50 protein-coding genes, 1 pseudogene, 1 riboswitch and 1 other annotated feature (2 of these 53 cut by a window edge) are annotated in these 57,671 nt (G+C 28.2%); of the genes and pseudogenes, 41 read left to right on the top strand and 10 right to left on the bottom strand.

Features of this window, described 5'->3' with window-relative positions:
- The 17 genes and pseudogenes from gpmI to dhaL form a co-directional block, all read left to right on the top strand.
- Positions 1-831, top strand: the 3' portion of a protein-coding gene (gene gpmI, locus HF850_RS03595) for a 2,3-bisphosphoglycerate-independent phosphoglycerate mutase (RefSeq protein WP_169104112.1). Its footprint begins 708 nt before the window's first position; 831 of the gene's 1,539 nt are visible here — the last part of the coding sequence; its start codon lies beyond the left edge, outside the window; its stop codon occupies positions 829-831.
- Positions 832-958: 127 nt separating this feature from the next.
- Entirely contained in the window at positions 959-1,546 is a 588-nt protein-coding gene (locus tag HF850_RS03600; RefSeq protein ID WP_169104113.1) for a protein kinase, read from the top strand.
- A gap of 234 nt (positions 1,547-1,780) precedes the next feature.
- Positions 1,781-3,079 (top strand): phosphopyruvate hydratase, encoded by a 1,299-nt coding sequence (gene eno, locus HF850_RS03605; RefSeq protein ID WP_169104114.1) that lies wholly within the window; start codon positions 1,781-1,783, stop codon positions 3,077-3,079.
- A 174-nt stretch (positions 3,080-3,253) separates the two neighbouring features.
- Entirely contained in the window at positions 3,254-3,484 is a 231-nt protein-coding gene (secG, locus tag HF850_RS03610; RefSeq protein ID WP_169104115.1) for a preprotein translocase subunit SecG, read from the top strand.
- 228 nt (positions 3,485-3,712) lie between these two features.
- A complete protein-coding gene (locus HF850_RS03615; protein WP_169104116.1) occupies positions 3,713-5,737 on the top strand; it encodes a sodium-translocating pyrophosphatase in 2,025 nt (674 codons plus the stop codon).
- 282 nt (positions 5,738-6,019) lie between these two features.
- Entirely contained in the window at positions 6,020-8,209 is a 2,190-nt protein-coding gene (gene rnr / locus HF850_RS03620; RefSeq protein WP_169104117.1) for a ribonuclease R, read from the top strand.
- A gap of 327 nt (positions 8,210-8,536) precedes the next feature.
- A complete protein-coding gene (smpB, locus tag HF850_RS03625) occupies positions 8,537-9,004 on the top strand; it encodes an SsrA-binding protein SmpB (protein WP_169104118.1) in 468 nt (155 codons plus the stop codon).
- Between the two features lie 210 nt (positions 9,005-9,214).
- Positions 9,215-9,337, top strand: a riboswitch (SAM riboswitch).
- 115 nt (positions 9,338-9,452) lie between these two features.
- Positions 9,453-10,460 carry a methionine ABC transporter ATP-binding protein gene (locus HF850_RS03630; protein WP_347564397.1) on the top strand — a complete coding sequence of 336 codons (1,008 nt, stop codon included), beginning with the start codon at positions 9,453-9,455 and terminating at the stop codon, positions 10,458-10,460.
- Entirely contained in the window at positions 10,460-11,098 is a 639-nt protein-coding gene (locus HF850_RS03635; RefSeq protein WP_169104119.1) for a methionine ABC transporter permease, read from the top strand. Before HF850_RS03630 ends, HF850_RS03635 begins: the two co-directional genes overlap by 1 nt.
- 88 nt (positions 11,099-11,186) lie before the next feature.
- Positions 11,187-12,023: a MetQ/NlpA family ABC transporter substrate-binding protein gene (locus HF850_RS03640; RefSeq protein WP_169104120.1), complete on the top strand. Its 837-nt coding sequence runs from the start codon at positions 11,187-11,189 to the stop codon at positions 12,021-12,023.
- Positions 12,024-12,325: 302 nt separating this feature from the next.
- A complete protein-coding gene (locus tag HF850_RS03645) occupies positions 12,326-13,288 on the top strand; it encodes a YkvA family protein (protein ID WP_169104121.1) in 963 nt (320 codons plus the stop codon).
- A gap of 14 nt (positions 13,289-13,302) precedes the next feature.
- Positions 13,303-14,232 (top strand): ribonuclease H family protein, encoded by a 930-nt coding sequence (locus HF850_RS03650; RefSeq protein WP_169104122.1) that lies wholly within the window; start codon positions 13,303-13,305, stop codon positions 14,230-14,232.
- A gap of 95 nt (positions 14,233-14,327) precedes the next feature.
- A complete protein-coding gene (locus tag HF850_RS03655) occupies positions 14,328-14,501 on the top strand; it encodes a YtxH domain-containing protein (protein ID WP_169104123.1) in 174 nt (57 codons plus the stop codon).
- A 293-nt stretch (positions 14,502-14,794) separates the two neighbouring features.
- A complete protein-coding gene (locus tag HF850_RS03660; RefSeq protein ID WP_169104124.1) occupies positions 14,795-16,096 on the top strand; it encodes a helix-turn-helix transcriptional regulator in 1,302 nt (433 codons plus the stop codon).
- 20 nt (positions 16,097-16,116) lie between these two features.
- Entirely contained in the window at positions 16,117-17,385 is a 1,269-nt protein-coding gene (locus HF850_RS03665; RefSeq protein ID WP_169104125.1) for a helix-turn-helix domain-containing protein, read from the top strand.
- A gap of 240 nt (positions 17,386-17,625) precedes the next feature.
- Positions 17,626-20,235: pseudogene (gene clpB, locus HF850_RS15985) on the top strand (ATP-dependent chaperone ClpB).
- Between the two features lie 313 nt (positions 20,236-20,548).
- A complete protein-coding gene (dhaL, locus tag HF850_RS03675; RefSeq protein WP_169104126.1) occupies positions 20,549-21,187 on the top strand; it encodes a dihydroxyacetone kinase subunit DhaL in 639 nt (212 codons plus the stop codon).
- A 69-nt stretch (positions 21,188-21,256) separates the two neighbouring features.
- Here the strand turns inward: dhaL and HF850_RS03680 are convergent, their stop codons facing one another.
- Together HF850_RS03680 and HF850_RS03685 are read right to left on the bottom strand one after the other, a co-directional pair.
- Positions 21,257-21,445: an alpha/beta-type small acid-soluble spore protein gene (locus HF850_RS03680; protein WP_169104127.1), complete on the bottom strand. Its 189-nt coding sequence runs from the start codon at positions 21,443-21,445 to the stop codon at positions 21,257-21,259.
- A gap of 234 nt (positions 21,446-21,679) precedes the next feature.
- Positions 21,680-22,276, bottom strand: a complete 597-nt coding sequence (locus HF850_RS03685; RefSeq protein ID WP_169104128.1) for an ECF transporter S component — start codon at positions 22,274-22,276, stop codon at positions 21,680-21,682.
- A 390-nt stretch (positions 22,277-22,666) separates the two neighbouring features.
- Between HF850_RS03685 and HF850_RS03690 the strand changes: the two genes are divergently transcribed.
- The 3 genes from HF850_RS03690 to HF850_RS03700 all read left to right on the top strand — a co-directional run bounded on the left by HF850_RS03690 (position 22,667) and on the right by HF850_RS03700 (position 24,917).
- Positions 22,667-23,533, top strand: a complete 867-nt coding sequence (locus HF850_RS03690; RefSeq protein WP_169104129.1) for an ATP-binding protein — start codon at positions 22,667-22,669, stop codon at positions 23,531-23,533.
- Between the two features lie 14 nt (positions 23,534-23,547).
- Positions 23,548-23,736, top strand: a complete 189-nt coding sequence (locus HF850_RS03695) for a DUF4250 domain-containing protein (protein WP_169104130.1) — start codon at positions 23,548-23,550, stop codon at positions 23,734-23,736.
- Positions 23,737-23,949: 213 nt separating this feature from the next.
- Positions 23,950-24,191 (top strand) — a binding site (T-box leader).
- 195 nt (positions 24,192-24,386) lie between these two features.
- The gene (locus HF850_RS03700) at positions 24,387-24,917 is read left to right on the top strand and encodes a tryptophan transporter (protein ID WP_169104131.1); all 531 of its coding nucleotides are present in this window, start codon (positions 24,387-24,389) and stop codon (positions 24,915-24,917) included.
- 99 nt (positions 24,918-25,016) lie between these two features.
- Here HF850_RS03700 and HF850_RS03705 read toward each other — a convergent pair whose 3' ends face one another.
- The gene (locus tag HF850_RS03705; protein ID WP_169104132.1) at positions 25,017-25,751 is read right to left on the bottom strand and encodes a polysaccharide deacetylase family protein; all 735 of its coding nucleotides are present in this window, start codon (positions 25,749-25,751) and stop codon (positions 25,017-25,019) included.
- Between the two features lie 289 nt (positions 25,752-26,040).
- On the opposite strand from HF850_RS03705, the gene HF850_RS03710 reads away from it, so the two are divergent.
- The 3 genes from HF850_RS03710 to HF850_RS03720 all read left to right on the top strand — a co-directional run bounded on the left by HF850_RS03710 (position 26,041) and on the right by HF850_RS03720 (position 28,854).
- Positions 26,041-27,309: a uracil-xanthine permease family protein gene (locus tag HF850_RS03710; protein WP_169104133.1), complete on the top strand. Its 1,269-nt coding sequence runs from the start codon at positions 26,041-26,043 to the stop codon at positions 27,307-27,309.
- Positions 27,310-27,570: 261 nt separating this feature from the next.
- A complete protein-coding gene (locus tag HF850_RS15480; protein WP_243159394.1) occupies positions 27,571-28,149 on the top strand; it encodes a SpaA isopeptide-forming pilin-related protein in 579 nt (192 codons plus the stop codon).
- 249 nt (positions 28,150-28,398) lie between these two features.
- Positions 28,399-28,854: a deoxyuridine 5'-triphosphate nucleotidohydrolase gene (locus tag HF850_RS03720; RefSeq protein ID WP_169104134.1), complete on the top strand. Its 456-nt coding sequence runs from the start codon at positions 28,399-28,401 to the stop codon at positions 28,852-28,854.
- An 85-nt stretch (positions 28,855-28,939) separates the two neighbouring features.
- Here the strand turns inward: HF850_RS03720 and HF850_RS03725 are convergent, their stop codons facing one another.
- Positions 28,940-30,859 carry an ABC-F family ATP-binding cassette domain-containing protein gene (locus tag HF850_RS03725; RefSeq protein ID WP_169104135.1) on the bottom strand — a complete coding sequence of 640 codons (1,920 nt, stop codon included), beginning with the start codon at positions 30,857-30,859 and terminating at the stop codon, positions 28,940-28,942.
- A gap of 167 nt (positions 30,860-31,026) precedes the next feature.
- Between HF850_RS03725 and HF850_RS03730 the strand changes: the two genes are divergently transcribed.
- Complete coding sequence (locus tag HF850_RS03730; RefSeq protein WP_243159397.1) at positions 31,027-31,617, top strand: TetR/AcrR family transcriptional regulator; 591 nt, start codon at positions 31,027-31,029, stop codon at positions 31,615-31,617.
- 84 nt (positions 31,618-31,701) lie between these two features.
- Here HF850_RS03730 and HF850_RS03735 read toward each other — a convergent pair whose 3' ends face one another.
- Together HF850_RS03735 and HF850_RS03740 are read right to left on the bottom strand one after the other, a co-directional pair.
- Positions 31,702-32,343, bottom strand: a complete 642-nt coding sequence (locus HF850_RS03735; RefSeq protein ID WP_169104137.1) for a DUF4397 domain-containing protein — start codon at positions 32,341-32,343, stop codon at positions 31,702-31,704.
- A gap of 9 nt (positions 32,344-32,352) precedes the next feature.
- Entirely contained in the window at positions 32,353-32,817 is a 465-nt protein-coding gene (locus tag HF850_RS03740; RefSeq protein ID WP_169104138.1) for a hypothetical protein, read from the bottom strand.
- 194 nt (positions 32,818-33,011) lie between these two features.
- Here HF850_RS03740 and HF850_RS03745 point away from each other — a divergent pair, with 194 nt between their 5' ends.
- Entirely contained in the window at positions 33,012-34,319 is a 1,308-nt protein-coding gene (locus HF850_RS03745; RefSeq protein WP_169104139.1) for an aminotransferase class V-fold PLP-dependent enzyme, read from the top strand.
- A 63-nt stretch (positions 34,320-34,382) separates the two neighbouring features.
- Here HF850_RS03745 and HF850_RS03750 read toward each other — a convergent pair whose 3' ends face one another.
- Positions 34,383-35,603 carry a 6-phosphofructokinase gene (locus tag HF850_RS03750; protein WP_169104140.1) on the bottom strand — a complete coding sequence of 407 codons (1,221 nt, stop codon included), beginning with the start codon at positions 35,601-35,603 and terminating at the stop codon, positions 34,383-34,385.
- Positions 35,604-35,909: 306 nt separating this feature from the next.
- On the opposite strand from HF850_RS03750, the gene HF850_RS03755 reads away from it, so the two are divergent.
- On the top strand, positions 35,910-36,461 hold the full coding sequence (locus HF850_RS03755) for a manganese efflux pump (RefSeq protein WP_169104141.1): 552 nt from the start codon (positions 35,910-35,912) through the stop codon (positions 36,459-36,461).
- 66 nt (positions 36,462-36,527) lie between these two features.
- A complete protein-coding gene (locus HF850_RS03760; protein ID WP_169104142.1) occupies positions 36,528-36,950 on the top strand; it encodes a transcriptional repressor in 423 nt (140 codons plus the stop codon).
- Between the two features lie 55 nt (positions 36,951-37,005).
- Here HF850_RS03760 and HF850_RS03765 read toward each other — a convergent pair whose 3' ends face one another.
- Both HF850_RS03765 and HF850_RS03770 read right to left on the bottom strand, forming a co-directional pair.
- Positions 37,006-37,806, bottom strand: coding sequence for a metal ABC transporter permease (locus tag HF850_RS03765; protein ID WP_169104143.1), 801 nt, complete (start codon positions 37,804-37,806; stop codon positions 37,006-37,008).
- A 19-nt stretch (positions 37,807-37,825) separates the two neighbouring features.
- The gene (locus HF850_RS03770) at positions 37,826-38,500 is read right to left on the bottom strand and encodes an ATP-binding cassette domain-containing protein (protein WP_169104144.1); all 675 of its coding nucleotides are present in this window, start codon (positions 38,498-38,500) and stop codon (positions 37,826-37,828) included.
- A 166-nt stretch (positions 38,501-38,666) separates the two neighbouring features.
- On the opposite strand from HF850_RS03770, the gene dltD (HF850_RS03775) reads away from it, so the two are divergent.
- The 6 genes from dltD (HF850_RS03775) (at position 38,667) to dltC (ending at position 44,232) form a co-directional block, all read left to right on the top strand.
- Positions 38,667-39,854 (top strand): D-alanyl-lipoteichoic acid biosynthesis protein DltD, encoded by a 1,188-nt coding sequence (dltD, locus tag HF850_RS03775; RefSeq protein ID WP_169104145.1) that lies wholly within the window; start codon positions 38,667-38,669, stop codon positions 39,852-39,854.
- A 94-nt stretch (positions 39,855-39,948) separates the two neighbouring features.
- Positions 39,949-41,136 (top strand): D-alanyl-lipoteichoic acid biosynthesis protein DltD, encoded by a 1,188-nt coding sequence (gene dltD, locus HF850_RS03780; RefSeq protein ID WP_169104146.1) that lies wholly within the window; start codon positions 39,949-39,951, stop codon positions 41,134-41,136.
- Positions 41,114-41,242, top strand: coding sequence for a hypothetical protein (locus tag HF850_RS15990; RefSeq protein WP_279285827.1), 129 nt, complete (start codon positions 41,114-41,116; stop codon positions 41,240-41,242). Before dltD (HF850_RS03780) ends, HF850_RS15990 begins: the two co-directional genes overlap by 23 nt.
- A 12-nt stretch (positions 41,243-41,254) precedes the next feature.
- Complete coding sequence (dltA, locus tag HF850_RS03785) at positions 41,255-42,769, top strand: D-alanine--poly(phosphoribitol) ligase subunit DltA (protein WP_169104147.1); 1,515 nt, start codon at positions 41,255-41,257, stop codon at positions 42,767-42,769.
- On the top strand, positions 42,769-43,923 hold the full coding sequence (dltB, locus tag HF850_RS03790) for a D-alanyl-lipoteichoic acid biosynthesis protein DltB (RefSeq protein WP_169104148.1): 1,155 nt from the start codon (positions 42,769-42,771) through the stop codon (positions 43,921-43,923). The genes dltA and dltB overlap by 1 nt, the downstream gene beginning before the upstream one ends.
- Positions 43,924-44,001: 78 nt before the next feature.
- The gene (dltC, locus tag HF850_RS03795; RefSeq protein WP_169104149.1) at positions 44,002-44,232 is read left to right on the top strand and encodes a D-alanine--poly(phosphoribitol) ligase subunit DltC; all 231 of its coding nucleotides are present in this window, start codon (positions 44,002-44,004) and stop codon (positions 44,230-44,232) included.
- A gap of 111 nt (positions 44,233-44,343) precedes the next feature.
- Here dltC and HF850_RS03800 read toward each other — a convergent pair whose 3' ends face one another.
- Positions 44,344-44,481 (bottom strand): hypothetical protein, encoded by a 138-nt coding sequence (locus HF850_RS03800; RefSeq protein WP_169104150.1) that lies wholly within the window; start codon positions 44,479-44,481, stop codon positions 44,344-44,346.
- Between the two features lie 671 nt (positions 44,482-45,152).
- Here HF850_RS03800 and HF850_RS03805 point away from each other — a divergent pair.
- The 8 genes from HF850_RS03805 to HF850_RS03840 all read left to right on the top strand — a co-directional run.
- Complete coding sequence (locus HF850_RS03805) at positions 45,153-45,557, top strand: DUF6762 family protein (RefSeq protein ID WP_169104151.1); 405 nt, start codon at positions 45,153-45,155, stop codon at positions 45,555-45,557.
- Between the two features lie 99 nt (positions 45,558-45,656).
- On the top strand, positions 45,657-47,453 hold the full coding sequence (pepF, locus tag HF850_RS03810) for an oligoendopeptidase F (protein WP_169104152.1): 1,797 nt from the start codon (positions 45,657-45,659) through the stop codon (positions 47,451-47,453).
- A 223-nt stretch (positions 47,454-47,676) separates the two neighbouring features.
- The gene (locus tag HF850_RS03815; protein WP_169104153.1) at positions 47,677-48,735 is read left to right on the top strand and encodes a rhomboid family intramembrane serine protease; all 1,059 of its coding nucleotides are present in this window, start codon (positions 47,677-47,679) and stop codon (positions 48,733-48,735) included.
- Positions 48,736-48,780: 45 nt separating this feature from the next.
- Positions 48,781-49,416, top strand: a complete 636-nt coding sequence (locus HF850_RS03820; protein ID WP_169104154.1) for a hypothetical protein — start codon at positions 48,781-48,783, stop codon at positions 49,414-49,416.
- 284 nt (positions 49,417-49,700) lie between these two features.
- The gene (gdhA, locus tag HF850_RS03825; protein WP_169104155.1) at positions 49,701-51,047 is read left to right on the top strand and encodes an NADP-specific glutamate dehydrogenase; all 1,347 of its coding nucleotides are present in this window, start codon (positions 49,701-49,703) and stop codon (positions 51,045-51,047) included.
- 325 nt (positions 51,048-51,372) lie between these two features.
- Entirely contained in the window at positions 51,373-52,761 is a 1,389-nt protein-coding gene (locus tag HF850_RS03830) for a glycosyltransferase family 2 protein (protein WP_169104156.1), read from the top strand.
- Positions 52,762-53,043: 282 nt separating this feature from the next.
- The gene (locus HF850_RS03835; protein ID WP_169104157.1) at positions 53,044-54,993 is read left to right on the top strand and encodes a DNA topoisomerase IV subunit B; all 1,950 of its coding nucleotides are present in this window, start codon (positions 53,044-53,046) and stop codon (positions 54,991-54,993) included.
- A 98-nt stretch (positions 54,994-55,091) separates the two neighbouring features.
- On the top strand, positions 55,092-57,671 hold the 5' portion of the coding sequence (locus HF850_RS03840) for a DNA topoisomerase IV subunit A (RefSeq protein ID WP_169104158.1). It continues 333 nt past the right edge of the window; 2,580 of the gene's 2,913 nt are visible here — the first part of the coding sequence; its start codon is at positions 55,092-55,094; its stop codon lies off the right edge, out of view.

A 57,671-nucleotide genomic window follows, 5' to 3' on the forward strand; every position in this document is an offset into this window, starting at 1 on the left:
GTTATAACTGAAGATGGTAAGCCAGTAGCTCATATTAAAAATGGAGATTCAGTTGTATTCTTTAACTTTAGACCAGATAGAGCAAGAGAAATAACTAGAGCTATAAATGATAAAGAATTCACAGGATTTAAGAGAGAAACTTTAAATCTTACTTTTGTAACTATGACTCAATATGATAAAACTTTAGAAGGCGTTCATATCGCATATAAACCACAAGTATTAACTAATACTCTTGGTGAATATTTAAGCAAGAATGGAAAAACTCAATTAAGAATTGCTGAAACTGAAAAATATGCTCACGTTACTTTCTTCTTCAATGGTGGAGTTGAAAAAGAAAATGAAGGTGAAGACAGAAAAGTTATTCCTTCACCAAAGGTTGCGACTTATGATTTAAAACCTGAAATGAGTGCTTATGAAGTAACAGAAGAATTACTTGAAAGATTAGATAGCGATAAATATGATGTTATAATCTTAAATTTTGCTAACCCAGATATGGTTGGTCATACAGGTGTTGTTGATGCAGCTGTTAAGGCTATAGAAGCTGTTGATGAATGTTTAGGAAACATAGTAGATAAAGTTTTAGAAAAGGATGGAACAGTATTTATAACTGCTGACCATGGTAATGCTGAAACTGAAATAGATTTCTCAACAGGAAATCCATTTACAGCTCATACTACTAATCCAGTTCCACTTGTGTGGGTATCAAACCATACAGAAGGAAAAACGCTTAAAGATGGTAAGTTAGCAGATTTAGCTCCAACAATGTTAAATGTATTAGGATTACCAGTACCAGCAGAAATGACTGGAGAAAACTTAATAGTAAATAAATAGTTTGTAAAAAGTGCTGCTTTGCAGCACTTTTTTAGTTAGCAATTAACAAGTAACAGTTAACTAAAATATTGGTTCTATTTTACGAGTATTTTCAATATATTAGTAAAAAAAGAGTAGGATTGATTGTATGAAGAAAAATTTTGCATATTCTGCTGATTTTGATGAAGATACAGAGATACTGTTTAGAGAAGCTACATATTTAGGGCAAGGAAATAATGGAATAGTTTATAAATTGCCAGGTAATAAAGTAATTAAGCTCTTTTTAAGTCCTAAAGTTTGTAATGATGAGGGAAGTATATTAGTTAAAACGAAAGAATCTAAATATTTTCCTAAAATATATAAAAAGGGCAGATTGTATATTGTCAGGGAAATGGTTCAAGGTGAACAACTTGATAAATATATAAAGAAAAATGGATTAAGTGATAAGTTGATAGAAAATATCTATAATCTATTAAAGGAATTTAGAAGATTAAAATTTAAGAAAATCGATACAAGATGTAAAGATATATTAGTATCGGAAGATGAAAGTCTTATGATTATAGATCCTAAAAAAGCATATGTAAGAAAAATGGATTATCCAAGACATTTAATGAAGGGGTTATATAAGTTAGGTACTTTAGATAGGTTTTTTACTGGATTAAATGAAATTGATAAGAAGGCTTCTAGGGAATGGAAAGAAAAATTTTATAAATATTGTGATTCAGAAGAAATTTAGATGATATTTTAATGCGTTATTTTTTATATCGCATTTTTTATTTTGAATAATATTAATATGAACAAGGATATAATTCCGGTTTTTAAAATTTTTATTGGTAAATTAAGCTATAACTTTGTTGTGAATATTTCTAAATGGAATTACTAATAATATTATGGTAAATCAAAATCATGTAATAATGATCTGACTGAATTTATTAATTATTATTTATTAAAATTTGAGGAGGGTAATATTATGAAAGATTATTTAGAAATCATTGATGTTGTAGCTAGGCAAATTATAGATTCAAGGTGTTTCCCAACTGTAGAAGTAGAAATCTATCTTGAAGATGGAACTATGGGAAGAGCAGCTGTACCATCAGGGGCTTCTACTGGTATGTATGAAGCAGTAGAACTAAGAGATGGAGATAAAAATGTATTTTTAGGTAAAGGTGTTTTGAATGCAGTAAATAATGTAAATGAAATTATTGCAGAAGAATTAATTGGATGTAATGTATTTGATCAGACTTATATTGACAATATGCTTATAGAATTAGATGGTACAAATAATAAAGGAAAATTAGGAGCAAATGCTATACTTGGAGTATCACTTGCTGTAGCCAATGCAGCAGCAAATGCTTTAGGATTACCTTTATATAGATATATAGGTGGAGTAAATGCAAAAGTGCTCCCAGTTCCAATGATGAATATACTAAATGGAGGATCACATGCTGATAACTCGGTTGATTTACAAGAATTTATGATTATGCCGGCTGGAGCACCAACATTCAGTGAAGCTCTTAGAATGTGTGCAGAAGTTTATCATACATTAAAGAAAATATTAAATGATAAAGGATATGCAACAGGTATTGGTGATGAAGGTGGATTTGCACCAAACTTAAAGAGTAATGCTGAAGCTCTTGATGTAATTATAGAAGCTATAGGTAAAGCCGGATATAAAGCAGGAGAAGAAATGTTTATAGCTATAGATGCAGCATCATCTGAATACTATAAAGATGGAAAATATGTTTTAGAACATGAAGGAAGAACATTAACAAGTGCTGAAATGGTAGACTTTTTTGAAGAATGGGTTAATAAGTATCCTATAATCTCAATTGAAGATGGTATGGCAGAAGAAGACTGGGATGGATGGAAGCTAATGACTGAAAGACTTGGTAAAAAGGTTCAATTAGTAGGTGATGATTTATTCGTTACTAATACTGAAAGACTTGAAAAGGGAATTCAGCTTGGTGTAGGAAACTCAATTTTAATTAAGTTAAATCAAATAGGTACATTAACAGAAACATTAAATGCTATAGAAATGGCAAATAGAGCAGGATATACAGCAGTTGTATCTCATAGAAGTGGTGAAACTGAAGATACTACAATTTCAGATTTAGTTGTTGCTGTTAATGCAGGTCAAATTAAGACTGGTGCTCCAGCAAGATCTGAAAGAGTAGCTAAGTATAATCAATTATTAAGAATTGAAGAAGAACTTGAAGATGTTGCTGAATATAGAGGAAAGAAAGCGTTTTTTAATATAAAAGAATGTTAAATATGACTAATATAAAAATGGTATAGATTAAAAATCTATACCATTTTTATATGTAAAAGTGATATAATATATATAAGCTCAGATGTGATTTTTTACTAGAGAAAAGTTGTAATGAGTAACTAAATATGATATGATTTAGATTAGACGTATTGATTATTATAGGAGGTGTAACCTATGGAAAATATATTACTAGCAATAGAAATAATATTAGGATTAGCTATTATTGTTACTATATATATGCAGCCAAGTAAAGCAGATGCACTTAGTGGATTAATTCAAGGAGCATCGGAAGATACTTTCTTTGCAAAAAACAAATCAAGAACTAAAGAAGTTATACTTGTAAGATTAACAGTATTCTTCTCAGTATTATTTGCAATAAATACACTTATAATTAATATAATATAGCAATTGTCTGAGCTACTTTATTTTTAAGTAGCTTTTTTTATATGTTAATTTATATTTTATTATGGTTACAGTATAAATATAATATATGAAACAATTTTTTTAATATATAATGCTGCAATAAATATAATACTATTAATAGAATTTTATGACATACTAATGAATATATCTATAAAGTGATTGCCTAATCTTTATACTAACTAACCTAAATTTAAATGAGGGGTGAGAGGTATGAATTTATTATATGTTTCAATTTTAATTGGTATTATTTCTATTTGTGTTGTTGCCTTTTTAGCAAAAGACATCTTGAGTAAAGATGTTGGTGATGAGAGAATGAAAGAAATTTCAGGATATATTGAAGAAGGTGCAATGGCATTTTTAAAAAAGGAATATTCCTATCTTGCAGTATTTATTGTAGTTGTAGCATTAGCTATATTGCTATTTTTAAGTCCTAAGACTGCGATTGCATTTGTTATAGGTGCAATTTTTTCTATTGTAGCAGGATATGTTGGAATGAGAATTGCTGTTAAAGCAAATGTAAGAACAGCTCAGGCTGCTAAAAATGGGATAAAGGGTGCATTAGAAGTAGCATTTTCAGGTGGTTCAGTAATGGGGTTAGGTGTTGTAGGATTAGGATTAATAGGACTTAGCTTTTTCAGTTTGGTTTATGATTTAAATGCAGAATACATTACTGGTTTTGGACTTGGAGCATCATCTATAGCTTTATTTGCTAGAGTTGGTGGAGGTATATATACAAAAGCAGCTGATGTTGGTGCAGACTTAGTTGGAAAAGTTGAGGCTGGAATTCCAGAAGATGATCCTAGAAATCCAGCAGTTATAGCTGATAATGTTGGTGACAATGTTGGTGATGTTGCAGGAATGGGAGCTGATTTATTTGAATCTTATGTAGGGTCAATTATTTCTGCAATTACATTAGGAGCAGCACTATCAAGTACCTTTGGTAAAAATATAATAATATTCCCTATATTATTATCAGCAGTTGGTATTTTAGCTTCATTGGTAGGTATAATATACGTTAAGTTGTATAAAGGAGACAATCCACAGAAGGCTTTAAATGGTGGGACTGCAATTTCGGGAATAATAGTACTTGTAGTTGGTTTTATTTTATGTAATGGTATGCTTGGAAATTTGAAGATATTTATACCTATAATTTCAGGATTGATAGTAGGACTTGCAATTGGTAAGATTACTGAATATTTTACTTCATCAGATTTTAAATCAGTAAAATTAATTGCAGATGAATCGAAGACTGGTCCTGCAACTAATATAATATCAGGATTGGCAGTAGGTATGAAATCAACAGTTCCACCAATATTATTGATAGTTGTAGGAATAATTATTTCTTACTATGGCATAGGTGGAGCTAAGGATACTGCTCTTGGATTATATGGTATAGCACTTTCAGCAGTTGGAATGTTATCTACAACAGCTACTACAGTAGCTGTTGATGCATATGGACCAATAGCAGATAATGCTGGAGGCATTGCAGAAATGAGTAATTTAGATGAAAGTGTAAGAGAAATTACAGATAAGCTTGATTCAGTTGGAAATACAACAGCAGCTATAGGAAAAGGGTTTGCTATAGGTTCAGCAGCACTTACAGCATTAGCATTATTTGCTTCATATTCTCAAGCTGTAAAACTTGAAACTATAAATTTACTTAATCCATTAACTTTAGTTGGAGTATTACTTGGAGGTATGCTTCCATTCTTATTTGGAGCACTTACAATGCAATCTGTAGGTAAGGCAGCTACAGAAATGGTTGAAGAAGTAAGACATCAATTTAAAGAAAAGAAAGGCATATTAGAAGGTACTGAGAAACCAGATTATTCTAGATGTGTTGCTATATCAACTAATGCAGCATTAAGAAAAATGATTTTACCAGGAATATTAGCAATTATTTCACCACTTCTTACAGGATTATTATTAGGTACTGAGGCTCTTGCAGGTTTAATTGGTGGTGGAGTTTTAGCAGGTGTATTACTTGCTATAATGATGGCTAATGCTGGTGGAGCATGGGATAATGCTAAGAAGTATATTGAAACAGGTGTTAATGGTGGTAAGGGAAGCGACCCTCATAAAGCAGCTGTTGTTGGTGATACTGTTGGTGATCCTTTTAAAGATACATCAGGCCCAGCAATGAATATATTAATAAAATTAATGACAATAGTTTCAGTTGTATTTGCACCATTAATTGCAACATATGGTGGATTATTAATAAATCTTTTTAAATAATTATGTAGAAATATTTAAATAATAGAAAAAGAATCTATATTGAATGATATATTAATTCAATATAGATTCTTTTTTAATTATACGTAGAATATATAGAGATTTAAAATATAAAAAATTATTGATTGATATAAAAAAATTAAATATGTCAATACTAATAAATAGTATATAAAAACTATAATGTGTTATATTATTGTGGTAGTATATAGTTATACAGAATAATATATAGTAAATTGTATTATAGTGCTATTTATTGCACTATAATTTTTTATAAGGAGGATAATTATGGGAATTAAACAAACGCTAGCTAACTTTATGAGAGAGCCTGCCTATAATCCTATGGATATAGAAGAACTAATTGCAATATTTGATATAAAGAAACATGAATATACAGCTTTTAAAAAAATATTAAGAATGATGGAAAGTGAAGGTATAATAAGAAAGACCAAAAGAAATAAGTATATGATAGCTGATGGAGTGGAAAATCATGAAGAACAAGATACTAATTTAGTTATTGGAATACTTCAGGCTCATCCAAAGGGTTTTGGATTTCTTATACCTGAAGAAGAAGGACAAAAGGATGTATTTATACCAAGCAACTGTATGAATGGTGCATTTAATGGAGATAGAATTGCAGTAAAAGTTACTAGAGAAGATACAAGTACTAGAAAAAGAGAAGGTGAAGTAGTTGAAATAATAGAAAGAAATACTACAAAGATAGTTGGGGTATATGAAGATTCAAAAAACTTTGGATTTGTAGTTTCTGAAGATACTAGAATGTCACAAGATGTTTTTATATCTAAAAAAGATAGAAACAGTGCTGAAGATGGTGATGTGGTTGTAGTTAAGATAACAAAATGGCCTGAAAGAAATAGAAAGCCAGAAGGTGTTATAACAGAAATATTAGGTAAAAAAGGTGATAGAGGAATTGATATACTAACTATCATTAAGAAAAATGGTTTACCAGAAGAATTCCCTAAAAAAGTTTTAAATTATGCTGAAGAAATATCTGAAGTAATAGATGAAGAAGAATATAAGGGAAGAAGAGACTTAAGAGATTTAAGAATGGTAACAATAGATGGAGAAGATGCAAAAGATCTTGATGATGCAGTATCTATTGAAAAATTACCAAATGGAAACTTTAGGCTTGGGGTTCATATTGCAGATGTAACTCATTATGTTAAAGAAAATAGTCCTCTAGACAAAGAAGCTTTAAAGAGAGCCACTTCTGTTTATTTAATAGATAGAGTTATACCAATGCTTCCTAAAAAATTATCAAATGGAATATGCTCATTAAATCCAAGAGTAGATAGATTAACTCTAACATGTTTTATGGAAATAAATCAAAGTGGAAAAGTTGTGGATCATGAGATAGTAGAATCAGTTATTAAGACAAATGAAAGAATGACATATACTGATGTAACTAAGATATTAAAAGATCATGATGAAGAATTAATAAAGAGATATGATTATCTTTATGAAGATTTTAAGATGATGGAAGAGCTTTGCAAAATCTTAAGAGCAAAGAGAGAAAAAAGAGGAGCTATTGATTTTGAAATAGCTGAAGCTAAGATTGTATTAAATGAACTTGGCAAACCAGTTGAAATCAAACCTTATGATCGTGAAATAGCTAATAGGATGATAGAAGAATTCATGCTTGCAGCAAATGAAACTGTAGCTGAGCATATGTTTTGGACTCATGTACCATTTGTGTACAGAATTCATGAAGCTCCAGATGAAGAAAAATTAGCTAAATTTAAAGAATTTATTTACAACTTAGGGTACAATGTTCATTGGACAGAAGAAATACGTCCAAAGAGCTTCCAAGAAATATTAGAAAAAGTTAAGGGCAAGAATGAAGAAACAGTAGTAAGCACATTATTATTACGTTCTATGATGCAAGCTAGATATGCACCAGAGTGTGCAGGACACTTTGGACTTGCAGCACAGTATTATTGCCACTTTACTTCACCAATAAGAAGATATCCAGATTTACAAATTCATAGAATTATCAAAGAGCAAATTCATGGTAAAATAGATGAAAAGAGATTTAATAAATTAAAAAATATAGTTGGATTTGCAGCAAAACAGTCATCAGAAATGGAAAGAAAAGCTCAAGATGCTGAAAGAGAAGTTGATGATTTAAAGAAAGCTGAATATATGCTTGATAGAATTGGTGAGCAGTTCGAAGGAATTATTTCTTCAGTAACATCATTTGGAGTATTCGTAGAATTACCAAGTACAATTGAAGGATTAGTGCATATAACAGATCTTGATGATGATTATTATATTTATGATGAAGCTCATTTAAGTCTTGTTGGAGAAAGAACTAAGAAGGTTTATAAACTTGGAGATAAAGTAATAGTTGAATGTATTCATGTAGATATGGCTAATAGAGAGATTTTCTTTAATTTAATAGAAGATGAAGGAAATTCTGATATAGAAGAAGAATCAGAAGGCATTAAAATTAAATGAAGGAGAATGAAATACGATAGAAAGCAGCTTAGGAGCAACTAATAGGTAAGATAAGGGAGAATTAGAAGAGATTGTAGTGCAATATAAGTAAAGCATGTGCATTTCAGTTGGCAGTTAACAGTTGAATAAAAAAAGCATACAGCTTTTTAAGTATGTTATTGCATTATTAACTGTTCAAAGTTAATTGAAGAATTGCTTTATGATTTCTTTAATTTGTATTGTATACAGTCTCTTATTTTGATTATAAAAAATATATTTAAATTGCTTAAAATTCAAGCTTATACTATAATTTTAGTAATAGAATATAACCGGAGTGGGTGATTAATTATGGCAAGAAAGAAGAATGAAAGTTCTTTAGCTGAAAATAGAAAAGCTAGACATGACTATTTTGTTGAAGAAGCAATGGAAGCAGGATTAGTTCTTGTTGGTACAGAAGTAAAGTCAATAAGAAGAGGAAGAGTTAATCTTAAAGACTGCTATGCTGATATATATAATGGTGAAATATATATTAAAAATATGCATATTTCTCCTTATGAACAAGGAAATATTTTCAATGTAGATCCATTAAGAGAAAGAAAGCTTTTACTTCATAAAAGCGAAATAAGAAGGCTTGATTCATTAGTATCAAGAGATGGATATACATTAATTCCATTATCTCTTTATTTAAAAGATGGAAAGGTAAAAGTTTCACTTGGAGTATGTAAAGGTAAGAAAAATTACGATAAGAGAGATGCAATGATTGAAAAAGCTCAAAAGAGAGATATAGAAAGAGCAATTAAAGAAAGAAATAGATAATGAAAAAACTTTTCTGTTTAAAATTATTACAAATTATTATTACAGGTAGTTTGTAATAATTTTTTTGTTTATGGAATATTCAGATGATTTTAAAAAATAATAAGCAATGTCTAGGAATGGTTTATATATTTTTAATTATCTATAAAAATATTGACAAAGTATGAAGAAAGATTTATAATTTCTAACATAAATAAAATTACATAGTTCAATATCTTATCAAGAGTGGCGGAGGGACTGGCCCTGTGAAGCCCAGCAACCGGAATATTGGTCCATTTACCAACATATTCTACGGTGCTAATTCCTGCAGCCTATTTTTAGGCTGATAGATGAGAGGATAAATTATATGGTGTTCTATGCGCTAGAGGTTTATTCTCTAGCGCTTTTTTAGCTATTGTGATACTAAATTTTAAACAAAAACTATATTCATATAAAGGAGGAGTGATTAATTGTGGAAGAAATAAATTTTTCTACTGAAAATAATAATGTTGCAGTAGAAATAAAAAATGTAGTAAAAAGCTTTGGAAATACTGATGTTATAAAAAATGTGTCAATGAGCATTAAACAAGGAGAAGTTTACGGCATAATTGGACATAGTGGGGCTGGAAAATCAACATTGTTAAGATGTATAAATGGACTTGAATCTTATAATGGGGGAAGTATAAAAGTAATGGGTCAGGAAGTTTCTTCATTAAATGAAAAAGATTTGAGGAAATTTAGAAAAGATTTAGGGATGATTTTTCAAAACTTTAATTTATTACAAAGAAAGAATGTATTTGATAATGTTGCACTCCCTTTAGAAGTATGGGGATATGATAAAAAGGAAATTAATAATAAGGTATTAGAATTACTTGAATTAGTTGGTTTAGAAAATAAGAAATTTAGTAAACCAAGTGAACTTAGTGGGGGACAAAAACAAAGAGTAGCAATAGCAAGGGCATTAGCATTAAATCCTAAAATTCTTCTTTGTGACGAAGCAACATCAGCATTAGATCCTAAAATTACAAAGGATATTTTAGCATTGCTTTCAAAAATCAACAAAAAACTTGGAATAACTATAATAATGGTTACACATCAAATGGAAGTAATTAAAGAAATATGTGAAAGAGTAGCATTGCTTGATGGGGGGGAGATTAAGGCAGAAGGAAAGGCATCAGAATTATTTCTAAAACCAGGAGCATCATTAAAGAAATTCTTAGGTCAATCAGATGAAGATGAAGTATTACCTCAAGATGGAATTAATATTAAAATTTATTTTCCAAGTAATTCTTCAGAAAATGCTTTAATTACTAAAATGGCAAGAGAATTAGATGTGGATTTTTCAATTGTGTGGGGAAAACTTGAAAAATTCAGAAGTGAAATATTAGGGGGGCTTGTAATAAATATTGAATCAAAGGATAAGGAAAAGGTATTAGAATACTTGAATAATAAAGATATTTTATTGGAGGTGCTTGAATAATGGCTGATATTTTAATAAGTGCATTAAAGGAAACAATAATAATGGTTTTAGCATCAACTTTATTTTCAGTTATACTTGGTTTTATTCCAGCAATTATTTTGACACTTACAGCAAAAGATGGGTTAAAACCTAACAAGGTGGTATATAGTATTTTAGATTTTATAGTTAATACGTTAAGAAGTTTTCCATTTGTAATTTTAATGGTTATTATAATTCCATTTACAAGATTACTTGTAGGAAAAACTTATGGTACAGCAGCAGCTATAGTTCCTCTTACAATAGCAGCAGCACCATTTGTAGCTAGAATTATTGAATCTTCACTAAGAGAAGTTGATAAAGGTGTTATTGAAGCTGCAAAATCTTTTGGGGCATCAAATACTCAGATAATTTTTAAAGTTATGCTTAAAGAAGCAGTGCCTTCAATAGTGTCAGGTATAACACTTACAGTTATAAGTATTGTTGGATATTCAGCTATGGCAGGAACACTTGGTGGTGGGGGACTAGGAGATGTTGCTATAAGATATGGGTATCAAAGGTTTGAAACAAGTACAATGATTATTACATGCATAATATTAATAATAGTAGTGCAAGTGCTACAGATATTGGGGAATTATTTTTATAATAAATTATCTAAATAGGATAAGCAATAAAAAGGCAATAAGAAGTAAATAAAAAGAATTATAAATAAATTTAAAATAAAGAGATTAAGTAAAGGTGGGACTAAAAATGAAAAAGAAATCAATAGTATCAGTTATATTAAGTGGGATATTAGCATTTGGATTAGTGGGATGTGGAAGTACATCAAATACAGCATCAAGTTCAGGAAGCAATGGAAATGATAAGGTCATAAAAATAGGTGTATCTCCAGAACCTCATAAAAAGATTGTAGATGCAGCAGTTCCTGTACTTGAAAAAGAAGGCTATAAAGTGGAGGTAACAGAATTTAATGATTATGTATTACCTAATACTGCATTATCAGAAGGCGAATTAGATGCAAACTACTTCCAGCATACACCTTATTTAAATGAAGAAAATAAATCAAGAAAATTAAATTTAGTTTCAGCTGGAGCTATTCATCTTGAACCAATGGGATTATATTCAAAGAAAATAAAAAATTTAGATGATTTAAAAGAAGGAGCAACAATTGCAATTCCTAATGATTCATCAAATGAGGCAAGAGCATTAAAATTACTTGCGGCAAATGGATTGATTGAAGTAAAAGATGGAGAACTTGTGACTCCATCAGATATAACTTCAAATCCAAAGAACTTAAAATTTACAGAACTTGAAGCGGCAGCAGTTCCAAGATCAATTGATGATGTGGATGCAGCAGTTATAAATAGTAACTATGCAATTCCAGCAGGATTTAATCCAACAAATGATTCAATTGTAATTGAAGATAAGGATTCAGAAGCTGCTAAGCCTTATGCTAACATAGTAGCTGTAAGAAGTGGAGATGAAAATTCTGAAAAGATTAAAGCCTTAGTTAAAGCACTTCAATCAGATGAAGTTAAAGAATTTATAAATAAAGAATATAATGGAGCAGTAATCCCAGTATTCTAAAGATAGTTTTATATTATATATAAGTTAATTAAACTTCGAGAAATTATAGAAATGTAATTTCTCGAAGTTTTTTAGTAGGAGTTTATGTTATAGAAAATTTACAATAACTTTAAGACTTATATTTTAATAATAAAAAGAACATGTTCATAAAGATTAGAGATTTTTATAATTATAGTTATAAATAAATATACTTCATCCTATTAATATTTTATAGAGTTGTTAGAGATACAGAAAATATTGTATACTTTAATCGAGCGATGTAATATAGTTGTAACTTAATAAATGTAAGGATGGGGTATTTTATGAACATATCAGAAGTTAATGTGAAATTAACTGGACAAGATATCTTAAGCATAATAAATGAATTTGTAGATGTCAAAGGACTAGAAATAAAAGAAGTATTAATTAATGATGGAATAACTATAGAAGGAAGCTTTACAAAGGGAATAACTATAAGCTTTATGGCAAAAATAGAAATTCTAAAATGTGAAAATAATAAAATATATGTGAAGCTTGTAAAAGTTAAAATTTTAAAGCTTGGAATATTTAGAATCGTAAGAAGTTTTGCATTAAAACAACTTTCAAAAGTATGCTCTCAGTTTGGAATTTCAAATAATAAGGAAACAGCAATAATATCTGTTGATACTGTACTGAAAGATGTACCCTATATAAATTTGAATATTAATGATATATATATAAGAAAAGATGTAATTTATGTAGAAACTAATAATATTGAAGTTTCTATAGGGGGGACCTTAGTAAAAAAGATTGGTGAAGAAGACAATAATACGGAATCAATTAAAGAGGAACTTAATTCTTTAGATATTACTAAAGTTGATGACAATTATTCAAAAGGAAGAGAAATTTTAATAAATAAAATGCCTGAAAAGGGAAAGAAATATAGTGATTATATTTTTATTATTCCAGACGTTGTTTCTTTAATATATAGATTATTAAAGGACAACAGAGTTCCATTAAAAACTAAATTAGTTATTTCATCTGCAATTTCATATACAATGTTCCCAATGGATATTATTCCTGATAAAATACCTCTTATAGGAAAGATAGATGATATTTCAGTTATATTCTTTGCATTAAATAGAGTTATAAAAGATGTTCCTCTTGATGTTATTATAGAAAATTGGCAAGGAAAAAATGAAATGCTATTAGTATTATCAAGTGGATTGGATTTTTTAACTAGTTTTACTAATGTAGCGAATGTAGAAAAATTATATGATGTTGTAACTGAAATTTCTGAATTATAAGGGAGAATTGATATATGGCAAAAAAAGTTTATGCAATTCAGAGTGGATTTGATTTTACTAGAAATGAAAAGATAGAAAATAAAATAGTAAATACATGGGCTGAGTGCTTGAAATATGTAAAGGGGGTTAAGGGGGCAAAATATAAAAGTTTTGAAAGTATTGAAGATGCAAATGCATATTTAAATGAAGGTAACAGGATGCTAAAGAAAAGTGATGATAATTATCCTAAGGACTGCCTTCATGCATATGTTGATGGAAGCTACAGTATAGCAGATGGAAGATACGCTTATGGAGTAGTATGTGTTAAAAATGATATTGTTCAATATATAGAAAGTGGAGCTGCAAAAGATACTTCAGAGAGAAATATAAGACAAATTGCAGGGGAACTAAAAGGTGCATTAAGGGCTGTTGAATATGCTTTGAAAAAAGGTGAAAAGAAGCTGGTTATTTTTCACGATTATGAAGGTATAGCTCATCACGCAACGGGTGCATGGTCTAGAAAAGAAGCTTCATCTGAAGATTACTATAATAAAATGCAGGAACTTATGAATTCAGGAATTGAAGTGATTTTTGTAAAAGTAGATAGTCACACAGGAGATTTATTTAATGAACTTGTGGACGAAAAGTGTAAAGAACAGCTTGGAATACCATCTGATAAAACAGTTGAAAAGTATTTAGGTGGTGATATAATAAAGGTTCTTAATGAAGAGGTAAGAGAAGAAATAGCAACGATAGCTCCTAAAAATACTATGAATATATTTATAGATGGAGAAAATATAATTGTGAACAAAGCGTCTGACAATGAAGAAACAGATGAATTAGAAATTTTTGATGAGTTAACTAATTTATATGAAATTAATAAAAAAGAGGCTAAAAAAAGAATTTCTAAGATGTTAAGTAAACAAAAAGAAAAATATATTCTTTATTTATTAGATAGGAAATAGGTTAAAGTTTTAGGAAGAACTTAACTTGAATAACTTTACACATAATACGCAACCTATTAAGAGAAAAGGAAATATATCTAAAAGAGGTGTTGTATATGGGTAAGTTTACAAAAGGTTTACTAATGGGAGCAGCAATAGGTGCAGCTTTTGAAATAATGATGATGCCACAGATGGATAGAAGAACACAAAGATCTATGAGGAGAGCCGCAAGAAAAATGAGAGATGTTGCGGATTATGCATATGATGGAATACATGATTGGATGAGTTAGAATCTAATGTTAACAACAATGAACTGTTCTTTTTGAACAGTTCATTTATTTTTCAGTAAATATGTTTATAATTTTTATTATAAGACAAAAATAAAAAGGAGATTAAGGTTATATATATACAAAATATAAAAAATATATATAATCTTATCGGCAATTGGATAATAAGATTAAATTATATAAAATTTAGAAAAATATAAAGATTTTCATGCAGTTTTTTATGAATTTATGTTATAATTAAGGAAAAATATATTAACATAATTAAATAATTTGTTAAATAGAGAAGGATTGTAAAAATGGAAATTCTATCATTAGGAGAAAAGATTAAAAGAAGAAGAAAACAACTTAATATGACTTTAAAAGATTTGGCTAAGGACAGAATAACTCCAGGACAGATAAGTTTAGTTGAATCAGGTCGCTCTAATCCATCAGTTGATTTACTAGAGTACCTTGCGGCAACCTTAAATACAACAGTAGAATATTTAATGGAATCAGAAGAGAGCCAGGCTGAAAAAATTAGTATTTATTACGAGCAAATAGGTGAATCATGTATTTTAAACGGAGACTATGAAAAGGGACAACAATACATTGATAATGCGCTTTATTATTCTGAAAAATATAATTTAGAATACAGAAAAGCAAAAATATTCTTTATTACAGCAGAAGCTTATATGAAGAGAAGAGATTTTCCTATGGCTCAGAAATTTTTTCTATCGGCAAATGTTATATTTGTGAAAAACAATAATTATGAAGAGATTATTAGGACATTTTTAAATTTAGCTAATATAGCTTTAGAAATAAAAGCATACCATTCAGCAAGCAGCTATTTAAAACAGGCTGAAAAGGTATATAACGATAATGAGATAATTGATTACTTTTTAATTGGAGAAATACAGTATAATATGGCAAGAACATATTTTGATATAGAAGATTTAGAATCAGCTATGAAATATTCACGTTTAGCTAAAGAAAAGTTTCAAAAAATATATAATGATGAAGAATATGCAAATAACTTATTCAATTTAGCAGAAGAATATAACAAAAAAGGTGATCTTGTAAATGCAATAAAATATTCTAAGAAAACGTTAGATGTATATAGAAAAATACAATATAATAAAGCAATATTCAATATTGAACATAATTTAGGTAGATTGTTCTACGAATTAAATGATATTAATGAATCATTCAAGCATTATGAGATATCTAAAAACATAGCACTTCAAAATAATGTGGGAAATATTAATGATACTTTAATTGATATATGCAAAAATTACTTAAAGATTAAGGACATTGAAAAGTGCAAAGCATTATTAGAAGAAATAGAAGATAATCTTGAAGTTACAGATATTGATAGAAGAATAAAATGCCAATTAATTAGGTATACAATAATGAATATCGAAGAAGAAACTGAGGAAGCTAAGAATATTTTAATTAATACATATTTATTAGCTAAGGAAAATGGAAGATATTTTAAAGCTGGTGAGTTAGCTATGCGAGTAGGAAAATACTTTAATGATAATAAGGATGAAAGTCAAGCTTCTTATTATTTAAATGAAGGAATAAGGTTGTTTAGTGAAGCTGAACAGTTACAAAACTAATAAGTAAATGGGTGATATTTGTGGAAATACTATCTACTGGAGAGAAAATAAAAAGAGCTAGAATATTTAAAGGAATTACGTTAAAAGAATTATGCGAAGATAAGATTTCTATAGCTAAAATGAGCTGTATTGAAAATGGAAAAGCAAAAGCGGATAAAGAGTTACTAGAATATATAGCTAAAAAAATAGATGTTGATTTTGATTATCTTGTAGAAGATGTTTATGAACAGATTACTAATAATTTAGAAAGTATAAAGAGAAATATATCATGTGATATGGAAAGCGAAAGCAAGATAAAAGATAATTTGGCTTATGCAATAAAATATAAATATTTTAATTTAGCATTTGAGCTTATACATATATTATTTTCATATTATTTAGAGGATAATAGAGTAGAAAATATTCAGCTTATCGTATCTCAATATTATGATTTATATCAAAGAGATAATACACCAAAGCATACATTTATATATTTTAAAGATATGGCAAGATATCTTTCACAAAATGGAGAATATATTGAAGCTGTTTCTTACTATAGTAAGTTAAGAGAAATGATGGATAGTCATAATGCAGATTATTTTGATAGAAATGAATACTGCTTAATAAGCTATAATGAAGCACTTTGTTTTATGCACCTTAATGAGTTCGAAGAAGCATATAATATTTTATCTAATATAATTGAATACGTGGACGAGCTGCCTAACGAGGAATACAGAGGAAATATATATCATACATATGCTATAATATGTATAAAACTAAGAAAAAGCTGTGCTGATGAATATAAGAAAAAAGCTTATGATTATCAAAAATTTAACCCTATATCATTAGCATTATCTCACGGAGAATATGGGAAATATTATTTTGAAATATACGAAAGAGATAAGGCTGTAAGGGAAATAGAAGAAGGAATAAAAATATTCCCTAATGATAATGAATATAAAAATGTAGAGTTCCTAAATTATTGTACTAATTTATTTATGCAGAATGGAGAATATGATGTTGCAAATAAATTAGCAGAAGAAGCTTTAAATATGGCTATAGTAACTGATAATGTAAAGTTAATTGAAAAATCATATTATCTTAAGGGTACTATATTACAAAAGATGGATAAGTATTCAGAAGCGGAAAAATATATGAATTTATCGTTAGATGCATTATTTAAGTTTGGATCAAGGGAAGAAAGAAAGGCCAGATATTATGAAATGGCTAAGTTATATTATAAACTTGGGTCAACAACAGATTCGTTAAAATATTTTAATTTAGCATTAAATGTAGATAAAAAAATATAAAAAGGCTATAAAAATAGATGGAATTTAAATAAAAATAAATTCTATCTATTTTTTTATAAAAAACTTATTTTAAATAATTGAAAAAGACAAAAAATAAACTTTGACTTTCTTTGATATTAGTATTATCTTATATATAAAGAGCACACGGTGTTTATGAGAGTGAAATTAAAAAGATAAAAATTAATAACATACTATAATTGAAAGCTAGTTAAAATATATAGTAAATTAGGAGGAATAAATATGAATGTAGATAAAATGACATTAAGAGTACAACAAGCATTAAACGATGCTAATGCAACAGCAGTTAAGTATACTAATTCACAGATTGACTTGATTCATCTTTTTTCTGCATTAGTTGAACAAGAAGATGGTTTAGTTCCTAACATCTTTACTAAAATGGGAGTGCCAGTTAAGAGTTTAATAAATTCTATTAACAATGAATTAGATGCACTTCCAAAAGTTACAGGCGAAGGATTAGGAAATGTATATATTAGTAGAAAGGTAGAAGAAGTTTTAGTAAAAGCAGAAGAAATATCAAAACAATTTGAAGATTCTTATGTAAGTGTTGAACACTTAATGCTTGCCATAATGGAAGTAGGTAAGAATAGTAACGTTGATAAAATATTAAAACAATATAATATTACAAAAGATAATTTCTTAAAAGTATTATCAGAAGTAAGAGGAAGTCAAAGAGTTGAAACTCAAGACCCAGAAGGAACTTATGATGCTCTTGCTAAATATGGTACAAATTTAACTGACCTTGCAAAGAAACATAAATTAGATCCAGTTATAGGAAGAGATGAAGAAATAAGAAGAACTATAAGAATATTATCAAGAAGAACAAAGAACAATCCAGTTCTTATAGGTGAACCTGGTGTAGGTAAGACTGCTATAGTCGAAGGATTAGCAGAAAGAATAGTAAGAGGAGATGTTCCAGAAGGATTAAAAGATAAAGTAATCTTCTCTCTAGATATGGGATCTCTTATAGCAGGAGCTAAATATAGAGGTGAATTTGAAGAAAGATTAAAGGCTGTTTTGAAAGAAGTATCTAATAGTGAAGGAAGAATACTATTATTCATTGATGAAATTCACACTATTGTTGGTGCTGGAAAAACTGATGGAGCAATGGATGCAGGAAACTTAATAAAACCTCTTTTAGCTAGAGGACAACTTCACTGCATAGGTGCTACAACTTTTGATGAATATAGACAATATATAGAAAAAGATAAAGCACTTGAAAGAAGATTCCAACCAGTAATTGTTGAAGAACCAAGCGTAGATGATACTATTGCAATATTAAGAGGATTAAAGGAAAGATTTGAAATCCACCATGGAATAAGAATTCATGATTCTGCTATTGTTGCAGCAGCAAAACTTTCTGACAGATATATCAAAGATAGATATATGCCTGATAAAGCTATAGATTTAATTGATGAAGCTAGTGCTATGATAAGATCTGAAATAGATTCACTTCCTACAGAACTTGATGTAGTAAGAAGAAAGATATTTAAACTTGAAATAGAAAAAGAAGCTTTATCAAAAGAAAAAGATGAAGGATCTCAAAAGAGACTTGAAGATGTAGAAAAAGAACTTGCAGAATTAAAAGAAAAAAATGATGAAATGACTGCTAAGTATACAAAAGAAAAAGAAAACATAACTGCAATAAAGACATTAAAGAGTAAGCTTGATGAAGCTAGAGGACAAATTGAAGAAGCACAAAGAAACTTTGATTATAATAAAGTTGCTTAAATTCAATATAGTGTAATTCCAAAGCTTGAAGAAGAAATAACAGAAAAAGAAAAGGCTACAAAGGAAAATTATGAAGGTGCACTTCTTAAAGAAGAAGTAACTGAAGAAGAAGTATCAGAAGTTCTTGCAAAATGGACTGGTATACCAGTATCAAGACTTCTTGAAGGAGAAAGAGAAAAATTATTAAGACTTGAAGATGATATGAGTAAGCGTGTAATAGGCCAAAGCGAGGCTGTAGAATCTGTAACAAATGCTATACTTAGAGCCAGAGCAGGTCTTAAAGATATAAACAGACCAATAGGAAGCTTCATATTCTTAGGACCTACAGGTGTAGGTAAGACAGAACTTGCTAAAACACTTGCTAGAAACTTATTTGATAGTGAAGATAATATTATACGTATTGATATGTCTGAATACATGGAGAAACATTCAGTATCTAGATTAGTTGGAGCTCCTCCAGGATATGTAGGATATGATGAAGGAGGACAGCTTACTGAAGCAGTAAGAAGAAATCCTTATAGTGTAGTATTATTTGATGAAATAGAAAAAGCTCATGAAGATGTATTTAATATATTCCTTCAAATTTTAGATGATGGAAGACTTACTGACAATAAAGGTAAGACTGTAGACTTTAAGAATACAATAATAATCATGACTTCAAACATTGGTAGTGAGTATTTACTTGAAAATAAGAATGAAGATCATGTTGAAGAAGATATCAAATTAAAGGTACTTGAAATATTAAAGACAAGATTTAAACCAGAATTCCTAAATAGAGTTGATGATATAATCATGTTTAAGCCTCTTTCTGAAAATGAAATCAAGAAGATAATTGACATATTCTTAAAAGACGTATCTAGAAGATTAAAAGATAAGAATATTGAAATAGAAGTAACTGATGCAGCTAAAACAATTATGGCTGAAGAAGGATATGATCCACATTATGGAGCAAGACCACTTAAGAGATATATACAAAATACTCTAGAAAATAAACTTGCTAGAATGATAATAAAGAATCAAATAACTTATGGTTCAAAAGTTAAAATAGATGGAGAAGATGGTGAAATAACTATTACTCCAGTTGCATTATCACAAGAATAGTAAGTTATATGATAATTAAGAGGTGGTTACCTAAATTATTTATTATAATTTAGGTAGCTGCCTCTTTCATTTATTATTTAAAAGTTAATATTGTTAAAAATGTATTCAAGTGGTAATATAAAAGCGTAGTATAAATAATATGGGTAATGGGGATAGGAGATGGGGCAATGAAAAAACTAATTAATAAATTTGAAAACGTTTTTGAGGATGCGTTGTATGGTCTTCAAGCATCATATCCTTAATATTAAAAAAACTTAATAATTTTAATGTTGTGGTAAGAAGAATGGAATAAATATTGAGAGAGGTGTATAATATGGTAACTTGTAAGGAAGTAAAAGAAATATTAAGGGAAATATCTTTAATTATAAATAAGAAGAAGCTTTATTTGAGTGAACTTGATACATCCATTGGTGATGGAGATCATGGGTTAAATTTAAGTAAAGGATTTAACGCCGTAGAAGAAAAGATCGAAAATATAAGTGATAAGGATATAGGAAATATATTTGAAGTAACTGGAATGACTCTAGTAGAGACAGTAGGAGGAGCATCAGGACCTTTGTATGGAACAGCATTTATGAAAGCCTCTACTGTAGTAAATAAAAAAAGTAGTATTGATATGAATGATTTTCTACAGATATTAGCTGAAGCTCTTAATGGAATAAAGATAAGAGGAGAAGCTAAAGAAGGTGAAAAAACAATGATAGATACATTATCACCTGTTGTTAATGAATTAAAGAAGGATTTAGAGGAAGGTAGAGATTCAAATTATATTTTTGAAGACTTAAAATATATAGCAAGAAAGGGTATGGAAAGTACTAGAGATATAATTGCCACAAAAGGAAGGGCAAGCTATTTAAAAGAAAGAAGTATAGGATATAAGGACCCAGGGGCTACTTCTATGTATTATATATTGGATACTGTATTCGATTATATTTTAAATAAAATGAATTAATTATATTATTTAGAAAAAGGCATTGTAGAAATTACAATGCCTTTATATTGGTACATCTCTCCGGAAATATTATTTTATGCCAGATTCGTATTGTTGTACCATTCTCTTAACCATTTCTCCGCCAACACTACCGCATTGTTTAGAAGATAAGTTTCCGTTATAGTCTGAAAATGGAACTCCCATTTCATTTGCTACTTCAGTTTTAAATTTTGCTAAACCTTGTTTTGCTTCTGGTACTAATGCTGAATTATTTGACATAATATATTCCTCCTTTGAAATATAGTTATTGCTAAGCAATTAGTTTCTTTTGCTTTGCAGTATTATTGTGTGTAGATATTAAAAATATAATCTATGTAATTGAAGCCATAGAAGAGATAAATATTCAAAAAAGGAAAAAATAATAAGCTGACATTAGGGAATATATAAAAAAATATAATAATCACTATATTTTCTTATATATTTTTGATAATGTTAGCTTATAATTGTTATGTTTTATCTATTATTTTTTATTTTTAATATTGCAAGTATTACTGGAATTGAAATTACGCCACTTATTATTGCTTCTGGTATTCCATTAGTTAAGCCCACAGCAGCAATGGCAGCTCCAGCTGTAGAACTATTTATTCCAAGTGCATTTGAATATCTTTCTAAATAAAATATATAAGTTAGTGATAAAACTCCTATTGTATTTACAAGTGTAGCACATATTGCAGCTACACCTATACTTATGCTTTTATTTTTTATTTTATTATTTAAAAATGTATAGATATAGTACGCAGTTATTCCAATTAATATTCTAGGTACTAAAGCTATAATGGGATTCCAAAATATAAATGATGTAGGTCCTGGAGCTGTAAAATTTTGATACATAGAGAATAAACCAAATACTAAACCTACTAATGAACCTACAATAGGCCCTTCGACTATTGCGCCTATAATAACAGGAATATGCATTATAGTAGCTCTAACAGGTGGAATTGGTATAAATCCAAGACCGGTTAGTCCTAAAAAAATTGATATTGCTGACAACATACCTATCATTGTCATTTGTCTAATTGATAAAATACGTTTTTCTGTTGTTTTTTCCATGTGAAAAACTACCTCCGTTCTCATTCCAATAAGGATATAATTCGGAAAAACTATTATAAATAATTCCGTTCAGTTTTCAAAGAGAAATACCGACAAAAAATATTTTAACATCTTCGGAAAAATAATCAAGACAACCTTATAAAAAATACAATTTTTATTATGTCTATAAGTTGCTGTACCATTGATTACTATAAAATGTAGTATAATAATTATGAAAATATTTTTTAGATATATTTATCGAATAGATATTATGGTGGATGAATTGAATTTCATATAAAAGTTATTAAAAAATAATTTTAAAATATGGTATGATAAATAAGAATAAATAAACTAATGAAAGATGAATTTTAAAAGATAGAAAAACTTTTAAATAAATATAGAGGTGAAGATATGAGTACAATTGCAGGAAAAGGCTGTCCTAGAATTATACCGGAGGGTGAGAAAAAATCATTACAAGAAATAGAAAGAAGTATAGTTAAAACATATAGAAAACATATATGGTCTAAGTTTATTAAGGCTGTTAAAGATTATAAGCTTATAGAAGAAGGAGATAAGATTGCAGTAGGTATTTCTGGTGGAAAAGATAGTATGCTTATGGCAAAATTACTTCAAGAGCTTCAAAAGCATGGTCAGGTTAAATTTGATTTAGTATTTTTAGCTATGGATCCAGGATATCATCCGGATATAAAGAAATTACTTATTGAAAACTGTGAACATTTAAATATTCCTATACACATGTATGAGTCAGGTATTTTTGATGTGGTAGATAAAATGGCAAAAGATTATCCATGCTATTTATGTGCAAGAATGAGAAGAGGTTCTCTTTATGCAAAAGCACAAGAGTTTGGATGTAATAAGCTTGCATTAGGACATCATTATAATGATGTTATAGAAACTACAATGCTTAATATCTTATATTCAGGAAATTTCAAGACAATGCTTCCAAAGCTTAAAGCTAAGAACTTTGAAAACTTAGAATTAATAAGACCAATGTACTATATAGAAGAAGATTATATTAAGAGATTTATAAATAATAGTGGTATATGGCCTTTAAACTGTGCTTGTATGGTTGCTGCTGAAAAAATAGGAAATAAGAGATATGAAATTAAAGATTTAATTAAACAACTTAAGGAAAATTTTGATGGAGTAGAAAAATCTATATTCAGAGCTGCTCAAAATGTTGATATGGACGGAATACTTGGATGGAAGAAGGATAATGAGAAATATTCATTCTTAGATTTTTATGATGAAGAATAAGGGGGAATAATTTTATGACAAATGAAAGCATAAAAAGTATGGATGCATATATACTTTTAAGTGTAATAAATACAAAATTAAGAGATGAGTATAGTTCTTTAAATCTACTTTGTGATGATATGAGTATAGATAAGGAATTAGTTGAAAGTAAATTAGCATCTGTTGATTATACATATGATGAAAGTGTAAATCAATTTAAATAATAATTATATTGTAATAAAGATAAAGTAGGTAGGAGGAATATAATATGAAATTTAAAAAAACAGGTAAAATAATTACAGTTATGGTTGCAGCTACTGCTTTAATAGCATCATTGGTTAATGACAAAAAAAATAAAGATAAAGAAAACTAATAAAGAAAAAATTTCAATACATTATTGACAAATTTATCCAAACGGAGTATTATAATAACAAAGAATAAATCCTTTGATAAGGAAGAGTAGTCAGGTGCAATGTTAAAGAGAACTGATGGTGGTGAGATATCAGTACGGTAGCTAATGGTGAATGGGCCTTTGAGGAGCAAGGTGAAATCTTTTGAGAGTAGCTAAGTCGTGAGCCGCACGTTATAGCGGATAGGATATGTTAGTATCTGAAAATGAGAGGTATGTATTTATTTACATACAATTTAGGTGGCAACGCGGATAATCTCCGTCCTATTTATAATAGGACGGAGTTTTTTTATAAAATTTATTTTAAATTATTAAATGAAAATTAGTTGAATCAGTGTAGGTAGTTAAAGTAACTATTTATAAGCTGAAATTAGGGGGAATAGATTATGTTGTGAAAGGAATTATTCTTGAAAAAAGTAAAAACATGAATTAATTATTTTTAAAGTATAAAGGGGGACTATTATAATGGATACAAAGAGAATGGTTACAAACGCAATATTAATAGCAATAGGAGCAATACTACATCAAATAACACCAGGTATACAAATGCAACCTGACTTATCACTTGCAATGTTATTTATAATAATTGTTTATAATAAAGATTACAAAACAGCACTAATATGTGGAATAGCAGTTGGAGTTTTTGCAGCACTTACAACTAAGACACCAAATGGACAAATTCCAAATATAATAGATAAATTTATTACATGTAATGTTGTATATTTATTATTACTTCCATTAAGAAATAAAGTAAGTAAAACAGTTCAGATTTTAACTGCCTTACCATTAGGAACATTAGTTAGTGGTACAATATTTTTAACTGTATTTATGAAACTAAATGAACTTCCAATGGATACATTTAAAACTTTATTTATTTCAGTTGTATTAACAACTGCTGCACTCAACGTAGTGTTAGGATTTGTTTTATTTAAGATAGTTGGAAGAACTATAAAAATTACAGGAGCATATTCAATAGAAGATAGTATGGCAAAATAATATATATTTAAATAATTTAGAAAAAGTATCATTTAGATTATAATAATAAATGATACTTTTTTTGTGTTAATATGTATTGTTCTACAATTATTAAATGCATTATTTTTTAATAATATGAAATTCTTCAGGTGTAGATTCATCTATAGTTTTAAATTCATATCCACACTCCTTATAATATTTTATTATTCCTGGAAGAGCTTCTATTGAATTCTTACTTTGATATCCACAATGCATTAAAAGAATAACTCTATTTTTAGTGCTTTTGGAATTTTTTATCATTTTGCAAGGGTTTAAATTAGGATTTGCTCCATCTCCGCTATCTGCATTCCAATCATATATTTTTAAATTATTTTCATGAAGTAAATCTACCATTGATTGAGAAATTCTATAACTATTATTGTTTGATCCAAAAGGAAATCTCAAAATTCTTGGTTCTATAGGTAATATAGAGCTAATTAACTTTTGAGTATCAAGCATTTCTTTTAAAAAGTGGTCGTTTGAACAATAAAGTGAATTTTTTTTATGAGTCATACTATGGAGGCCAATTGAGTGTCCTTCATCATATATTCTTTTAACTAATTTTTCCTGACCTTTTATTTGCTCGCCGATTAAGAAAAATGTAGCATGAACCTGGTTTTCCTTAAGAACATCTAAAATACTATTAGTAATTTTTCCAGCAGGACCATCATCAAAGGTTAAGTATACAGTTTTACTATCACATCGTTCACTCTTTTCTAAATTATTATCAGCATAAACTGATAAGCAGAGTAAATTAGAGATTGATAGTGCTATTAGAGGAAAAAGTACTATTTTTATAAATTTTTTCAGTTTCATATGCTTCACCTTCATAAATCTTTTTTCTACACATATTATATACAAATACATGTATTTTATTTATTCTAATTAAATGGATGATTACTTAAAAAATATGCAGAATTATGTTGAATAAAATTATGTAAGGTGTTATAATTTATGCAGATTTAGTGGGAATTTTAGATAAAATTTTATATCTACAAAACTTAAAATTAATTCTAAAAGACACCTTTTAATTCTAGTCCAGAGAGGCTGAAAAGGGGAGAAAAAATAATATTTTCTTCTTCTTCAAATATTGAGGAGGTATTATATGTCAGAATTAACAAATGTCACATCTACTACAAAAGAGGCGCTTTCAGCAAAAAAGACCGGTGTAAAGGTAATTATGGCGCTTCAACACTTAATTGCAATGTTTGGATCAACAGTATTGGTTCCAATCTTAACAGGTCTTGATATTTCAGTAGCACTTTTTTGTGCAGGTCTTGGAACGCTTATTTTTCATTTATGTACAAAAGGAAAAGTACCTGTATTCTTAGGATCATCTTTTGCATTTATTCCAGTTATAATAGCAGTAGGAAAAGCATATGGTGGCGACCTAACTTATGCACAAGGCGGAATTATGGTTGCTGGATTAATATATGTAATAATGTCGTTTTTAATAAAGAAAATCGGGACTCACAGATTAAAAGCAGTATTACCAGCACAAGTAGTTGGACCTATGATAATGGTAATAGGGTTAAATCTTATACCAACAGCATTTGATATGGTAAAAACTAATTTCTTAATAGCAGGAATTACTTTAGGTACTACATTATTAGTAAAATATTTTGGTAAAGGCTTTATAGGGCAAATTGCTATTTTATGTGGAGTTATAGTGGGATATATTTCAGCACTTATATATGGAATAGTTGATGTCGCATCTATATCACAAGCAGGTTTAGTAGCAGTTCCTAATTTCACATTACCTAAGTTTAGTGGGGGAGCAATAATTATGATAGCTCCAGTAGTACTTGCAACATTTATGGAACATATAGGTGATATTACGACTAACGGACAAGTTGTCGGCAAAGATTTCATAAAGGATCCAGTATTAAATAGAACTTTATTAGGTGATGGACTTGCAACAATGACAGCAGCTTTACTTGGAGGACCAGCAAACACAACATATGGTGAAAATACTGGTGTCCTTGCAATAACTAAAAATTATGATCCTGCATTATTAAGATTAGCAGCAATTTTTGCAATATTATTAAGCTTTGTATCTAAGTTTGGAAAAGCTATTCAAACAATACCATCATGTGTAATGGGTGGAATAAGTGTCATGCTATTTACTATGATTGCTCTTGTAGGAGTTAAAACAATTAAGTATGAAAAAGTTAAAATGAATTGGAAAAATATTATTGTAATGGCTACTATATTAATACTTGGATTCTTTGGTAAGGTAATAGGAGATAAGTACGGAATAGTAATAGGAATAAAGATAAGTGATACAATTTCAATTTCAGGATTAAGTTTTGCAGCTATAGTTGGTGTTGTGTTAAACTTGGTATTAAATGGATTTGGTAAAAATAAAAATTAATAAAATATATAAAAAAGCTTCTATATAAAAATAGGAGCTTTTTTGGTTAGTTGAAAAAATAAATTTATATTTAGTTAAGTAATATTATGAAAGTATAATTGGAGTATAAATAGCTCTAGTTAGCTATGATAAAATTCAATAGTTAGTGTATATTTATCGAATTAAGTATATAAAATATTTTGTATAGGTTATAATATCAATAGTTTGTCAATTTCATAATCACAGAAGTTTTGGTTTTCCATATTATATATAGAGAAATAAATGAGAAAGGTTCTTTTTATGGAAGATAAAAAAACTAATGTTAATAAAAAGCCTAATGGCTCATTAAGAGTTAATATATCTGCAGATGAAGATACAATTAAATATTATGAGTGCAATTACGATAATTGTATCTTTGAAATTATAAATAATGATACTGATAATGAACTTGATGATTTTATTCAACTAGAAGATAATAGTGATGAGTCTGATAGAGAATTTGAATTTTTAGAAGATAAAAATGATTATGATATAGAAGAAAAATCAGAATTTAATGATGGAAAGATAATAGTAAAATCTATTATTGATTATGGAAAAAGAGAAATTCTTTCTGGAGTTAAAGTTAATTTATATAAGATAAATGGATTATCTCCTGTACTAATTCAGTCTGATATTACTAATAAACGAGGAAAAGTTATATTTAAAAATATTCAAGAAGGAAACTATAGAGTTATAGAAATAGTTGATAAAAGGTATTTTGAAAAGCCTAAGTATGTTAACTGGAATGAGATAACAATAAATCGCAGAAATAGAGAAAAGAGAATATTAATAGTTAATAAAATTAAATCTTGTATAAATTAATTCATCTTTTGAATATGAATCAAATTACTTAATTAAATAATTAATGACATATATTATTTTTATAAGAAGTCATAGATTAAATATAGTTATGATTTCTGATTTATTTTACAATCTAAAACATTTCAATAACTATGAATATGCCTTATAATTAGAGAAAATATAATTATAAGGTATTATTATGTTATTATAATATATAATCATAAAGAATATATTTTAAATTATTAAATGTAAGGAATGGGATGAATACGTATGAAGATAAGAATTAAGTATTTTGATGGTGCCGTAAGATTAAAGAAAATTGCAAAAGGAAACTGGATTGATGTTTACTCAAATAAGGATGTTTTTGTAAAAGAAGGGGAAAGAGCAATGATTCCACTTGGATTTGCTTTAGAACTTCCAGCAGGATGGGAAGCACATTTAGCACCAAGAAGCTCAACTTTTAAGACTTGGGGAATTATACAAACCAATTCAGTTGGGGTTGTGGATGATACATATATAGGCGATGAGGATCAATGGCATATGCCTGTATATTGTCTTCAAAGTAAAGATGAAGATAGTAGTGAAGGAAAAGGTACATGGGTAAGAAAAGGAGATAAAATAGGTCAGTTCAGAATCATGGAAGTTATGCCTTCGATTGAATTTGAAGAAGTTGAAAGCTTTGGAAATGCAAACAGAGGTGGATTTGGAACTACAGGAAAAAACTAAAGCAGTTATCAGTTAACTGGAATAGTTGTGATTAAAAAGAGTATGCTGATTCATTCAACATACTCTTTTAAAATAGTTTTTTTATTTAAACAGAAAGTTCTTCCCACTTTTCATAAAGTCCTTCAATAACTTCTTGAATATTTTTAATTTCTTTGTTTACTCTTTCACTTTCAGATGGATTAGAATAAATTTCTTCTTTGCATAAGTCTTCTTGAAGTTTTGCTAAGGCTTCTTCCTTCGTACTTATTTCATCTTCAAGAGATTTTATTTCTTTCTGTTTAGCTTTAGCTTCTTTTTCTAGTGCTTTTTTCTTTTTCTTTTCTTCGTTTATCTGAGTCTTAGTTTTTCCATTTGCGTGCTCTTCATATGCCTCAAAACGATGTGGATTTTCTTTTTTTTCAGTGTAGTAGTTATAATTTCCAAGATATTCATGAACCCCATCTTCTTGAAGTTCAAGTATTCTATTTATTACTTTATTCAAGAAATATCTATCATGGGATATAACTATTAACGTACCATCATAACTTAAAATAGCCTCTTCAAGTGCTTCTCTTGATGGAATGTCAAGGTGGTTAGTAGGTTCGTCTAAAAGAAGTAGGTTAGATTTTGAAAGCATAAGTTTTAATAAGTTAATTCTACACTTTTCTCCACCACTTAATTTATTTATTTCTTTAAATACATCATCACCTTTGAATAAGAATGATCCAAGTACATTTCTAAGCTGAGTTGTAGTCATTTCAGGGAAATCATCCCATACTTCATCTATGATTGTTTTATCTAAATGAAGATTAGACTGTTCCTGGTCATAATATCCTACATTTACATTGGCACCTAGTACTTTTACACCTGAATCAGGTTTTAATTTGTCCATTATTATTTTGAAAAGAGTAGTCTTACCACGTCCATTTTCTCCGATTAAAGCTATTTTTTCACCTCTTTTTAAATCAAATGAAAGATTTGAGAATAGCTTCTTTTCACCATAAGATTTAGCAAGTTTTTCAACATGAAGAACATCATATCCACTTTTTACTGAAGCTTCAAATTTGATTTTTGATGCTGACTTTTCTTCATCTGGTGCATCTAAACGTTCCATCTTATCAAGCATTTTTTCTCTGCTTTCAGCTTTCTTTATACTTTTTTCACGATTAAAAGATCTGAATTTTTCAATAATAGCTTCTTGTCTTTTTATTTCTGCTTGCTGAAGATTATAAGCTTTTAATTTAGCGTCATGATCTTTTTTCATAAGTTCTAATGACTTTGTATAAGGTGCATTATAGCAATTTACATGACCATTAATAACTTGGAATGTGTAATTTGTAACAGAATCTAAGAAAAATCTATCATGGGAAATTACAATTACTGTACCCTTATATGTTTTTAAATATTCTTCAAGCCATTCTATAGCATCTAAATCTAAATGGTTAGTAGGTTCGTCCAGTAATAGTATATCTGGTTTTAATAATAGTAATTTACAAAGAGCAACTCTTGTTTTCTGGCCACCACTTAATGTTGAAATTACTTTATTAAAATCTTCTTCAGTAAAACCCAATCCTTTTACAACACGTGATATTTCACCTTTATATGTATAACCGCCTCTATTTTCATAAAGATCCTGAGCAGTTCCGTAGTCTTTTATTATTTTTTCATGATATGCTGCATTATTCACATCATATGGTTCATTCATTTTTAATTCTAAATCAGCAATTTTTTTTTCAAGTCTTTGAAGGTCATCAAAAACAGATAACATTTCATCATAAATAGTATTGTCTGAATCAAGTGCTAAATGCTGAGAGAGATATCCTAAAGTCTTATTTTTATCTACGAATACTTCACCGCTATCTTGGGCAAGTTCCTTAGTTAAAATCTTAAATAATGTTGACTTACCTTCCCCATTGGAACCTATAATTCCAATTTTATCTCCTTCATTAATCGAAAATGTTACATCTTTTAGTACTTCAGTTACTCCGTAACTTTTACATATGTTTTTGCAACTTAAAACAATCATTTTTATCCTCCATTAGTTTGTAATACGAAGATTTCTCTAATAATTATACTATTTTATTAATAGTATATCAATTTCAAGAAAAATACTTTATTTGGAATTTTACCGGTTTTGATTTATAATTATATTAAATGTGTGTGGAGGAGTATAAAATAGTGTACGGTAAGAAGATGAGGATTACTGCAAAGAAAGAATTAAAGGAAAAAGAACTATATATGGCTGGATATGAACTATTCTTAGACAAAGGGATAGAGAAAACATCTATAGGGGATATAGCAGAAAAAGCAGGAGTTGCTAAGGGAACGTTTTATTTATACTTTAAAGATAAATATGATTTATTAAATAAGTTAATTCTTAAAAAAAGTAATGATATAATCAGGGAAGCTTTGGAAAAAACAAATAGTATGGGAATAAGTGATTTTAAAAAGAGAACTTTATTATTTATAGATTATATAATAAATTTTCTTAAAGAGAATGAAAACCTTCTAAGGCTTATTAATAAAAATATGTCATGGGGACTTTATAGAAAAGCAATAATGAAACCTAAGGAATATGAAGAAGTAAAAAAAGTATTGGACGTTTTTGTGAGTAATCTTGTAAATGAAGGAATGGATAAAAATGAAGCTGAAATGACTTTATTCATGATTATAGAGCTTGTAGGAAGTGTATGTTTTACTACTATTATATTTAAGGAACCAACAGATATAGATGGAATTAAACCAGTTTTATTAAAGAAGATATTAGCTATGATAAGCAAATAAATAATTATAAGGAAAACAGATAGATTATGGTATAAAATACAAGTCTATCTGTTTTTTATTTTAAATTGTTTTTGAAAAAATTAATTAAAGTTCCTCATTATTTCTTTGTTTTTCTCCATCTTTTACAAGAATATAGCCTAAAGGAGGTGAGGAATTGTAAAAACCTATTATATATATAGTTATAAATATATTTTTTGTTAAATTTACATCACTTATATATTTATTAAAATTACCATCAGAAGAAGAAACAATAAAATCATATATTCCAGGAGATATTGGATAATAATTATTAGTGCCTAAGTATGAAACCTGATTGAATAAAACAATATCATTTGGGAGACTAAGTGACAAAAGTGGTGCAGTAGGTGAGAGGTTTATAAATCTTATAAATGAGAGTAATGGATTACTTTCAGGAATACGAGAATCATCTATGGTAAAATATCCAATTTGGTCATTTTGACGAGTTACAGCAACAGTCATAATACTATTAGGAGTAATATCTGCAGAATCTGAAAAAAGTTCCTTATCCATTGTACCAGTTTTGTATATTTTGACATTATATGTTCCAGGAGCGACTGAAATATAATCTGTTATTTTTCCAAAAGGAAGATTTGAATAAACTAGTTTTCCATTAGCATATATATCAACATTTGGAGCATCAGGTATAGCATGAAGAAAACGCACTTTACCATCTACTCTTGGGAGGGAATCTCTAAACATATACATAAAAATCACCTACTTTTTATTATGATATAGTAATGTTAATTTTATTAGTCTCTTAGTAATTACTTGAGATATGGGATCAGGAACTCCATATTTAGTAAAGGTCTCATAAAGCCCTGGATTTTTTAATTGAATTTCTGAATAAATTTCATCTACATCATCTGAATTTTTATAGGGTTCAAGGTTTTCTTCAAAATCTAAATCTAATTCTCGTAAAATATCAAAGGTGGTAGGCATTCTATTTTTACTTTTGTCAAAATCTTTTGTGTTTTTTTTCTCACAATCCTTTGAAGTACTATAATAGCAATATAGTTCAGAATTTTCTGTCTCATCAGGATATAATTCTACAAAATTATTATCATTTTGACTATTAGGATTATCTCTGAAAATACTCCTATCAAATGATGGAGGAGTAAAGTAGAAGTCTGAATTATTTTTCGAGTTAACTTCAGACATATATTTTTCATCTGGTCTCATTTGGCAACCTCCTTGTTATAAAAATTAAGAATATTTTTCAAAATGTGTGATATTTACTTTATATAATATGAAATTTTAAATTTATATAGTACACAGGTTTTTTATATACATCTAATATTTCTATTTCCTATATGAATTTGCTTAATGCACATAATTATATAACAAGAATATTATATAATTGGAGGAGATGCATTATGAGGATAAAAAGCAAAAAGAACATTAAAGATTTATTTATTGGCTTAGATGAAAAAGTGTGTGACTGTAATGGGAAATGCATAGATGGAATAAACTTTGATAATGCGGCTACAACTCCACCTATTAAATCAAGTATTGATTATATTGAAAAATTGAGCAATACCTATGCATCAATAGGAAGAGGAACAGGTCAGAAGGCAGAAATAACTACTAACTTGTATCATCAATCAAAAGATTATATTATGGACTTTTTTAAAGTACGTAACAAGGATAAATATGTGGTTATATATGTAAATAATACAACCGAGGCAATAAATAAACTAGCTAGGACATTAATTAAAAAGGAAAATGAAATTGTTATATCTTCAAGAATGGAACATCACTCAAATGATCTTCCATGGAGGAATAGAGGAAAGGTTGATTATATTGAAATTGATAGAAATGGTAGATTAAAAATAGATGAATTAGAGGAAAAACTCATAAAAAATAAGGGGAAGGTTCAATATGTTTCTTTAAGTGGCGCATCTAATGTAACAGGGTATATTAATGATATGCATTATATTGCAAAAATAGTTCATAAATATGGAGCAAAACTTATTGTTGATGGAGCACAACTTGTACCTCATAGAAGGGTAAGCATTAGTGGAAAATCAGAAGATGAGGATATTGATTTCTTAGTATTTTCATCACATAAGGTATATTCGCCCTTTGGAATTGGTGTAATAATAGGATTAAAAGAGGAATTTAAAGTTGCAGACCCAGATTATGTAGGTGGAGGAACAGTTGATTTAGTATTAGATAATGAAGTTACTTATCTTGATCCTCCTGATAAAGATGAACCAGGTACACCAAATTTTTTAGGGGTTATGGCACTTATAAATTCATTAACTGTATTAAATACAATAGGATTTGATTATATTGAAAAGCAGGAAAATAATTTATTAAGATATATAGTAGATGGATTAAAAGCAATTCCTAAAATAATAAATTACGGAGATAATGAAAATATTGATGATAGACTTGGAATTACAACATTTAATATTGAAAACATGTATCATCGTGATGTGGCGTGTATTCTTGCACAGAAAAGAGGAATTTCTGTAAGACATGGATGGTTTTGTGCGCATCCATATTGTAGAAGACTTATGAATGTAACAGAAGAGGAAGCAAAAGAATTTTTAGAGAATCCCAATAAAAAAATGCTTGGAATGGTACGTGTGAGTTTTGCACCATATAATTTATTGAGAGAAGTAGATGTATTTTTAAATGCAATAGAAGATATTTCAAAGGGAATATTGAAGAATTAAAAAAAGAATGAAGAAGAAAGCATTAGTGATAATCTTTCAATCTTCATTCTTTTTTATATGTAATTAGTGTTTATTAAATACAGTATATTTTGGAAGGTTTCCTTCGAATTTTAAGTTTGGAAGGTCTTTTATAAGTGGCTCAAAGTATGAATAAGCTTCTTCAGTAACAAAATTTCCTTCTTCATTAATCCATTCTTTAGGGAAGTAGCTTACATTGTTTGCAACTTTATCTGCTTCAATTAATCCATAGTGAACAGTATAAGGAGAATTAGAAATTCTTTCTATAGTAACCATTTTACCAGTTTCTCCATTTGCAGCATATTTAAGAGCAGCTTTACCAGCTTCATAAGCTTCTGTAAGATCTGTATAAGAAGCACAATGCATTGCACATCTTTGTAATACACCTAATTCTAAAGCCTTTACTCTTTTTGTGATTCCAGACTCAATTATAAGCATCCTTAAATAATGTGATACTCCACCTAATTGTGCATGACCAAAAGTATCTTGAGATGAACTTTCAAGTTCAGAAATAAAACGTCCATCTTTATCTCTTAGTCCTTCAGATGCAACAATATATACTTTATTATTTTCTTCAAATCTTTTTCTAACATCATTTAAGAACTTATCTTTATCAAATGCTGTTTCAGGAAGATATATAAAATCAGCAACTGGTTTATCATTTACTCTTGCTATACAAGCAGATGCAGCAAGCCATCCAGTATCTCTTCCCATTGTTTCTAAAATGAATATACCATTATTTATGTAAACAGATGCATCTAAATATGTTTCAATTGCAGTTGTTCCTATAAATTTTGCTGCACTTCCGAATCCAGGAGTATGATCTGTATACATTAAATCATTATCTATAGTTTTTGGTATTCCTATAAACTTTATATCAATATTATTAAGTTCTGCATATTTTGAAAGCTTAGCAGTAGTGTCCATTGAATCATTACCACCAACATAGAAGAAAGCTTTAATATCGTGAGATTTAAGGATATCAATTAATTTTTCATATTCTTCTAATGATGAATTTATATCTTTTAATTTATATCTGCATGATCCTAAACCAGAAGATGGAGTGAATCTAAAAGTATTTATTTCTTCATCAGATTTTTCAGAAAGATTAATTATATTGCCGTTTAAAATACCTTCAATACCATTTAATCCACCATAAACATTATCAAAAGCTCCTAATTCTTTATTTGCATGTAAAAGCCCTACTACACTAGAATTAATAACTGAAGTTGGTCCTCCAGATTGAGCTATAATACAATTTGCCATTAAACTTCCTCCTTATGATACACTATTAAACTAAATATTATACTCTATATAAAAAAAATTATACTCTATTTATTAATATACAACAAAAAGTATATTAAATAAAGTTTTTTTCAAAAATAAATGATAGTTGAATAAATGTAAATGATTAATTAAATACCTCATGTGGAAAATTATATTGGAATGAATAAAAGAATGGTTAAGTTAATATAGTAATAATATGTTAGGTGTAAGTGATTAAGCTAAGTAATGTATTAAAGACTAAATTTAGTAATTATAAATTTAACTACATTAAAGGGGAAAATGTTTATGGTATTATCATATGTTTTTATTATTGGTACAGCATTAGCTATGGATGCATTTGGTGTAGCACTTGGAATAGGTCTTAATCCGATTTTGAAGAGGAGACATAAAATGAAATTTGTAGCATCATTCTCTTTTTTTCAATTTTTGTTTACATTTATGGGTGGAAATATGGGACATCTCTTTGATGTTTATATAGCTGACATACCCTCTCTTGCAGGAGGAATTATTATGGGAATCGTCGGTGTTCTTATGATAATTGATGGTCTTGAAGAAAAAGAAAATAAGATGCTTATAAAAAATAGTGCATGCCTTATCCTTGGAATATCAGTAAGTATTGATGCATTAGTAATAGGCTTTACTACATTTCATAAGCTTTCTAATATATCAGTATTATTTATTTATTCTTTGATTATAGGATTAATAACAGTGTTATTTACTAATTGTGCTTTTATTATGGGCAAGTATATAAAAAAAATTGATTTTATAGCTAAATACGCTAATTTTTTTGGTGGAGGAGCGTTAATAATTTTTGGATTGAAAATGATATTCTTATAATTAATTAGTAAGATATTATGCTATAATAATAGATAATATCTTATGTAGTAGTTAGGGGATATACAAATGGAATCTAAAGAATTTCTAAAAATGAAAAATATTAAGATTACTAAGGGAAGAATTGAGATTTTAAGTATACTTAAAAATTCAGAAAGCAGTTTGAGTGCGGAAAAGATATATCAGATTTTTAGAGAGAAAAATGAAGATATTAATTTGAGTACAGTTTATAGAACATTAGAGCTTTTTGTAGAAAAGGAAATAATAGAAAGAATAACTCTTAATGATGGTGTTTTTTCATATAGATTAAAAAAGCAGAATCATAGACATCATTTAAAATGTGATATATGCCACAAAGAAATAGAAATACCTTGTCCTATGAGTCAGATAGAAGAAATAGTGCAAAATGAAACAGGTTTTACATTAACTCAACATGATTTAGTGTTAAAAGGAGTTTGTAAAGAATGTAAAAAAAGGAAAAAGAATAAGTAAAATATACTTGTTCTTTTTCCTTTTTAAATTACTTAATAAATATATGATTATATGTTTACACTTCTTTGTGAAAAATATTCTTAAAAATTAACGTTAATAATAAGAATATAACTGATGTTAATGCAATTGTTCCACCTGGAGCACTATTTATATAATAAGATAAAATAAGACCAATCATTACATCTAACATACCAAAAATTAATGAAAAGACTAAGGTCTTATTAAATCCTTTTTTTAGCTGCATTGCAGTTGCAACAGGAACAACCATTATTGAAGAAACAACTAATATTCCCATAACTCTTATAGAGATAGAAATTGTTGCGGCAACTAACAATGTGAATATATAATTTATTAATTTTATATTGATTCCAGCTGTTTTAGCACCTGCTTCATCGAAAGTTATATATACTAATTTATTATATAAAAGAATTAAACAAACTATACATATTAAACCAACAATTGCAATTAAATAGATATCTTGTCTTGAAACAGTAAGTATGCTTCCGAATAAGAATGAATCTACTTTTGCAGAAGCTTTTCCGCTACTTATAAGTATTATTGCAAGCCCTAAGCTTAAAGTAAGAACTATGGACATTACAAGTTCAGCATATTTTTTATAGTAGCTTCGTAAATATTCAATTACTACTGCACATATGCTTGTAAAGATAAATGAAGTAATAATTGGATTAGTACCAGCAACAAGTCCTATAGCAACACCGGCAAAGGAAGAATGGGATAATGTATCACCAATCATTGAATGACGTCTGAGTACTATGAAAAGTCCAATAAAGGGACATAAAATTGAAACTATGAAACCTGCCATAAAGGCATTTTGCATAAAACTTAATTCAAACATATTATTACCTTTCTATAAATTATACAATTTTGTGGATAGAATCTTTATCATTTTCCATTTGTTTTATAAATTCTGAAGTTTTATATAGAGTAAATGATCCATTTTCAACTTTTAGAATATGTGTTGAGTATTTTAGAGCAATTTTTGAATTATGTTCAACGGAAATAATAGTTTTTCCTTTATTAATATTTAAATTTTTTAGTAAAGGATAGATTTCATTTTGGCTTTTTTCATCTACGCCTGTAGAAGGTTCATCTAAGATTATTAAATCAGGATCACCTATAAGTGCACGAGCAATAAAGATTCTTTGTTGCTGTCCACCAGATAAATTTCCTATTAATTTATTCTTAAATTCAGACATGTTAACTTCTTTTAGAACATTATTAACAATTTCTTTATTTTTTATTTTTAAAGCTTTTGCTTGTAAAAGCAAAAGTTCTTTTACTGTTAATGGAAAATCACTGTTGAAATTATCAACTCGTTGAGGAACATAAGATATTTTTGATGAATCTATAGTAATAATACCTGAATCAGGTTTTAAAAGTCCTAATATAAGTTTTATTAATGTACTTTTGCAACTTCCATTTTCTCCTAATACAGATACATAAGCTCCTTTAGGAATATTTAAATTAATATTCTTGATTAAATTATTTCCTTTTATATAAGAAAAACATAAATTATTTATATTTATCACAAAATCACTCCTTTAACAAAAATATATTATACAACTAAATGCAAATGACTTGCAATGAAAAAATATATATTAATAAAAATTAAGTGAAAAGTAATGTTATTGTAGTTGAATAATAAATTCTATTGTTATAAAATTATTAAGAAAAATATAGAAAGGAATCAAAAAAATGAGGAAAGTTGTCTGCGTGATAATCCCTTTTTTTGTAGTATTAATATGTTTATATTTTTTAAATTCTTTTCTTGATAGAAATATTAATATTATGCTAGAAAAAAAAGGATTAAATTGGGCAAGCAAAGAGTATGAGAGTGTTTATAAAGATCAGGGAGTGAGGTTTAATAGCTATTTTGCAGATAAAGATTATGTATTATTACAAGCTACATCTGAGTTAAAGGTACCTATAACAGAAAATCCTAGAAATTTTTTCCCTGCTGAAGGAATGAATAATATTGAAACAGTAGGAGTACAGGGATGGCAAAGTATAACTCAAGCAGAGATACTTGGGAGTGAGGTAACTGAAAACAAAAATAGAAAAGTAGCTTTAGTAGTATCTCCACAATGGTTCTACTACAAAGATGGAGTACCTACAGAAAATTTTCAGAGCAGTTTTGCACCAGTTCAATTCTATAGTTTTTTAGATAATCCACGTATTACTGAAGAACATAAAAGAAAATACACTTTAAGAATGAGTGAATTATTAACAGGAAGTGTACAGTATTTTCCAGAAAAATTATATGCAAAGTTATATAACAGAAATGATATCATAAGCAATACTATTGGTTTTGTATTTAAACCATATTTTTTTATGAGGAAAAATATAGTCGAGTTTAAGGATAAGGGAATGTTGTATAAAAAGCTAAAGTTATTATCTGATAAAACTGAAGAAACAGATAATAATTTTAGAAGTGTAGATTGGAGTAAGGAATTAATTAGTGCTGATGAGGAAGCTAAAAAAAGTATAACAAATAATGATTATTGGGTATGTGATAAATTTTATGATGAAAATAAAATGGAATTAGAGAAGAAAAAAGATTATTTAAGTAAATATAATATTCTCGATTCAAAAGAATATGATGATTATGAACTTTATTTAGACATATGCAATGACTTAGGAATTAAGCCATATATAATTTTATTACCTACAAACGGAAAGTGGTATGATGAACTTGGATTAAAGAAAAATGAAAGAGATGAGTTCTATAAAAAGGCTAGAAGAGAAGCTGAAGATAGAGGATTTGAAGTTGTGGATTATGCCGATAAAGAATATACCCCATACTTTATGTATGACGCTTCACACTTTGGTTGGGAAGGATGGCTTGATGTAGATAAAAAGATATATGAGCATTTTAAGAATTAATAAGTTGTTTTTTTACCTTTAGTTTTACCTCAATTATATAGGGCACTTTGTACATGAAATAGGAAAAGATGAATTACGAAAGGAGAATGGCTTAGTGTTAAGAAAAATTTTATGTATTATATGTCCAATTGCTTTTTTAATAATGACGCCTGTTTTTTTAGATAAGTATTTAGATGAGAAAATAGATAATTTACTTGTTCAAAAAGATACAAGCGCAATAAATAGGGAATATGGAAGTATTTACAAGGGGAGAGGTAAGAAGTTTAATGATTATGCTGTTGAAAATGGAGATGTTATGCTTCAAGGGTCTTCAGAATTAGGATCGCCAGTATCACAGGTACCTGCAAACTTTTTCCCTATAGATGGAATGGATCCATTAATAACAAGTGGAAGAGCATATGCTCAACACATAAATCAGTTATCTGTTTTAGGAAGTGAAGACAATACTGATAAAGAAAGAAAAGTAGCATTAATGTTATCACTTCAATGGTTTGACCAAAAAGATGGGATTGATCCAGGAAGCTTTCAAGCAAATTTTGCACCAGTTCAATTTTATAGTCTTTTAGCAAATGACAAGATTAGTGATGAAAATAAGATGAAATATGCAGAAAGAGTAGAAACATTACTTGACTCAAGTCAACAGTTTACGCCAGAAAAGCTTTATGCAAAACTTTATACAAGTGATGGTTTTGTTGATAAAGTAGCTAGAGTTGTATTTTATCCATACTTTACTGGAAGAAAGGTGATAGTTGATTTAAAAGATAAAGGGCTTTTATATAAAAAGTTAAAGGAGCTTCCAAACAAAGAAAATGTTACAGCTAGAACTGTAGATTGGGATGAAGAGTCGAAAAAGGCTCAAAGTGAAGCAGAAGCAAAAACAACAAATAATGATTTTTACGTATATGATTCTTATTATGATACATATTTACGTAATGGACTGGAATCATTTAAAGATTCTAAGAGTGATATAAAGCTTATGGAGTCTAAGGAATTTGATGATTATCAATTATATCTAGATATATGTAAAGATTTAGGCATCGAACCGTATATAATAATTATGCCTACTAATGGAAGATGGTATGATTATACAGGTTTAAGTAAAGAAGATAGAGATGAATTTTATGATAAAGTAGAAGAAATGGCAGAAGAAAAAGGTTTTGAAGTATTAAACCTAAAAGATGAAGAATATACTCCATATTTTATGTGTGACGTAATGCATTTAGGAACAAAGGGGTGGCTTAAAGTTGATAAAGAAATTTATGAACATTTTAAAGAACAATAGTGATATTGTATTTTCAATAGTTGCTACAATAACAATTGTTTCAGCTATATGTATATTAGTATTTGAACCTTTTGGCGAAGTACATTTTATATATAATCAATTCTAGGGAGTGAGAGAAATGAAAATTTTAAGAGCTATAAAGAAATATTCTGAAACGGATAGAATTGCATTAACTTGCGATGGAGAGTCTATGTCATATAAAGAATTAGACAACATATCAGAAGCTATAGCTGCATATTTATTAAATGAATTTGGAAATGATAGAACTCCAATTATCCTATATGGAAATAAAGAAAATTATATGATGGCAGTTATGATGGCAGCATTAAAGTCAGGAAGAGCTTATGTTCCAATAGATGTAAGTTATCCTAAGGAAAGAGTAGAAACTATACAAAGTGAAGTAAAAGCTAAGGTTATATTTGATTTTAGTGAAGGAAATGATTTTAATAGTGCTAAAATTTTAAAAGAAGATGATGTAGAAAAAATAGTGGCTGAGTTTTTACATATAAATGTAGATGAAAAAGAATGGGTAAAAGAAGATGAAAATGCTTATATACTATTTACCTCAGGAAGTACAGGAAAGCCAAAAGGAGTTCAAATAAGTAGTAATAATCTTGATAATTTTGTTGAATGGATGGCAGATTATTTAAAATTAGATGAAAGTGAAGGCGTATTTATGAATCAGGCTGCATATTCATTTGATTTATCTGTAACATCTATTTATCCAGGATTATGCTATGGAAAGACATTACACGGACTATCAAAGAAAACACTTGCAAATTTAAAAAGTCTATTTGAAGATTTAACAAATTCAAATATTAATATATGGGTATCAACACCATCATTTGCAGGAATGTGTGTTGTAGAAGATAGTTTTAATAGCAACATGCTTCCAGGACTTGAAGCTATGGTGTTTGTAGGAGAAGTACTTCCTAAGACATTATGTGAAGAACTTCTTAATAGATTCCCTAATACAAGAATAATAAATGGTTATGGACCTACAGAAGCAACTGTAGCAGTTAGTGCTAATGATATGAATAGAGAATTGTTACATAAGGAAGGTAGTTTACCTATTGGATATCCTATGAAGACTTCTGTGGTAAAGATAGTAGATGAAGAAGGTAATGAAGTATCTGATAACGTAAAAGGCGAAATAATTATAGTTGGACCTAGTGTTAGTAAGGGATATTTTAATAATCCAGAAAAAACAGAAGAATCATTTTTCTATGATGAGTATAAGGGAGAAAAATGTAGAGCATATAAGACTGGTGATTTAGGTTATTATGTTGATGGAAACTTATACTACTGTGGAAGAAAAGATTTTCAAATAAAATTAAATGGATATAGAATAGAAATAGAAGATATAGAAAATAATCTTATTAGAGTAAGCAATGTAAAAAATGCAGCAGTAGTTCCAGTAAAGAAGGATGATAAGATTGCATATCTTACTGCTTTTATTGAACTTCAAGAAGATAATGGTTTAAGTAACTTAAAAAATGGAATTGCAATTAAAAAGGAATTAGGACAGCTGATACCATCATATATGATTCCAAGAAATATTAAGATAGTTAAAGAATTTCCTACTAATGTTAATGGTAAGATAGACAGGAAAAAATTATTGGAGGAAGTATAATGAGTTTTACACAATATGGTGATTATTTTTACCTGTATATTTCATTCTTAGCACTAATACCAGCAATTATTATGGGGCTTTTTAAGAAGAAAACAAGATATTATGGACTTATTCTTTCAGCTCTTATGGCTTTTCTTATAATGGGAAGGGGATTAGGACTAATATTATTTATTGCATTTATTATTGGAGAAACATTTGTTATATATACATATTTATATATAAGAAAAAGGACTGATAATAAATATGTTTATTACTTATTTTTATTTTTCTCAATGTTGCCTGTAATAATAACTAAATTTGCAGGACTTACAAGATATGCATCTACTATAGGATTTATAGGACTATCGTATCTTAACTTTAGAGCTATTCAAATGGTTATTGAAATATATGATGGAAAAATAAAAGATGTAAATTTCTTTACATATTTATACTTTTTGATATTTTATCCAACTTTAAGCTCAGGACCTATAGATAGATGGAAGAGATTTGAAGAGGATTTAGATAAAAAGTTAGAAAAAAATGAGTATATAAAGGAATATTTCGTTCCAGGTTTTAAAAAATTAATTATAGCAGTACTTTATAAGTTTGTAATTGCTTATCTCATAGATACTTATTGGATAGGAGTAATACCGGCAGAAAAAACATTATTTAATACAATAAGTTATATGTATGCATATACATTGTATTTATTCTTTGATTTTGCTGGGTATAGCTTATTTGCAATTGGAACAGGATATATTCTAGGAATAAAAGTGCCAGAAAACTTTAATAAACCATTTATAAGTAAAGATATGAAGGAATTCTGGACTAGATGGCATATTTCATTATCTAGATGGTTTGGAGATTATATTTTTTCAAGATTTGTATTAAATTCAATGAGGAAAAAGAGATTTAAAAGTAGATTTACAGCATCCCATGTAGCACAGATTTTAACAATGTTTGTAATGGGGTTATGGCATGGATTAACAGTATACTATATACTATATGGTTTATATCAAGGTGTAGTATTAGTTTTAACAGATATATATCAAAGAAAATCTAAATTTTATAAAAAGCATAAAAAGAATAAAGTTTTCAATTGTATTCAAGTAGTAGTTACATTCCATATTGTTTCATTTGGTATGCTACTATTTTCAGGATACTTATTTAAATAAAATAAACTAAATATTGAGATGTAGCGTTAGTAAAGCTATTATTGCTACAGCTTAAGTGTTAAAAGGAGCAGATTAAAAATGAAAGAAAAGGTAATTGAAATTTTTACAGATGTTACAGGAAGTGATGAACTTCAAGAAGATTTAGACTTAAATTTATTTGAAGCTGGGTTATTAGATTCATTAGCTATAATAGAAGTACTTCTTCAAATAGAAGAAAGATTAGGAATCAAATTACAACCAACAGATCTTGAAAGAGAAGATATGGCAACAGTAAATAATTTAACAGCTTTCTTAGAAAACTGGAACTAATAAAATCTTAATTGATAAATATTTATAAGTAATTAAATACGAGAACAATAAATATTTTGATATATAATAAAAAACGGCTTTATGCCGTTTTTTTTGTTGAGTTATTTATATTTAATTATCAACAGAAGAAAGCTTCCAAATTCCAGCATCAGTTTTTGTAAATGTTCCTATTAATGAAGTATTTTTATGAGGTTTAGATTTTGAAAGGCCAAAAACTTCTACAACAGCTGTATTATTGTCTTTAGACATGATATTTATATGTTGTACACGTAGAAGTTTATTTTTAGATATTAATCTAGAAGTAAAATTGTATTCAACTGAAAAGCATAGATCTGTACAATTTGTATTTACATACAGGCTATGAGTAGTTAAAAATGAAGTAATAAATATAATAGCTATGGAGATAATAAAAAAGGAATTATTTTTTTTATAATATAATTGATGTGTTTTTCTTGAATGGTGTTTTAAAGGTTTACTTTTTTTCGTAGTGTAATCTTTGTGAAAAGATACATTATTAATATTATGGACCTCCTTTACATAATTTATATAAATATTTTACCATATTTTAATATGAGACTGGACTTATTTATGAAAATATAATTAGGTATGGATTAAAAAAATATTAAGTAAATTTCATACTTAATAATATAAATTTTATAATATGGGTAATATTATCTTACATGTATAAAACTATTAATAAATTAGACTAAATTAAACTTTTTTTGATATAATTTAGTAGAAAAATATACTTGTAAAAATATTATGGAGTGTCACAAAGATAAGATAGGAAGCTATTAGAAGTTAAATATTATTGATTATGATTTAAATTTTTGATTTTTATGAAGTTAATAATCTTAAGATTAAGAATTAAACTAATGTGACAGTTAAATAAAATATAATAATTATAGGATGGTGCTGTTATGGATTTTTCAAGCCTAGTATTAATGGAAAAGGATAAAGAAACAGGATTTATAAAAAAAGAGTTAGGAAGCTTTGAAGTAAATGAAGGTGCTTTATATGTGACAAAGCTTTATGTATTAGATGATACTGTTTATATGTATTTTGATACAAGTAAAAATGTAGAAGAATGGGAGTATTCTGCAATTTATGATTTATTTGATGTAGAACCATTTGAAGAAAAGGGATACGAAGTACAAGAAGATTTAGATGAATATAATCCAACATATATAATAAATTTTAAATATGAAGATGATTATCAAGTTATGAAAGAAAAAATTAATGAATGTGTTTCATTAATAGATCAAGAAATGACTAACGTATTTGAAGCAATAAAAGGAAAAGAAGACGAATATAAAGAAGACTAAAATCAGTTGAGAGTTGAAAACATAAATCTCAACTAGATCTTATTTAAAGGATGTCAATTGTTAACTGTTACCTGTTAACTGAAGAAAGGGGTTGTTATTTTGAGCGAATTAAAAAGAAGAGATGAAATTGAAGAAAAGTATAAATGGAAAGTTGATAAAATCTATCCTAATATAGAAGCTTGGGAAAAAGATTTTGAAGACTTAAAAAAAGAAGCTGTAAAGCTTAAAGATTTTTCGGGAAAATTAAATAATGGAGAAACAATACTTGAGTATTTAAAGTTAAATGAAAAAATATCTAGGAAAGCAGAAACTTTATTTATATATGCTCATTTAAAATCTGATGAAGATACTTCAAATGCAACATATCAAGCATTAATGAGTAAAATAGATATTTATATGGCAGAATTTTCAGGATATACTGCTTATTTTGTACCTGAAATTTTAAGTCTTGAAGATGGATTTATTGAAAAAGAAATAAATAGAATAGAAGAATTAAAAACATTTAAATTCTTATTTGATGATATTTTAAAAGAAAAGCCACACGTACTTACTAAAGATATGGAACAGCTTTTAGCACAGGCTTCAGATTGTCTTGATGCACCTTCTGCTATACACAATATTTTAACTAATGCAGATATGACATTTGGAAAAATAAAAAATGAAGAGGGAAAAGAAGTAGAGCTTACAGAAGGGAATTACTCTTCTTTCATAAGAAGTAAAGATAGAAATGTAAGAAAAGCAGCATTTGAAAAGTTATTTGGTGAATATGATAAATTCAAAAATACTTTAGCTACATCACTTTCAGCTTCAATTAAAAACTTTAATTTCATAAGTAAAGTAAGAAAATATGAAAGTGCATTAGATGCTTCTTTAAAGCCTAATAATATTCCACTTGAAGTTTACAAGAATGCTATAAAGGTTATGAATGATAATATTTCATCACTTCATAGATATGTTGATATTAAAAAGAAGTTATTAGGATTAGATGAAATTCATATGTATGATCTTTATGTTCCTGTTATAGAAACACCAAAGGAAAAAGTTGAATTTAATGATGCTGTTAATATTGTTTTAGATGCACTTAAGCCTTTAGGTGAAGAATACTTAAATATATTTAAAAGTGGAATAGAAGATGGATGGATAGATATCTACGAAAATAAAGGTAAAAAAGGTGGAGCTTATTCATGGGGTGGATATGATACTATGCCATATGTATTGTTAAACTACAATAATGAAATGGAAGACGTATCAACATTAGCTCATGAAATGGGTCACTCAATTCATTCATATTATTCAAGAAAAGAACAGCCTTATTATTATGCTGGGTATACATTATTCTGTGCAGAAGTTGCTTCAACAACAAATGAATCATTATTAATTCATTATTTAATAGATAAAGAAACTGACGAAAAGAAGAAATTGTTCTTAATTAACCAGGAACTTGAACAAATAAGAACAACAGTATTTAGACAGCTTATGTTTGCTGAATTTGAATTATTTACTCATGAAACATTAGAAAAAGGAATTCCATTAACTGCAGAAGACTACAATAAAGCATGGCATGATTTAAATGTTAAATACTTTGGAGATACAATTGTTGTAGATAAAGAAATAGATGTAGAATGGTCAAGAATCCCTCATTTCTATTCAGATTTCTATGTATATCAATATGCCACAGGTTATGCAGCAGCTTCAGCATTTGCAAAATCTATATTAGAAGGTAAAGAAAATGCAGTAGAACAATACAAAGGATTCTTAAAAGCTGGAGGAAGTGATTATCCAATTAATATATTAAAGAATGCTGGTGTGGATATGACTAGCGATGAACCAATTGAAGCAACTATAAGAAGATTCAATGAATTATTAGATATGATAGAAAGTGAAACTGAAAAATAATAATTTAAATAAAGGTTTAATTATTAATAGATAAAATTTAATAAAATTGCTTTATTATAAATGGTACAATAGACCTTATAAAAATTAAAAATAATAAGGACTATTGTACCTTTATTAAAATGTAAAAAGATTAATAAACTATAGGCTAAACTTTCAGCTATGATTTATTTACAGAGTATTTTAAATGGTATGTATTTATAGTTGAATTAAAGGGAGGGGTATTATGGACAAATTCAAGAAAAATTTCTTTGAATATCTAATAGAAAAAGAAAATTTTTATATGATTAATTATTATAGTAATTTCGCAAAAAAAGATAATTATATAGGTGTAAAAGATGTTAATGGAAAGATGTATTGTGTTATTTTGGTAGATGAAAAAGAAGAGGATATCGTAGAAACAGAAGCATTAGAATATTTAAAAAATTTCAATAAAATATTTGCATTAAATGTAATGGTTTTTTCTGATAAGGAATATATAAAAAGTGGGGTGCATAATGTAAATAGAATAATAATTAATAAATATAACTATAATGTTGAATATTATGATGGAGCATGTGAGCCATTAGCACAGATAACTAATTATATAACATCAAAATCACAAGTATCTTCAAATAAGCTAAAGCTAAATAAGAAATTTTTTGAATATAAGGTTCCAACTTTGATAATAATAGGTATGAATATATTAGTATTCTTAATTTCAAGGTATTTAATAAACAAAAAATTAAATATGATTGCTTTATCAAATGGAGCCAGTGTAAGCAGTCTTCCAGAAAGCATTATTAATAGAGTTGAAAATTTAGTATTGATATCTTTGGGGGCTAAATATACACCGCTGATACAAGATGGGGAAGTATGGAGACTTATAACCTGTGCATTTTTACATGGAAGTTTTCTTCATATAGCATGTAATATGTATATGCTATATAGTATAGGGCCTCAAATACAACGAATATTTGGAAGTGTGAAATACATAATTTTATATTTAATTTCATGTATGACTTCAAGTATTTTAAGTACAATAATGAATCCTAATAGCATTTCAGTTGGAGCTTCAGGAGGAATATTTGGGCTTATGGGAGCTTTATTAGCGTTTACAATAATTGAGCGAAAAAAAGTTAAGAAGGAATATACTATGGGATTAATAAAGACTATTGGGGTGAATTTGGTAATAGGTCTAGTAGTAATTAATATTGATAATGCAGCTCATATTGGTGGATTTTTAGGTGGAATAATACTTGGATATATTTTTTATAGTTTTAGTAGAAAGAGAATACAAATATAATTTTTGATATTATATATAAGATATGAGTATTGGAGATGAAAAAGTGTGAGTGAAAATCTGAAAAACAATAATGTTTTCAAGAAAATAACATATGAGAAAGTAATTACAATAGCTTTTTTAATAGTCTTAGCAATTACTTTGATTTTAAATATAATTTTTCAAGGGGGAAGTAAAGTAGGAAGGATAATACTTATTGCTGGAACAGTTATAGCATTTTGGATTTTTTTTAAATTTACTTTTTTAAAAAAATCTAAAGCAGCATATATAGCAACATTAATATTTATAATAATGGCTATGTATTTTGGAAACATACTTGATTTTTATGGTATAGTACCTTATTACGATAAAATACTGCATACAGTATCAGGAATAATTATAGGAATAATGAGTATAGTAATATATGCACATTTTACTAGAGACTATTTCGAAAAGATAAATTCAAGGTTTATGCTACTATTTTGCATTTTGCTAACATTAGCGTTAGCTGGTGGTTGGGAAATATGGGAATACACTACTGATAAGATTTTTGGACTTATGTCTCAAAGAAATAGTTTAGATGATACTATGACAGATATTATATGTGGAACTATAGGAGGTATAATAGCTTTAATTCCTATATATAGATTTTCCAAGGGTCATAAAATTAAATTTTTAGAATCAATAATAAATGAAGTAATTTAATTATTTATATTTTGTGATTTATTATCACGATATTAGTTTGTCAGATTAAAGTTGAATGAAAACATTCAACTTTAATAAATTATAAGAAGATTTATATATATAATTTGAATATTTATATAAAAATTAAATTGATTGTAGGATAATTATATATTTACTTAGGACAATTATATAAAAAAGAAAAAAATTTTACAAAATATCAAGTAAAGTGCAAAAACTTATGGTAAAATATTCATAAATATTGTATTATAAAAATGGCAATAAGTAATTTAAGGAGATGTAAAAAAATGAATGGAAAAGAATATGTTTCAAGTGTATTAGAAAAAGTTGAAAAAACTAATCCAGGACAAAAGGAATTTTTAGATGCTGTTACTGAAGTGCTTACAACATTAGCACCAGTATTTGATAAGCATCCTGAATTTGCTGAAGCAGGTTTACTTGAAAGAATAGTAGAACCTGAAAGACAATTAATGTTCAGAGTACCTTGGGTTGATGATAATGGTAAGGTTCATGTTAATAGAGGATTTAGAATTCAATTTAATAGTGCTATAGGACCTTACAAGGGAGGACTTAGATTCCATCCATCTGTAAACTTAAGTATAATAAAATTCTTAGGTTTTGAACAAATATTCAAAAATTCATTAACTAGCCTCCCAATAGGTGGGGGGAAAGGTGGATCAGATTTCGATCCTAAGGGTAAATCAGATAATGAAATAATGAGATTTTGTCAAAGCTTCATGTCAGAATTATATAAATATATAGGAGGAAACATGGATGTGCCTGCTGGTGATATCGGTGTTGGTGGAAGAGAAATTGGATATATGTATGGATACTATAAAAAATTAAGATCTTTGAGTGACCAAGCTGTATTAACTGGTAAGGGATTAACATTTGGGGGAAGCTTAACTAGAACAGAAGCAACAGGATATGGTTTAGTTTACTATACAGAAGAAATGCTAAATGATAATGGTGATAGCTTTAAAGATAAGACAGTTGTTATTTCTGGAGCAGGTAATGTTGCTATTTATGCTACTCAAAAGGCTCAAGCTTTAGGAGCTAAAGTAGTTGCATTATGTGATTCAAATGGATATATATATGATAAAGATGGCATTAAACTAGATGTAGTTAAAGAAATAAAAGAAGTTAGAAGAGGAAGAATCAAGGAATATATTGATGTAGTTCCAACAGCTGAATATCATGAAGGATGCAAAGGTATTTGGACAATTAAATGTGATATAGCTCTTCCATGTGCAACTCAAGGAGAAATAGATGAAGAATCAGCTAAAATTTTAGTTGCTAATGGAGTAAAAGTAGTTGCTGAAGGTGCAAACATGCCATCAACTCTTGAAGCAATTAAAGTATTCCAAGATAATAACATATTCTTTGGACCAGCAAAGGCAGCTAATGCAGGTGGAGTTGCATGTTCAGCTCTTGAAATGTCTCAAAATAGCATGAGATTATCATGGACATTTGAAGAAGTAGATGAAAAGCTTCATACAATTATGAAGAATATTTACCACAATTCTAAGAAAGCTGCTAAGGAATATGGATGTGAAGGCAATATGCTTGCAGGAGCTAATATTGCTGGATTTATGAAAGTGGCAGAAGCTATGATGGCTCAAGGAATTGTATAATATAAATATTAAATACTTACAAGTGTATATAGTAATATGATTAATAAAACTGATTTGAATTATTTTTATAATTTAAATCAGTTTTTTATTAATATTACTTAAACTATATAAATATTTTTATGTAATTTATAAAGTAAAAAAATACTATTAAAAATAAGTAGTATAGTTAAGTACAAGCATATATTGGTAAAATATTAATTTTATCGTAATAATATAGGGTTGATTTTTTAATTTCTTTGAAATATTATTAAATAGATGTAGTATGAAAAGAAATAAACAAAAATAAAGATGAGAGGAATTCTCATTAATATTAGGAGTGAATGTAATGGGGAAATATATTTTTACCATAACCGCTGTTTTTCAAATTTTTGTATTTGCTATAACATGCTATTACTTAATTATAGGACTGTTTGGACTTTTTAGAAGAAAAGAAAAAAAGAATTATAATCCTAAAAATAGGTTTGCATTGTTAATCGCAGCACATAATGAAGAAGTTGTTATAGGTAGTCTTATAGAGAGTATGCTTAAACTTGATTACCCTAAAGAAATGTATGATGTTTTTGTTATTGCAGATAACTGTACAGATAATACAGCAAAAATATCAAAAGCATATGGTGTCAATGTATGTGAAAGATTTAATAAAGATAAAAGAGGTAAAGGCTATGCATTAGAATGGATGTTTGTAAAATTATTCAAAATGGATAAACAATATGATGCAATTGCCATATTTGATGCAGATAATCTTGTACATAAAGACTTCTTAAAAGAAATGAACTCAAAATTACAAGAGGGATATAAAGTTGTACAAGGTTATATAGATAGTAAGAATCCTAGTGATTCATGGATCTCAGCAGCTTATTCAATTGCATTCTGGACACAAAATAGAATGTTCCAATTAGCAAGAGCTAATGTTGGACTTTCAAATCAAATAGGTGGAACAGGATTTGCAATAGAAACTGAAACATTAAAAGAATTAGGTTGGGGAGCAACTTGCCTTACTGAAGACTTAGAGTTTACTTGTAAACTTGTTTTAAATGGAGAAAAGGTAGGCTGGGCACATGATGCTATTATTTATGATGAAAAACCACTTAAATTAGGTCAATCTTGGACTCAAAGAAAAAGATGGATGCAAGGATTTACTGACGTTGCATCAAGATACTTCTTTAAGTTGTTGAAAAAAGCAGTTTTTGAAAGAAAGTTTTATGTATTTGATGCAGCTTTATATGTATTACAACCATTTGTAACATTATTACTTGGTATATCGGCAGTATTAACATTAATACAGACTAATACTAGTGGTGTGAATATTTTCGTGATAAATTATCTATTTGATGATGTAGTATTTAAACTATTTGTTATTATACAGTTTTTACTTACACCAATTGTTTTAGCAATAGATAAAAAAATATCAAAAGGATTTTTATTTATGATGGTTCTATATTCAAGTAATGTGTTTGTTGTTCCATATCTTACTCAGAATATGGAAAACTGGCCAATGGCAATAGCTATAACTATTGGATATAATTTAGTGTTTTTAGCAGCAACGGGATTATTCCTTGGATGGAGTAATTTGGTTTTATTATTTAGATTCTTATTATATGGAGTATATACAATAACTTGGGTTCCAATTACAATTCAAGGTATCTTAAATAAGAATAACAAGGAATGGAGCCATACAAAACACGTTAGAAAAATTGAAATATGTGATGTTTAAATAATTTAATCACTGTGAAATAATAGATTTCACAGTGATTTTTTATTTATGTCAAAAAATATAAAGTTTTTTTTGACAATAATTAAGAAAGGCAGTATATTTTATAGATGGAATTAAATGATTAATCTTAAAATGAATATTGAATATGTAATAATACATAATATTAAATGATGTCTGTATACAATCATATTTGTTTATTGTAGAATAAATAAGTATTTATAGATAAATTTAGTTATTTATTTTAAGTGAAAAGAGAACTGGTGTTCAAGATGGAGGAGTTTTATGGAATTAAAAAATACTAATGCTTATGATGTAACGGATTTGACATCCCTTGAAAAATTAGAACCTGTTAGAGTAAGACCAGGTATGTATATTGGCTCTACAGGAAGTAAGGGATTACATCATTGTATATGGGAAATTATAGATAACTCCATAGATGAAATAGCTAATGGATATGGAAATAAGATTTCGATAATTTTAAATGAAGATAAAAGTGTAACAATAATAGACAATGGTAGAGGAATACCTACAGGAATTCATCCAGTTAAAAAGATTTCTGGTGTAGAAATGGTTTATACAGAATTACATACTGGTGGTAAGTTTGATAATAAGAATTATAAAACATCAGGAGGACTTCATGGTGTTGGAGCAGCGGTTGTTAATGCATTATCAGAATGGGTTGAAGTAGAAGTATATCAAAATGGAAATATATATAGACAAAGATTTGAATATGCATATGATAAAGAACTTAAAAGAGATATGCCAGGAACTCCAGTAACAAAACTAGAAGTAGTAGGTAAAACTGATAAAACAGGTACAAAGGTTACTTTTAAACCATCAGCAGAAGTTTTTTCAACAGTTGATTTTAAATTTGATGTGATAGATGAAAGACTTCAAGAGCTTGCGTTCCAAAATAAAGGGATTATGCTTGAACTTACTGATCATAGAAAAGGTCAAGAAATAACAAAAGAATATTATTCTGAAAATGGTCTTCTTGATTTTATAAAATACTTAAATGAAAGTAAGACTCCAATGCACGAAAAGCCTATTATATTTGATGGAGAAAGAACAGTTGGAAATCTTCAAATGTATGGAGAAGTATGTATGCAGTTTACAGATTCAACTACAGAGTATATTGCGAGTTATGTAAATAATATACCTACAACAGAAGCTGGAACCCATGAAACAGGGTTTAAAACTGGGATGACAAGAGCATTTAAAGAATGGGCAAAGAAGCTTGGATTAGTAAAAGAAAAAGATAAAGAATTTGAAGGTGATGACCTAAGAGAAGGGATGACTGCAATTGTAAGAATAAAAATTACAAATCCAGTATTTGAAGGTCAGACAAAAACTAAACTTGGAAATTCAGAAGCTTATACTATGATGAATGATCTTGTATATACAAAGTTTTCAGAATGGATTGAAGATAATAAAGAACTTGCTAGTGTTATCATAAATAATGCACTTGAGGCTGCTAAAAGAAGAGATAAAATAAAAAAGATAAATGAAGCTGAAAAGAAAAAAATAGGTAAAGGAACTGCACCACTTGCAGGAAAAGTAGCAGTATGTACTTTGAAAAATAAAGAATATAATGAATTTATAGTGGTGGAAGGAGATTCAGCGGGAGGTTCTGCGAAACAAGCAAGAGATAGAAGATTTCAAACTATCATGCCATCAAAAGGTAAGATAATGAATACGGAAAAGCAGAAACTTGAAAATGTATTAGCATCAGAAGAATTAAAAATATTCAATACTGCTGTAGGTACTGGAACTTTAGATAATTATAGAGAAGAAGATTTAAAATATAATAAAATAATAATTATGAGTGATGCCGATGTAGATGGATACCACATAAGAACTTTATGGATGACATATATTTATAGATATATGAGACCTCTTATTACTAATGGACACTTATATTTAGCACAACCACCTTTATATAAAGTATACAAAGATACAAAGGGAAAAAGTATTGTTGAATATGCTTATAGTGATGAAGATTTAGAAAAGGCGAAAAAGAAAGTTGGAAAGGGAGCATTAATACAAAGATATAAAGGGCTTGGAGAAATGAATCCAGACCAACTTTGGGAAACAACATTAAATCCAGAAACTAGAACACTTCTTCAAGTTACTATTGAAGATGCTGCTAAGGCTGAAAAAATGGTTTCTCTATTAATGGGGGATGTTGTTGAGCCAAGAAAGAAGTATATGTATAAATACGGAGAATTTTAGGCAGTTAACAGTTAGCAGTTAATTGTTTTAGTTGAAAATTGAAATTCTTTAATATAAAGAATTGGACAATTTTAATACAGCAGGAAAAGGAGATTGTTATGGCAAAGAAAACGGATAATCTTATTCCTAAGGATAGGAATATAATTGGAATATCATTGGAAGAGGCTATGCCTGAAAATTATCTGCCATATGCTATAGAAGTAGCAAAGGAAAGAGCACTTCCAGATGTAAGAGATGGATTAAAGCCAGTACATAGAAGAATTTTATATGGTGCATATATGCTTAAGGCTTTTCCAGATAGACCATATTATAAATCGGCTAGAATAGTTGGGGATATACTTGGTAAATTCCATCCACATGGAGATTCATCAGTATACGAAGCAATGGTTATACTTGCGCAAGATTTTTCAACAAGAGCACCTATTATAGAAGGTCATGGAAATTGGGGGTCTATTGATGGTGATAGTGCAGCAGCTATGAGATATACAGAAGCAAGACTTGCGCCTATAGCAATGGAAATGCTTAAAGATATTGATAAGGACACAGTTGATATGGTTCCTAACTATTCTGATAGTGAAATGGAACCTAAAGTGCTTCCGAGTAGATACCCTAACCTTTTAGTAAATGGAGCATTTGGTATTGCAGTAGGTCTTGCAACTAACATACCTCCACATAATTTAAAAGAGGTTACTGACGGTGTACTTGCTTATATAGACAATAATGAGATTACAACAAGTGAACTTATGAATTATATAAAAGGACCTGACCTTCCAACAGGAGGAATACTTATCGGTCAAAAATCTCTTCTTTCTGCTTATGAAACAGGAGAAGGAAAGGTTGCATATAGAGCAAAGACTAATATTGAAAAATTAGAAAATGGAAGACTTGGAATAGTTATAACAGAATTCCCTTACAGAAGAAATAAATCGAAGATACTTCAAACTATATCTGAAATGACTGGTGATAAGAAACATGCAAAGGCATTAGAGCTTATTACAGATATAAGAGATGAATCAGATAGGAACGGTATAAGAGCAGTCATTGAATTTAAGAAAAGTGCAGATGAAAGTGCAGTAGAAAAAGTTCAAAAGTATTTATTTAAAAAGACTGATTTACAATGTAACATAAGCTTTAATATGGTTGCATTAGCAGATGGTAAACCTGAAACAATGAGTCTTAAAGCTATAATAAGACATTATGTAGACCATCAAAAAGAAATAGTAACTAGAAGAACTAAGAAAGAACTTGAAATAGCTAAAAAGAGATATCATATAGTTGAAGGATTCATAAAAGCTATAAATATTCTTGATGAAGTAATAGCAACTATTAGAAGTTCAAAATCTAAGAAGGATGCTAATGAAAATTTAGTTTCCAAATTTGGTTTTTCAGAAATTCAAGCAGGAGCTATCTTAGAGCTTATGCTTTATAGATTAACAGGTCTTGAAATAAAAGTGTTTGAAAAAGAATATGCAGAACTTACTAAGCTTATTAAAAAGCTTGAAAAAATATTAGCACATGAATCAGAATTATTGAAAGTTATTAAAACTGAACTTAAAGAAGTATGTGATAAGTATGCAGATGAAAGAAGAACAGCAATAATTGAAGATGATACTCAAAGTAAGATTGATGCTGAAGAACTTATTGTAGTAGAAGAAGTTATGATTACAGTTTCTAAAGATGGATTTATAAAGAGAATTCCTCTTAAAAATTACAATAGATCAAATTCAAATCCAGAAGATATCGAGTATAGAGAAGGAGATAGCTTAGAATATCTTATAAGTTCAAATACTAGGGATACTATATTAGTATTTACAGATAAAGGATTTATGTATCAGACTAAAGGCATAAATATTCCAGAACTTAAGTGGAAGGAAAAAGGAGAAAGACTTGATAGAATAATTAAGACATTAGATCTTGAAAATGAAAAGATAATTGATGTGATTTCTATTGAAAACTTAACTCCAGGAAAAGCATTTAGATTTATAACTAAAAATGGTGGAATAAAGAAGAGCGGTCTTGATAAGTTCCAAACATCATATACAAGACTTCAAGCATTAAAGCTTAAGGATGATGACTTACTTATAAATGTATCATTAAGAGACTTAGAAGAAGAAAGTGACTTCATGAAGTTTACAAGTAAAAATGGATTGGAATTTACATTGGAAATACCACAATTAGAAGATAGCACTAGAAATATTCTTCCAATACAGTTATTTAATATGCCTGAAAAGGATGAAATAATAAAAGTAGAAGATGTTAATGAATTAGAGTATTTTGAATTTAATATTGGAATTAATGAAAAAGGAAAGCTTAAAGTATATGGAAAGATAAAAGAAGATTATCTTAAAGTAAAAACTAATTCATTAAAGAAATTATTAATATTTACAAACAAGGGTAATGTTTATAAAGTACCGGTATTTCTTATGAAGAATTTAATTAATAAGGATATGTCCATTGAAGATTTTGTTGGAAAGCTAGAAAAGAACGAAAAAGTAATAAGAATAGCTTCTGTAGATGAGTATTCTGAAGATATGGCAGTATATTCATTCACTAAACGAGGAATGGTTAAAAAGACATTACTTAAGGAATTTGCAGGAGATTTCTTAAAGCAAATCTGTTATAAATTTAAATATGAAGATGATGAAGTTGTATCTGTAGATGTTGATAAGGCTGACCTT

Source organism: Clostridium sp. SM-530-WT-3G (assembly GCF_012843905.1).
GTDB lineage: Bacteria > Bacillota > Clostridia > Clostridiales > Clostridiaceae > Clostridium.

Coding starts and splice junctions, on each gene's coding strand:
- HF850_RS03600 (WP_169104113.1), top strand. CDS start 959: ATGAAGAAAAATTTTGCATATTCTGCTGATTTTGATGAAGATACAGAG.
- eno (WP_169104114.1), top strand. CDS start 1,781: ATGAAAGATTATTTAGAAATCATTGATGTTGTAGCTAGGCAAATTATA.
- secG (WP_169104115.1), top strand. CDS start 3,254: ATGGAAAATATATTACTAGCAATAGAAATAATATTAGGATTAGCTATT.
- HF850_RS03615 (WP_169104116.1), top strand. CDS start 3,713: ATGAATTTATTATATGTTTCAATTTTAATTGGTATTATTTCTATTTGT.
- rnr (WP_169104117.1), top strand. CDS start 6,020: ATGGGAATTAAACAAACGCTAGCTAACTTTATGAGAGAGCCTGCCTAT.
- smpB (WP_169104118.1), top strand. CDS start 8,537: ATGGCAAGAAAGAAGAATGAAAGTTCTTTAGCTGAAAATAGAAAAGCT.
- HF850_RS03635 (WP_169104119.1), top strand. CDS start 10,460: ATGGCTGATATTTTAATAAGTGCATTAAAGGAAACAATAATAATGGTT.
- HF850_RS03640 (WP_169104120.1), top strand. CDS start 11,187: ATGAAAAAGAAATCAATAGTATCAGTTATATTAAGTGGGATATTAGCA.
- HF850_RS03645 (WP_169104121.1), top strand. CDS start 12,326: ATGAACATATCAGAAGTTAATGTGAAATTAACTGGACAAGATATCTTA.
- HF850_RS03650 (WP_169104122.1), top strand. CDS start 13,303: ATGGCAAAAAAAGTTTATGCAATTCAGAGTGGATTTGATTTTACTAGA.
- HF850_RS03655 (WP_169104123.1), top strand. CDS start 14,328: ATGGGTAAGTTTACAAAAGGTTTACTAATGGGAGCAGCAATAGGTGCA.
- HF850_RS03660 (WP_169104124.1), top strand. CDS start 14,795: ATGGAAATTCTATCATTAGGAGAAAAGATTAAAAGAAGAAGAAAACAA.
- dhaL (WP_169104126.1), top strand. CDS start 20,549: ATGGTAACTTGTAAGGAAGTAAAAGAAATATTAAGGGAAATATCTTTA.
- HF850_RS03680 (WP_169104127.1), bottom strand. CDS start 21,445: ATGTCAAATAATTCAGCATTAGTACCAGAAGCAAAACAAGGTTTAGCA.
- HF850_RS03685 (WP_169104128.1), bottom strand. CDS start 22,276: ATGGAAAAAACAACAGAAAAACGTATTTTATCAATTAGACAAATGACA.
- HF850_RS03690 (WP_169104129.1), top strand. CDS start 22,667: ATGAGTACAATTGCAGGAAAAGGCTGTCCTAGAATTATACCGGAGGGT.
- HF850_RS03695 (WP_169104130.1), top strand. CDS start 23,548: ATGACAAATGAAAGCATAAAAAGTATGGATGCATATATACTTTTAAGT.
- HF850_RS03700 (WP_169104131.1), top strand. CDS start 24,387: ATGGATACAAAGAGAATGGTTACAAACGCAATATTAATAGCAATAGGA.
- HF850_RS03705 (WP_169104132.1), bottom strand. CDS start 25,751: ATGAAACTGAAAAAATTTATAAAAATAGTACTTTTTCCTCTAATAGCA.
- HF850_RS03710 (WP_169104133.1), top strand. CDS start 26,041: ATGTCAGAATTAACAAATGTCACATCTACTACAAAAGAGGCGCTTTCA.
- HF850_RS15480 (WP_243159394.1), top strand. CDS start 27,571: ATGAGAAAGGTTCTTTTTATGGAAGATAAAAAAACTAATGTTAATAAA.
- HF850_RS03720 (WP_169104134.1), top strand. CDS start 28,399: ATGAAGATAAGAATTAAGTATTTTGATGGTGCCGTAAGATTAAAGAAA.
- HF850_RS03725 (WP_169104135.1), bottom strand. CDS start 30,859: ATGATTGTTTTAAGTTGCAAAAACATATGTAAAAGTTACGGAGTAACT.
- HF850_RS03730 (WP_243159397.1), top strand. CDS start 31,027: ATGAGGATTACTGCAAAGAAAGAATTAAAGGAAAAAGAACTATATATG.
- HF850_RS03735 (WP_169104137.1), bottom strand. CDS start 32,343: ATGTATATGTTTAGAGATTCCCTCCCAAGAGTAGATGGTAAAGTGCGT.
- HF850_RS03740 (WP_169104138.1), bottom strand. CDS start 32,817: ATGAGACCAGATGAAAAATATATGTCTGAAGTTAACTCGAAAAATAAT.
- HF850_RS03745 (WP_169104139.1), top strand. CDS start 33,012: ATGAGGATAAAAAGCAAAAAGAACATTAAAGATTTATTTATTGGCTTA.
- HF850_RS03750 (WP_169104140.1), bottom strand. CDS start 35,603: ATGGCAAATTGTATTATAGCTCAATCTGGAGGACCAACTTCAGTTATT.
- HF850_RS03755 (WP_169104141.1), top strand. CDS start 35,910: ATGGTATTATCATATGTTTTTATTATTGGTACAGCATTAGCTATGGAT.
- HF850_RS03760 (WP_169104142.1), top strand. CDS start 36,528: ATGGAATCTAAAGAATTTCTAAAAATGAAAAATATTAAGATTACTAAG.
- HF850_RS03765 (WP_169104143.1), bottom strand. CDS start 37,806: ATGTTTGAATTAAGTTTTATGCAAAATGCCTTTATGGCAGGTTTCATA.
- dltD (WP_169104145.1), top strand. CDS start 38,667: ATGAGGAAAGTTGTCTGCGTGATAATCCCTTTTTTTGTAGTATTAATA.
- HF850_RS15990 (WP_279285827.1), top strand. CDS start 41,114: ATGAACATTTTAAAGAACAATAGTGATATTGTATTTTCAATAGTTGCT.
- dltA (WP_169104147.1), top strand. CDS start 41,255: ATGAAAATTTTAAGAGCTATAAAGAAATATTCTGAAACGGATAGAATT.
- dltB (WP_169104148.1), top strand. CDS start 42,769: ATGAGTTTTACACAATATGGTGATTATTTTTACCTGTATATTTCATTC.
- dltC (WP_169104149.1), top strand. CDS start 44,002: ATGAAAGAAAAGGTAATTGAAATTTTTACAGATGTTACAGGAAGTGAT.
- HF850_RS03800 (WP_169104150.1), bottom strand. CDS start 44,481: ATGTCTAAAGACAATAATACAGCTGTTGTAGAAGTTTTTGGCCTTTCA.
- HF850_RS03805 (WP_169104151.1), top strand. CDS start 45,153: ATGGATTTTTCAAGCCTAGTATTAATGGAAAAGGATAAAGAAACAGGA.
- HF850_RS03815 (WP_169104153.1), top strand. CDS start 47,677: ATGGACAAATTCAAGAAAAATTTCTTTGAATATCTAATAGAAAAAGAA.
- gdhA (WP_169104155.1), top strand. CDS start 49,701: ATGAATGGAAAAGAATATGTTTCAAGTGTATTAGAAAAAGTTGAAAAA.
- HF850_RS03830 (WP_169104156.1), top strand. CDS start 51,373: ATGGGGAAATATATTTTTACCATAACCGCTGTTTTTCAAATTTTTGTA.
- HF850_RS03835 (WP_169104157.1), top strand. CDS start 53,044: ATGGAATTAAAAAATACTAATGCTTATGATGTAACGGATTTGACATCC.